52 protein-coding genes, 1 tRNA gene and 1 pseudogene (2 of these 54 running past the window's edge) are annotated in these 57,005 nt (G+C 67.0%); 23 read left to right on the forward strand and 31 right to left on the reverse strand.

The genetic code is table 11. From position 1 onward, the window contains the following. Positions 1–1,028, forward strand: the 3' portion of a protein-coding gene (locus DMH01_RS06485; RefSeq protein WP_125674146.1) for a hypothetical protein. Its footprint begins 16 nt before the window's first position; 1,028 of the gene's 1,044 nt are visible here — the last part of the coding sequence; its start codon lies off the left edge, out of view; the stop codon is at positions 1,026–1,028. A gap of 36 nt (positions 1,029–1,064) precedes the next feature. Here the strand turns inward: DMH01_RS06485 and DMH01_RS06490 are convergent, their stop codons facing one another. Further along, positions 1,065–1,304, reverse strand: coding sequence for a hypothetical protein (locus DMH01_RS06490; protein WP_233621415.1), 240 nt, complete (start codon positions 1,302–1,304; stop codon positions 1,065–1,067). A gap of 10 nt (positions 1,305–1,314) precedes the next feature. On the opposite strand from DMH01_RS06490, the gene DMH01_RS06495 reads away from it, so the two are divergent. After that, positions 1,315–1,656: a hypothetical protein gene (locus tag DMH01_RS06495; protein WP_233621416.1), complete on the forward strand. Its 342-nt coding sequence runs from the start codon at positions 1,315–1,317 to the stop codon at positions 1,654–1,656. Between the two features lie 80 nt (positions 1,657–1,736). Here the strand turns inward: DMH01_RS06495 and DMH01_RS06500 are convergent, their stop codons facing one another. After that, a complete protein-coding gene (locus DMH01_RS06500) occupies positions 1,737–3,506 on the reverse strand; it encodes a serine/threonine-protein kinase (protein ID WP_125674147.1) in 1,770 nt (589 codons plus the stop codon). Positions 3,507–3,691: 185 nt separating this feature from the next. Here DMH01_RS06500 and DMH01_RS06505 point away from each other — a divergent pair, with 185 nt between their 5' ends. Both DMH01_RS06505 and DMH01_RS06510 read left to right on the forward strand, forming a co-directional pair. Beyond that, the gene (locus DMH01_RS06505; protein WP_125674148.1) at positions 3,692–5,563 is read left to right on the forward strand and encodes a propionyl-CoA synthetase; all 1,872 of its coding nucleotides are present in this window, start codon (positions 3,692–3,694) and stop codon (positions 5,561–5,563) included. 109 nt (positions 5,564–5,672) lie between these two features. After that, positions 5,673–7,265: a family 20 glycosylhydrolase gene (locus DMH01_RS06510; RefSeq protein ID WP_125674149.1), complete on the forward strand. Its 1,593-nt coding sequence runs from the start codon at positions 5,673–5,675 to the stop codon at positions 7,263–7,265. 49 nt (positions 7,266–7,314) lie between these two features. Here the strand turns inward: DMH01_RS06510 and DMH01_RS06515 are convergent, their stop codons facing one another. Together DMH01_RS06515 and DMH01_RS06520 are read right to left on the reverse strand one after the other, a co-directional pair. Next, positions 7,315–7,926: a TetR/AcrR family transcriptional regulator gene (locus DMH01_RS06515; RefSeq protein WP_125674150.1), complete on the reverse strand. Its 612-nt coding sequence runs from the start codon at positions 7,924–7,926 to the stop codon at positions 7,315–7,317. Next, positions 7,916–8,611, reverse strand: a complete 696-nt coding sequence (locus DMH01_RS06520) for an MOSC domain-containing protein (RefSeq protein WP_125674151.1) — start codon at positions 8,609–8,611, stop codon at positions 7,916–7,918. The genes DMH01_RS06515 and DMH01_RS06520 overlap by 11 nt, the downstream gene beginning before the upstream one ends. A gap of 40 nt (positions 8,612–8,651) precedes the next feature. On the opposite strand from DMH01_RS06520, the gene DMH01_RS06525 reads away from it, so the two are divergent. After that, positions 8,652–9,224, forward strand: coding sequence for a TIGR03086 family metal-binding protein (locus DMH01_RS06525; RefSeq protein WP_125674152.1), 573 nt, complete (start codon positions 8,652–8,654; stop codon positions 9,222–9,224). Here DMH01_RS06525 and DMH01_RS06530 read toward each other — a convergent pair. Continuing rightward, positions 9,178–9,561, reverse strand: a complete 384-nt coding sequence (locus DMH01_RS06530) for a DUF779 domain-containing protein (protein WP_125674153.1) — start codon at positions 9,559–9,561, stop codon at positions 9,178–9,180. The genes DMH01_RS06525 and DMH01_RS06530 overlap by 47 nt on opposite strands. Further along, positions 9,561–11,084 (reverse strand): aldehyde dehydrogenase family protein, encoded by a 1,524-nt coding sequence (locus tag DMH01_RS06535; protein WP_125674154.1) that lies wholly within the window; start codon positions 11,082–11,084, stop codon positions 9,561–9,563. Before DMH01_RS06535 ends, DMH01_RS06530 begins: the two co-directional genes overlap by 1 nt. A gap of 105 nt (positions 11,085–11,189) precedes the next feature. Here DMH01_RS06535 and DMH01_RS06540 point away from each other — a divergent pair, with 105 nt between their 5' ends. Beyond that, a complete protein-coding gene (locus tag DMH01_RS06540; protein WP_125674155.1) occupies positions 11,190–12,680 on the forward strand; it encodes a helix-turn-helix domain-containing protein in 1,491 nt (496 codons plus the stop codon). Here DMH01_RS06540 and DMH01_RS06545 read toward each other — a convergent pair. Continuing rightward, the gene (locus tag DMH01_RS06545; RefSeq protein WP_125674156.1) at positions 12,643–13,230 is read right to left on the reverse strand and encodes a DinB family protein; all 588 of its coding nucleotides are present in this window, start codon (positions 13,228–13,230) and stop codon (positions 12,643–12,645) included. The two genes, DMH01_RS06540 and DMH01_RS06545, sit on opposite strands and share 38 nt — an antisense overlap. Before the next feature lie 94 nt (positions 13,231–13,324). Between DMH01_RS06545 and DMH01_RS06550 the strand changes: the two genes are divergently transcribed. Together DMH01_RS06550 and DMH01_RS06555 are read left to right on the forward strand one after the other, a co-directional pair. Beyond that, a complete protein-coding gene (locus tag DMH01_RS06550) occupies positions 13,325–14,125 on the forward strand; it encodes an SGNH/GDSL hydrolase family protein (protein WP_125674411.1) in 801 nt (266 codons plus the stop codon). Next, complete coding sequence (locus DMH01_RS06555; protein ID WP_125674157.1) at positions 14,104–14,661, forward strand: TetR/AcrR family transcriptional regulator; 558 nt, start codon at positions 14,104–14,106, stop codon at positions 14,659–14,661. Before DMH01_RS06550 ends, DMH01_RS06555 begins: the two co-directional genes overlap by 22 nt. Here the strand turns inward: DMH01_RS06555 and DMH01_RS06560 are convergent. Next, the gene (locus DMH01_RS06560; RefSeq protein WP_125674158.1) at positions 14,649–16,082 is read right to left on the reverse strand and encodes an NAD(P)/FAD-dependent oxidoreductase; all 1,434 of its coding nucleotides are present in this window, start codon (positions 16,080–16,082) and stop codon (positions 14,649–14,651) included. The genes DMH01_RS06555 and DMH01_RS06560 overlap by 13 nt on opposite strands. Before the next feature lie 95 nt (positions 16,083–16,177). Here DMH01_RS06560 and DMH01_RS06565 point away from each other — a divergent pair, with 95 nt between their 5' ends. From DMH01_RS06565 to DMH01_RS06590, 6 genes are all read left to right on the forward strand, one after another. Further along, positions 16,178–16,912 (forward strand): DUF2786 domain-containing protein, encoded by a 735-nt coding sequence (locus DMH01_RS06565; protein ID WP_125674159.1) that lies wholly within the window; start codon positions 16,178–16,180, stop codon positions 16,910–16,912. A gap of 83 nt (positions 16,913–16,995) precedes the next feature. Next, the gene (locus DMH01_RS06570) at positions 16,996–17,751 is read left to right on the forward strand and encodes a GNAT family N-acetyltransferase (protein WP_125674160.1); all 756 of its coding nucleotides are present in this window, start codon (positions 16,996–16,998) and stop codon (positions 17,749–17,751) included. Between the two features lie 28 nt (positions 17,752–17,779). Beyond that, positions 17,780–18,115 carry a helix-turn-helix domain-containing protein gene (locus DMH01_RS06575; RefSeq protein ID WP_125674161.1) on the forward strand — a complete coding sequence of 112 codons (336 nt, stop codon included), beginning with the start codon at positions 17,780–17,782 and terminating at the stop codon, positions 18,113–18,115. After that, on the forward strand, positions 18,112–18,381 hold the full coding sequence (locus DMH01_RS06580) for a hypothetical protein (protein ID WP_038508185.1): 270 nt from the start codon (positions 18,112–18,114) through the stop codon (positions 18,379–18,381). The genes DMH01_RS06575 and DMH01_RS06580 overlap by 4 nt, the downstream gene beginning before the upstream one ends. A gap of 110 nt (positions 18,382–18,491) precedes the next feature. Then, entirely contained in the window at positions 18,492–20,672 is a 2,181-nt protein-coding gene (locus DMH01_RS06585; RefSeq protein ID WP_125674162.1) for an MMPL family transporter, read from the forward strand. Continuing rightward, a complete protein-coding gene (locus DMH01_RS06590) occupies positions 20,665–21,387 on the forward strand; it encodes a bifunctional 2-polyprenyl-6-hydroxyphenol methylase/3-demethylubiquinol 3-O-methyltransferase UbiG (RefSeq protein WP_125674163.1) in 723 nt (240 codons plus the stop codon). The genes DMH01_RS06585 and DMH01_RS06590 overlap by 8 nt, the downstream gene beginning before the upstream one ends. Here DMH01_RS06590 and DMH01_RS06595 read toward each other — a convergent pair. After that, complete coding sequence (locus tag DMH01_RS06595; protein WP_125674164.1) at positions 21,384–22,757, reverse strand: UTP--glucose-1-phosphate uridylyltransferase; 1,374 nt, start codon at positions 22,755–22,757, stop codon at positions 21,384–21,386. The two genes, DMH01_RS06590 and DMH01_RS06595, sit on opposite strands and share 4 nt — an antisense overlap. A gap of 31 nt (positions 22,758–22,788) precedes the next feature. Further along, a complete protein-coding gene (locus DMH01_RS06600) occupies positions 22,789–23,361 on the reverse strand; it encodes a 5-formyltetrahydrofolate cyclo-ligase (protein ID WP_125674413.1) in 573 nt (190 codons plus the stop codon). A gap of 218 nt (positions 23,362–23,579) precedes the next feature. On the opposite strand from DMH01_RS06600, the gene glp reads away from it, so the two are divergent. From glp to DMH01_RS06620, 4 genes are all read left to right on the forward strand, one after another. After that, the gene (gene glp, locus DMH01_RS06605; RefSeq protein WP_125674165.1) at positions 23,580–24,851 is read left to right on the forward strand and encodes a gephyrin-like molybdotransferase Glp; all 1,272 of its coding nucleotides are present in this window, start codon (positions 23,580–23,582) and stop codon (positions 24,849–24,851) included. Continuing rightward, positions 24,851–25,522: a GNAT family N-acetyltransferase gene (locus DMH01_RS06610; RefSeq protein WP_125674166.1), complete on the forward strand. Its 672-nt coding sequence runs from the start codon at positions 24,851–24,853 to the stop codon at positions 25,520–25,522. Before glp ends, DMH01_RS06610 begins: the two co-directional genes overlap by 1 nt. Positions 25,523–25,683: 161 nt before the next feature. Further along, positions 25,684–26,502, forward strand: a complete 819-nt coding sequence (gene glpR / locus DMH01_RS06615; protein WP_125674167.1) for a gephyrin-like molybdotransferase receptor GlpR — start codon at positions 25,684–25,686, stop codon at positions 26,500–26,502. 71 nt (positions 26,503–26,573) lie between these two features. After that, a tRNA-Ala gene (locus tag DMH01_RS06620) sits at positions 26,574–26,646 on the forward strand. A 236-nt stretch (positions 26,647–26,882) separates the two neighbouring features. Here the strand turns inward: DMH01_RS06620 and DMH01_RS43190 are convergent. The 7 genes and pseudogenes from DMH01_RS43190 to DMH01_RS06650 form a co-directional block, all read right to left on the reverse strand. After that, on the reverse strand, positions 26,883–27,392 hold the full coding sequence (locus DMH01_RS43190; RefSeq protein ID WP_233621436.1) for a recombinase family protein: 510 nt from the start codon (positions 27,390–27,392) through the stop codon (positions 26,883–26,885). Between the two features lie 277 nt (positions 27,393–27,669). Then, positions 27,670–28,218 (reverse strand): annotated as a pseudogene (locus DMH01_RS43195) (recombinase family protein); the annotation flags it as partial. Between the two features lie 203 nt (positions 28,219–28,421). Further along, positions 28,422–29,948 carry a serine/threonine-protein kinase gene (locus tag DMH01_RS06630; RefSeq protein WP_233621418.1) on the reverse strand — a complete coding sequence of 509 codons (1,527 nt, stop codon included), beginning with the start codon at positions 29,946–29,948 and terminating at the stop codon, positions 28,422–28,424. A gap of 104 nt (positions 29,949–30,052) precedes the next feature. Then, complete coding sequence (locus tag DMH01_RS06635; protein ID WP_125674168.1) at positions 30,053–33,193, reverse strand: type I restriction endonuclease subunit R; 3,141 nt, start codon at positions 33,191–33,193, stop codon at positions 30,053–30,055. After that, the gene (locus tag DMH01_RS06640; RefSeq protein WP_125674169.1) at positions 33,190–34,455 is read right to left on the reverse strand and encodes a restriction endonuclease subunit S; all 1,266 of its coding nucleotides are present in this window, start codon (positions 34,453–34,455) and stop codon (positions 33,190–33,192) included. The genes DMH01_RS06635 and DMH01_RS06640 overlap by 4 nt, the downstream gene beginning before the upstream one ends. After that, positions 34,452–36,398 carry a class I SAM-dependent DNA methyltransferase gene (locus DMH01_RS06645; protein WP_125674170.1) on the reverse strand — a complete coding sequence of 649 codons (1,947 nt, stop codon included), beginning with the start codon at positions 36,396–36,398 and terminating at the stop codon, positions 34,452–34,454. Before DMH01_RS06645 ends, DMH01_RS06640 begins: the two co-directional genes overlap by 4 nt. 23 nt (positions 36,399–36,421) lie before the next feature. Beyond that, the gene (locus DMH01_RS06650; RefSeq protein ID WP_125674171.1) at positions 36,422–38,119 is read right to left on the reverse strand and encodes an N-6 DNA methylase; all 1,698 of its coding nucleotides are present in this window, start codon (positions 38,117–38,119) and stop codon (positions 36,422–36,424) included. A 195-nt stretch (positions 38,120–38,314) separates the two neighbouring features. Between DMH01_RS06650 and DMH01_RS06655 the strand changes: the two genes are divergently transcribed. Further along, positions 38,315–40,054, forward strand: coding sequence for a DUF6119 family protein (locus DMH01_RS06655; RefSeq protein ID WP_125674172.1), 1,740 nt, complete (start codon positions 38,315–38,317; stop codon positions 40,052–40,054). Between the two features lie 293 nt (positions 40,055–40,347). Here the strand turns inward: DMH01_RS06655 and DMH01_RS06660 are convergent, their stop codons facing one another. The 3 genes from DMH01_RS06660 to DMH01_RS06670 all read right to left on the reverse strand — a co-directional run bounded on the left by DMH01_RS06660 (position 40,348) and on the right by DMH01_RS06670 (position 44,485). Continuing rightward, entirely contained in the window at positions 40,348–42,486 is a 2,139-nt protein-coding gene (locus tag DMH01_RS06660; protein ID WP_125674173.1) for an AIPR family protein, read from the reverse strand. Between the two features lie 120 nt (positions 42,487–42,606). Next, positions 42,607–43,785 (reverse strand): hypothetical protein, encoded by a 1,179-nt coding sequence (locus DMH01_RS06665; RefSeq protein ID WP_148106596.1) that lies wholly within the window; start codon positions 43,783–43,785, stop codon positions 42,607–42,609. Positions 43,786–44,026: 241 nt separating this feature from the next. After that, a complete protein-coding gene (locus DMH01_RS06670) occupies positions 44,027–44,485 on the reverse strand; it encodes a helix-turn-helix domain-containing protein (RefSeq protein WP_125674175.1) in 459 nt (152 codons plus the stop codon). Between the two features lie 126 nt (positions 44,486–44,611). Between DMH01_RS06670 and DMH01_RS06675 the strand changes: the two genes are divergently transcribed. Continuing rightward, a complete protein-coding gene (locus DMH01_RS06675) occupies positions 44,612–45,166 on the forward strand; it encodes a hypothetical protein (protein WP_125674176.1) in 555 nt (184 codons plus the stop codon). A 120-nt stretch (positions 45,167–45,286) separates the two neighbouring features. After that, the gene (locus DMH01_RS06680) at positions 45,287–46,270 is read left to right on the forward strand and encodes a teichoic acid biosynthesis protein C (protein WP_125674177.1); all 984 of its coding nucleotides are present in this window, start codon (positions 45,287–45,289) and stop codon (positions 46,268–46,270) included. Positions 46,271–46,318: 48 nt separating this feature from the next. On the opposite strand, the gene DMH01_RS06685 is transcribed toward DMH01_RS06680, so the two are convergent. Both DMH01_RS06685 and DMH01_RS06690 read right to left on the reverse strand, forming a co-directional pair. Further along, positions 46,319–46,735, reverse strand: a complete 417-nt coding sequence (locus DMH01_RS06685; RefSeq protein WP_125674178.1) for an SgcJ/EcaC family oxidoreductase — start codon at positions 46,733–46,735, stop codon at positions 46,319–46,321. Between the two features lie 28 nt (positions 46,736–46,763). Beyond that, complete coding sequence (locus DMH01_RS06690) at positions 46,764–47,945, reverse strand: acyl-CoA dehydrogenase family protein (RefSeq protein ID WP_125674179.1); 1,182 nt, start codon at positions 47,943–47,945, stop codon at positions 46,764–46,766. A gap of 210 nt (positions 47,946–48,155) precedes the next feature. Between DMH01_RS06690 and aroF the strand changes: the two genes are divergently transcribed. Next, entirely contained in the window at positions 48,156–49,205 is a 1,050-nt protein-coding gene (aroF, locus tag DMH01_RS06695; protein WP_125674417.1) for a 3-deoxy-7-phosphoheptulonate synthase, read from the forward strand. 1 nt (position 49,206) lies between these two features. Here aroF and DMH01_RS06700 read toward each other — a convergent pair whose 3' ends face one another. The 4 genes from DMH01_RS06700 to DMH01_RS06715 are packed head-to-tail and all read right to left on the reverse strand — an operon-like array spanning position 49,207 to position 52,138. Further along, positions 49,207–50,466: an MFS transporter gene (locus DMH01_RS06700; protein WP_125674180.1), complete on the reverse strand. Its 1,260-nt coding sequence runs from the start codon at positions 50,464–50,466 to the stop codon at positions 49,207–49,209. Further along, positions 50,463–50,810 carry a VOC family protein gene (locus tag DMH01_RS06705; RefSeq protein ID WP_125674181.1) on the reverse strand — a complete coding sequence of 116 codons (348 nt, stop codon included), beginning with the start codon at positions 50,808–50,810 and terminating at the stop codon, positions 50,463–50,465. Before DMH01_RS06705 ends, DMH01_RS06700 begins: the two co-directional genes overlap by 4 nt. Then, the gene (locus tag DMH01_RS06710) at positions 50,807–50,968 is read right to left on the reverse strand and encodes a CopG family transcriptional regulator (protein WP_125674182.1); all 162 of its coding nucleotides are present in this window, start codon (positions 50,966–50,968) and stop codon (positions 50,807–50,809) included. The genes DMH01_RS06705 and DMH01_RS06710 overlap by 4 nt, the downstream gene beginning before the upstream one ends. A gap of 9 nt (positions 50,969–50,977) precedes the next feature. Further along, positions 50,978–52,138: an MFS transporter gene (locus DMH01_RS06715; RefSeq protein ID WP_125674183.1), complete on the reverse strand. Its 1,161-nt coding sequence runs from the start codon at positions 52,136–52,138 to the stop codon at positions 50,978–50,980. A gap of 77 nt (positions 52,139–52,215) precedes the next feature. On the opposite strand from DMH01_RS06715, the gene DMH01_RS06720 reads away from it, so the two are divergent. Further along, complete coding sequence (locus tag DMH01_RS06720; RefSeq protein ID WP_125674184.1) at positions 52,216–52,773, forward strand: helix-turn-helix domain-containing protein; 558 nt, start codon at positions 52,216–52,218, stop codon at positions 52,771–52,773. Between the two features lie 2 nt (positions 52,774–52,775). Here the strand turns inward: DMH01_RS06720 and DMH01_RS06725 are convergent, their stop codons facing one another. From DMH01_RS06725 to DMH01_RS06745, 5 genes are all read right to left on the reverse strand, one after another. Beyond that, a complete protein-coding gene (locus tag DMH01_RS06725) occupies positions 52,776–53,183 on the reverse strand; it encodes a VOC family protein (protein WP_125674185.1) in 408 nt (135 codons plus the stop codon). A gap of 25 nt (positions 53,184–53,208) precedes the next feature. Then, positions 53,209–54,573: an aminotransferase class V-fold PLP-dependent enzyme gene (locus DMH01_RS06730; protein ID WP_125674186.1), complete on the reverse strand. Its 1,365-nt coding sequence runs from the start codon at positions 54,571–54,573 to the stop codon at positions 53,209–53,211. 17 nt (positions 54,574–54,590) lie between these two features. After that, entirely contained in the window at positions 54,591–55,064 is a 474-nt protein-coding gene (locus DMH01_RS06735; RefSeq protein ID WP_125674187.1) for a DUF6463 family protein, read from the reverse strand. 80 nt (positions 55,065–55,144) lie between these two features. Continuing rightward, positions 55,145–55,789 (reverse strand): response regulator transcription factor, encoded by a 645-nt coding sequence (locus DMH01_RS06740; RefSeq protein WP_125674188.1) that lies wholly within the window; start codon positions 55,787–55,789, stop codon positions 55,145–55,147. Beyond that, a protein-coding gene (locus tag DMH01_RS06745; RefSeq protein ID WP_158633194.1) for a sensor histidine kinase crosses the window boundary here: on the reverse strand, positions 55,786–57,005 show its 3' portion. It continues 7 nt past the right edge of the window; 1,220 of the gene's 1,227 nt are visible here — the last part of the coding sequence; its start codon lies off the right edge, out of view — the gene reads right to left on this strand; its stop codon occupies positions 55,786–55,788. Before DMH01_RS06745 ends, DMH01_RS06740 begins: the two co-directional genes overlap by 4 nt.

Below are 57,005 nucleotides of genomic sequence, written 5' to 3' on the forward strand. Positions count from 1 at the left end.
TTTTCGTGGCCGTCGCCTTGCTGCTCACCGGGTGTTCCAGCGCCATCGACGGAAAGGCTTTCCGCGAGGGATCGGCACCGGGTGCGAGCGACGCGAAGTACCCGCGGTACGAGCCGCCCGCCGACGGGTCGGGTTTCAGCGATCAGGTACTCGACCAGCCGCTGGCCCTGCCCGCCGAACGCGGTGAGGCGGGTTGCGACTGGCTCGAGTCGATCAAGCCGGATCTTCAGCCGTTGGGCCTTGTGAGCACCAAAGGGGTGCTCAGCGGCTGTCAGTTCGAGTTCCCGAACAACAAGGGCGCGCAGGTGCACGCCTACAGCCCGTACAGCTGGATCACGCAGGACTCGGCACTGATGGAGCCGGTGGAGATCGCCGGGATCAAGGGGCGGACCTACGCCTTCGACCCGGAACCGGTGACGTTCTGCTCGGTCAACATGGACGTCCGCGCCTACGCCTCGATCGCTGTCGACGCCTATGACGTCGACAGCGATGAAGCGGGCACTCGCGCCGAGCACTGCGAGCTGGCGAAGAAGGTCGCCGAAGTGGTGCTGAAGAAGTTCGTCCCGCTCGCCGGTGGCAAACCGGCGCCGGGCACCGTTCAGGAACCGGCCGCCGACGCACTGAAGAACGCGGACATCTGCGAAGTCGTCAAGTTCACTCATACGAACTACGCCGGAGTCAACGCGGGCCGCGAAGGCGCTCAGAAAGGCGAAGGGCCGCTCGGGCCGACGTGCACTCACGAAGTCCCGTACGCCAAGGCGGTCGGGATGTACACGAACGGCACAGGCGGTCTCGAAGCCGTGCCGCCCAAAGCGGGCGCGGAGGTGCGGAATGGCCAGTTCGGCACCTTGAAGGCCAGGTTCGAGCAGACCGCGGAGTCCTGCGCCCTGAGCGTCCAGCTGAGCAACGGCCAGGTCGTGCAAGTCGACTTCGTGGGCAAGAAGAAGGAAGCGATGCCGCGGACCTGTGTCTCCGCTCAGCTCATCTTGTCCGTGTCGATGCTGGGCCTGATCACGGGCGACTCCTGATTTCCCGATTCAAGTGTGACACTTGGTCGATAGTTGTTACTCTCCCCTGGTCAGCAGCAGTCTTACAGGGGGCATCATGACGATACGTCCGCTCGGAGCGGCCTGCGCGGCCGCGGCGTTGTTCTTGATCGCGGGGTGTGAGGAACAGACGCCGGGGACCGCGGCGCCGCAGTCTTCGGCCGTTCCGAGCACCTCGGAGGCACCGGCCGGCAGCACCGCACAGCCCAGTTCGTCGAAACCTTCGGCGATCGCCTCCGAGGTGACCAAACCCGCCACCGGAGGCGCGGTGGCGCACACGCCAGACGGAGCCGCCGACGTGATGGAGGAGTATCACCACGCTCTGGGCGACAAGGACCTCGACACCGTTTGCCGGATCACCGCGCCGGCGTTCGACGGCGGGATGAAGGAATGCCGCAGCCTCACCCCGATGCAGTTCGGGATGCTCTCGGCCGACGACGTCAAGAAGCTGAAGTCCACACGCGTCGACCGGGCGAAACTGCAGAGCAAGGGACCGGACAAGGTCCTCGTGCCGCCGGGCGCGATCAGCCCGCAGATCGCCATGATGGCCGCCCAGCCCAAGACGTTCACCATGGCCTGGCGCGGCGGGACCTGGGTCATCATCGACTGAAAGAGAGCAAGGGACCTTTGCTGTCGTTGGTTAGCACGCTAACTAACGTGAGCAAAGGTCCCTTGCTCTCTTTTCGCAGGTCAGCGTGGGTGACGCTGGGGCTGCGCCTGCTGGTGGGGCTGCGGTTGCGACTGCGGAGGGCGGCGCGGCACGATCTGTGTCACCGGGCCGTCCGGCGACTTGCCCGCGCGGGCGAGCCAGCCTTCGACGTCGCGCCGCACGGCGGTGAGCGTCGGACGGCGGCGGGGTTCCTGGTCGAGCGACGCGATGAGGATCCGGGCGTGCGCGCTGCGGTTCGGCAGCTTCGACACCGGTTCGGCGCGGGCGGCGGCCATCAGCGCGGCCATCGGGGTCTCCCGGGTGCCGCGCGGCGGCTGGCCCGAGAGCGCGTAGCTGACCGTCGCGGCGAGCTGCCAAGCGTCCGAAGCCGGGCTGGCCGGTGAGCCCATCGCCTGCTCGGGAGCGACGAAGTCCGGCGTGCCGATCATCATCCCGGTCGCGGTCATCTTCGAGTCGCCCTGGCTGCGGGCGATGCCGAAGTCGATGAGGTGGGCGAGCCCGTTGCGGTCGAGGATGATGTTCGACGGCTTGAGGTCCCGGTGCAGCACACCCTTCTCGTGCGCCGCGGCGAGCGCGCCCGCCATGGTCGACCAGAGCCGTCCGGCGGCGATGTCGTCGAGCGGGCCCTGCGAGTCGACGATCTCGGCCAGCGAGCGCCCCTCGAGGTACTCCATGACCAGCGCGAGCCCGTCGGGTTCCTCGACGAGGTCGTACACCTTCACGCAGTTGGGGTGGTTCACCACGGCCAGCGCCCTGGCCTCGCGCTGCATGCGCTCTTCGGTGTCCCGGTCCGGCGCGTGCGCGATCTTCAGCGCGACCGTGCGGTTGAGCTGTGTGTCGACCGCTTCCCACACGGTGCCGAAGCCACCGTGGCCGAGCCGCCGGACGCGCTTGTAGCGGCCGCCGCCGGAGTTGCGGGAACCCGGGGGCGCCGGGACCGGGCCGGGAACCGCGGCCAGCGCGGGCGGTTCGGGTGCCTGTGCCAGCGCGGTCGCCGGGTACTGCTTGGCGGGCGGGGGCGGCAGTTGCGGCTGCGGTTTCGGGGCGGGCGGCTCCGGGCGGTACGGCTCGATCTTCTGCCGGGGCTGCGGGTCGGGCCGGTTGATCACCGACCACGGCGGCGGGCCGACGAGCGCGACCGGGATCAGGCCCAGCACGCTGAACGGCAGGAAACCGAGCCAGAAGTGCACGGCCGTGTTCGCGCCCATGCCGACGCTCGCCAGCACCATCAGCACGAACGGGATCCAGAAGAACCGCGAAGGCCACTTCGGGCCGCGACGGAAGGCGGTGCGTGCCTGCAGCATCACGAACAGCAGCGACAGCGCCGGCAACCCGACCAGCAGGATCAGGTAGAAGATGTAACTGAGCTGCATCCCGTTCGGGTAGAACAGGACCTCGTACACGTTCTGGCCGCGGCCGAGGTACTCGCTCTGCTTCCCGATCAGCGGGCTGTAGTCGGCGTTGAAGGTCGCCAGGTCGCTGCCGGAGAAGCCGGACTTACCGCCCGATTTGGACGCGGCCTCCTGGTACGTCTGCGAAACCCCGGTGGCCAGCAGCCACGGCAGCAGGAAGACGGCGACGACGCCGATCCCGCCGAAGATGGACAGGGTCACCACGTCGTAGCGGTTGCCGGTGCCTTTGCGGATGATCGCGACGACCATCGCTCCCAGTGCGGGCAGCAGCGCGACCAGCGCTCCCGCGGTGCTCGTCGCCCACACCCAGTCCCCAGGCCAGATCCCTGGTCCGAACAGGCTGTGCGCGAACGAAAGCAGCGCGCTCGCTAGTCCCATGGACCCTGCTCCCCTCGCTCGTCGAGGCCGTTTCCGGCGGTTTTCCCCCTAGTCCAGCTTAGGACGCTCCATGCCCGCACAGGGTTGCCGGGTTGTCGCGGGCGTCTCCCCGCCGTTACCACCGGGCATCGGCCCGGCCGGAAGTCCATGATGGGGTCCGGTACCCGAACGCGAAGGAGTATTCGATGCACGCCGAGTCGTACCAGCGGAGCCTCGAAGACCCGGAGGGTTTCTGGCTCGAAGCCGCGCAGGCGATCGACTGGACCCGTCAGCCGACGCGGGCGCTGGACGCGTCGAAAGCTCCGTTCTACCGCTGGTTCCCGGACGGGGAGCTGAACACCGCGTTCAACGCGCTCGACCGGCACGTGCGGGACGGCCGCGGCGAGCAGACCGCGCTGATCTGGGATTCTCCCGTCACCGATTCGGTACGCCGGTTCACCTACACGGAACTGCTGGACGAAGTCGCGCGTTTCGCCGGCGCGCTCGCGTCGCTCGGCGTCGGGAAGGGCGACCGCGTCATCGTGTACATGCCGATGGTTCCCGAGGCCGCGGTCGCGATGCTGGCGTGCGCCCGGCTAGGCGCGGTGCACTCGGTGGTGTTCGGCGGCTTCGCGCCCAAGGAGCTCGCGGCGCGGATCGAGGACGCGAAACCCAAGGTCATCGTGGCCGCCTCGTGCGGGATCGAGCCGACGCGGGTCGTCGAGTACAAGCCGATCATCGACGAGGCGCTCGCGGGCACCGTCCATCAGCCGGACAAGGTCGTGGTGCTGCAGCGGGAGCGTGCTCGCGCCGAGATGGGAGAGCGCGACGCGGACTGGGCCGAACTCGTCGCGAAGGCCTCCCCCGCCGATCCGGTGCCGGTCGCGGCCACCGATCCGCTGTACATCCTGTACACCTCCGGCACGACGGGGAAGCCGAAAGGCGTCGTGCGCGACACCGGCGGGCACGCGGTCGCGCTGGCCTGGTCGATGGGCGCGATCTACGACATCCGGCCCGGTGACGCCTGGTGGACGGCGTCCGACGTCGGCTGGGTCGTCGGCCATTCCTACATCGTGTACGCGCCGCTCCTCATCGGGGCGACCACGGTCATGTACGAGGGCAAGCCGGTCGGAACCCCGGACGCGGGCGCGTTCTGGCGAGTCATCGCCGACCACGGGGTGAAGGCGTTGTTCACCGCGCCGACGGCGTTGCGGGCGATCAAGAAGGTCGATCCGGACGGAGGCGAAATCGGAAAATACCAGCTCGGCGGGTTCAAGACGTTGTTCATGGCCGGGGAACGGCTCGATCCGGAGACCTACCACTGGGCCCACGGCAAACTCGGGGTGCCGGTGATCGATCACTGGTGGCAGACCGAGACCGGCTGGCCGATCGCGGCGAATCCGCGCGGGCTGGAACCGATGCCGGTCAAACCCGGTTCCGCGACGAAACCGGTCCCGGGCTGGGACGTGCGGATCCTGGACCAGGCCGGCGACCCGCTCCCCGCCGGACGGGAGGGCGCCATCGCCATCAAACTGCCGCTCCCACCGGGTTCATTGCCGACGTTGTGGCAGGACGACGAGCGGTATCGCGAGGCATACCTTTCGCGGTACGAAGGCCACTACCTGACGGGTGACTCCGGGTACGTCGACGAAGACGGCTATCTGTTCGTCATGGGCCGCACCGACGACGTCATCAACGTCGCGGGCCACCGTCTTTCGACGGGTTCGATGGAGGCCGTGCTGGCGTCGCACCCCGCTGTCGCCGAATGCGCGGTGATCGGTGTCCGGGACCAGCTGAAGGGGCAGCTTCCGCGCGGTTTCGTGGTGCTGAAATCGGGCACCGACGTCGACCCGGAAACACTCAAGGCCGAGTTGGTCGCACTGGTGCGGCGCGACATCGGGCCGGTCGCCGCGTTCCGCGACGTGTCCATTGTGGACGCGTTGCCGAAGACACGGTCCGGGAAGATCCTGCGCAAGACCATGCGCGGGATCGCCGACGGCCGCGACGAGCAGGTGCCTTCGACGGTCGAAGACGCGAGCGTTCTCGATGCCCTGAAAGCGGTTCTGCGCGGCGAGTGACCGGTGATCGGTACGGCGTACTGGTCCGATCGGGTGTTGTCGTGTTTGCCCTATTGGTCTATACCTTCTCAGGGAAGAGAGTCTCCAGTTATCCGACCGGAGGTGCTCCATGAGTAAACGCCTGTCCAGAACCGTGCTCGGCGTGGCGGTACTGAGTCTCGTGACGCTCGGCCTGCCCGCGACGGCGAACGCGGATACCGCGGCCGGGTGGCACGCGAAGGCCGAACGGACCGTCGCCGACGTCGTCCCGGCGCCGGTCGACGCGAAACCCGATCCCCGCTCCGACTTCCGGCTCGGTCCCGCGACCGTCATCCGCACCGACCGCGAAGGCAGGCAGGTCGCCGAGTACCTGGCAGGCCTGCTCCGGCCCGCCACCGGCTACCGGCTGCCCGTCGTCAGCGGTCACCGCGGCGGCGGCCCCGCCATCTCGCTCGAGACCGGCCACGCGAGCGGCCGCGTGGGCGGCGAGGGCTACCAGCTCAAGGTGTCGCGGTCCGGCGTGACCTTGAAGGCGAACACCGACGACGGCCTGTTCCTCGGCGTGCAGACCCTGCGCCAGTTGCTCCCGTCCGCGATCGAGGCGAAGACCGTCCAGAAGCGATCGTGGGTGGTTTCGGGCGGCACGGTGCTCGACTACCCGCGCTTCGGCTACCGCAGCGCGATGCTCGACGTCGCCCGGCACTTCTTCACGCCGGCGCAGGTCAAGCTCTACATCGACCAGATCGCGCAGTACAAGATCAACAACCTTCACCTGCACCTGAGCGACGACCAGGGCTGGCGGATCGAGATCAAGAGCTGGCCGAAGCTGGCGACCGTGGGCGGCCAGACGGCCGTCGGCGGCGCTCCCGGCGGCTACTACACGCAGGAGCAGTACAAGGACCTGGTGCGCTACGCGGCTTCGCGGCACATCACGATCGTTCCCGAGATCGACATGCCGGGGCACACCAACGCGGCGCAGCACTCCTACGCCGAGCTGAACTGTGACGGCAAGGCGGTGCCGCCGCGCACGGACATCGAGGTCGGCTACAGCTCGCTGTGCATCGGCAAGGACATCACCTACAAGTTCGTCGACGACGTCGTCCGCGAACTGTCGGCGATCACCCCCGGGAAGTACATCAACATCGGTGGCGACGAGGCCCACTCGACCACTCCGGAGGACTACCAGACCTTCGCCACGAAGGTGCATCCGATCGTCGCGAAGTACGGCAAGACGATCACCGGCTGGCACGACATCGCCAAGACGAAACCGCCGGTTTCGGCCGTCCCGCAGTTCTGGGGCACGACCGGGACGGACGCCCACGTGGCCGAGGCGGCGGCGCGCGGCAACAAGATCCTCATGTCGCCGGCGAACAAGGCGTACCTGGACATGAAGTACCACCCGCAGACGCCGCTCGGGCTGAGCTGGGCCGGGCTGATCGAGGTCAAGACCGGTTACGACTGGGATCCGGCCACGTATCTGCAGGGTGTGTCAGAGAAGAACGTCATCGGCGTCGAAGCTCCGCTGTGGTCGGAAACGCTGATCACCAGTGACCACATCGAATTCATGGCGTTCCCGAGGCTTCCTGGGTACGCCGAGATCGGCTGGTCGCCGAAGGAATCCCGGACCTGGGACGCCTACCGGCTCCGGCTGGCGAAGCAGAGCCCGCGGTGGGTTCAGCAGGGCATCGACTTCTATCGGTCCACGCAGGTCGACTGGAAGTAGCGCGCAATGAAAGGCCCCTTCCTTGCAAATTTCGCAAGGAAGGGGCCTTTCATTGCACGGCCGCGTCGTCGAGGCGGGCGGTGATGGCGGCGCGGGCCAGCGCGTAGGGCTCCGTGCCGCCGAACATCACCGAATCGGCGTTCGCGGCCCGGCCGAGCGCGTGCAGTTCGAAGGCCAGCCGGTTCACGTCGACGGACTCCCGCAGGTGCCCCGCCTTCCGCGCCTCGACGACGGTGGACCGGATGAACTGGGCGAAGGCGCGGCTCGCGTTCGCGACCGCGTCGTGGACCCGGCCGGTCCGCGCGTCGAATTCGGCGCCGGTGTTGAAGAAGAAACAGCCGCCAGGGAACACCCGGCGTTCCGAGTAGTCGAGCCAGTTCGCGCACAGCGCGCGCAACCGCGCGATCCCCTGTTCGACGCGCAGTGTCGGCTCGACGACGTTCTCCGCGAAGATCGCGCTCGCCGTCTCGACCGCCGCGAGCTGCAGTTCCTCCTTGGAACCGAACAACGCGAACACCCCGGATTTGCTCAGTTCCAGTTCGGCGGCGAGCCTGCCGAGGGACAGCCCGTCGAGCCCTTCGACGGAGGCGATGTCGACGGCGCGCCGAAGCACGATCCGCCTCGTCGCGTCACCTCGGGCCACCCGGCCGTCAACCGGCATTCCGTTCCTCTCGCCGCCGCTTCGCCGATTCCAGGCCGTCACGGTACTGCCGGGAAAGCGCCGGTGCCGCGAGCACCCGGTCCAGCAGCGACCAGTACGCGTCGCGACGGTCGTCGTCCAGCTGGGCGACGTTGGTGAACGAGGCGACGTAGACCTCGGCGATCGTCGGATTCACCGGATCGCGTTCTTCGAGCGTCATGCGCCCCGAAGTGGGCACTTCGCCCGTCCGCAGCACTCGCAGGTACCAGCCGCTGCGCCCGGAATCGATCATGGCCGGGATGACGTCCTTGCGCCCGGTCTTCATCGCGAGCTTGAAACACGGCGTGCGCGGCTGCGAGACCTGGACCAGCGCGTCTCCCCAGGCCCAGACGTCGCCGACGCGCACGTCGTACTCATCGGCGCCCGTCACCGACGCGTTCTCCCCGAAGTCGCCCGCGACCACCGGGAAGCCCTGCTCGGCCCAGGCCGCGTAATGCGTCGCCGGGTAGACGTAAACCGCTTTGTCGACACCGCCGTGGACACTTCGGTCCGCCTGGTCGTCACCGGCCAGGTTGATCTCGTCCAGCTCCAGGAACGGCGCTTCCACCCGCGTCTTGGCGATGGCGCTGTACACGGGAACGTCGCGTTTCATCCCCAGCACCGACGGCCGCCCGACGAAGACCTCGTTCACTTCGAGAGTGCTCACACTCTAGAAGATAGCACGATCGTTCGTATACATTGCCGCCATGGATCTCATCACGTTCACGACAAGGGCGCATCAGGCCGCCAGGACCACGATCGCCGGAATCGGCGCGGACGACTGGGACCGCCCGACCCCCTGCGCCGAGTGGACCGTCCGCGACATCGTGAAACACCTGATCGAGGGGCACGATTCCCGCACCGCGCAGGCGACCGGCCGCCCGATGAAGACCCGGCCGTCGGCCGACGACGACCTCGCCAGGTCCTACGAAGAGAGTTCCGCCGAGTTCCTCGCGGCCTTCGACGCCGAAGCGCTGGAGAAGACCTTCGACTTCGGGAGCTTCGGCCCGCTCCCGGGAAAGAACGCCTTGGCCGTGCTGTTCGTCGACACGCTCACCCACGACTGGGACCTCAACACCGCCCGCGGCCGTGAACACCGCTGGGACGACGAACTCGCGTCTGCCGCACTCAAGGTGGCGAGCCGCTACCCCGACGTGACGCCGGTACGCGGGCCCGGCGGCGCCTTCGACCACGCTGTCGAGGCACCGCCGGACGCCGGTCCGGGCGCACGGCTCATCGCGTTGCTGGGCCGTTCAGCTCAGCCGATTCCGCATCGCTGAACAGCCGGGAACGGACCAGGAAGCGGACCCCTTCGGGCGCCTCCAAGGAGAATCCGCTCCCCCGGCCGGGAACGACGTCGATGGTCAGATGCGTGTGTTTCCAGTATTCGAACTGGGGACCCGACATCCACACCGGAACGTCGTCGATACCGTCGACGCTCAGGTCACCAAGGTGAACGTCGGACGCCCCGGTGCGGAATTCGCCCGCCGGGTAACACATCGGGGCGCTCCCGTCGCAGCATCCGCCGGACTGGTGGAACATCACCGGTCCGTGGAGTGACACCAGCCGCCGCAGGAGCTCCGCGGCGGCCGGTGTCAAGCCGACCCGCTCGGCCATCAGAAGAACCCGAGCGCACTGTCCGAATAGGACACGAGCATGTTCTTGGTCTGCTGGTAGTGGTCCAGCATCATCTTGTGGTTCTCGCGCCCGATCCCGGACGCCTTGTAGCCGCCGAAGGCCGCGTGCGCCGGATAGGCGTGGTAGTTGTTGACCCACACCCGGCCCGCCTGGATGTCGCGGCCGGCGCGGTAGGCGGTGTTGCCGTCGCGCGACCAGACACCGGCGCCGAGGCCGTACAGCGTGTCGTTGGCGATCTTCAGCGCGTCGGCGTAGTCGTCGAACTTCGCCACCGAGACGACCGGGCCGAAGATCTCCTCCTGGAAGATCCGCATCTTGTTGTCGCCCTCGAAGACCGTCGGCTGCACGTAGTAGCCGCCGGACAGTTCGCCGCCGAGGTCGCTGCGCTCGCCACCGGTGAGGATCTTCGCGCCTTCCTTCTGGCCGATGTCGATGTAGGAAAGGATCTTCTCGAGCTGGTCGTTGGAGGCCTGCGCGCCGATCTGCGTTTCGGTGTCGAGCGGGTGGCCCTGCTTGATCTTCTTGACCCGCTCGACGGCGTCGCCGAGGAACCGGTCGTAGATACCGGACTGGATCAGTGCCCGCGACGGGCAGGTGCAGACCTCGCCCTGGTTCAGCGCGAAGAGCGCGAACCCTTCCTGCGCCTTGTCGTAGAACGCGTCGTTGGCCGCGGCGACGTCGTCGAAGAAGATGTTCGGGCTCTTGCCGCCGAGTTCGACGGTGACCGGGATGATGTTCTCGCTGGCGTACTGCAGGATCAGCCGTCCGGTGGTGGTCTCGCCGGTGAAGGCGACCTTCCGCACGCGGTTGCTCGACGCGAGCGGCTTGCCCGCCTCGACACCGAAGCCGTTGACGATGTTCAGCACGCCCGGCGGGATCAGATCGCCGATGAGCGACATCAGCAGGTGGATCGACGCCGGGGTCTGCTCGGCGGGTTTGAGCACGATCGCGTTGCCGGCGGCGAGCGCGGGCGCGAGCTTCCAGACCGCCATCAGCAGCGGGAAGTTCCACGGGATGATCTGGCCGACGACGCCGAGCGGCTCGTGGAAGTGGTAGGCGACGGTGTTGTCGTCGATCTGGGAGATGCCGCCCTCCTGGGCGCGCAGGGCGCCGGCGAAGTAGCGGAAGTGGTCGATCGCGAGGGGGATGTCGGCGGCGAGGGTCTCGCGGACCGGCTTGCCGTTCTCCCACGACTCGGCGACGGCGATCGCCTCGAGGTTCTGTTCCATCCGGTCGGCGATCCGGAGCAGCACGTTCGCCCGCTCGTCCACCGACGTCCGGCCCCAGGCCGCGGCCGCGCCTTCGGCCGCGTCGAGCGCGCGGTCGATGTCGGCGGCGGTGCCGCGGGCGACCTCGGTGAACACCTGGCCGGTCACCGGGGTGGGGTTCTCGAAGTACTGACCGCTCGCGGGCGGTACGTACTCGCCTCCGATGTAGTGGTCGTAGCGCGACTCGTAGCTGACGACGCTGCCTTCGGTGTTCGGTGCCGCGTACTTGGCCATCTTTCCTGCCTCATCGCTAGGGGTGACGGATGACGGCGAAGCTAGGGCGGGTGAGGTTGCACGCACGTTGCAACGAAGTGAGCGCGGTCACCTATTCTCGGAAACGTGGCGGAGCTGCCCGGAGGTGAAGCGTCGCCGCGTGACCCTCAGGCGTACGCGCGGCTGCTGAAGGACGTCCACGACGCCGTCCTCTCCGGTGTTCCCGCGCCGCGTTCCCCCAGGTCGATCGTGTCGGCTTCGTGGAATCGCTCGCTCGCCGCGCGCGTCGACCCGGACAAGGGCGTCGCGCCGCTGGTCTACGACTCCGGTGAGGTGAGCGGCCTGCGGGACGAGCATCCGCTGGCGCCGGTGCTGCCGATCCTGCGGCAGACGCTGGTGAGCATCGCCGACGACGCCGAGCACATGATGATCGTGACCGACGCGGCCGGGCACATCCTGTGGCGTGAGGGCGCGGCGGGCGTGCTGCGGCGCGCGGACGGCGTGATGCTCGCCGAAGGCACCCGGTGGAGTGAAGACGTCATCGGGACGAACGCGATGGGCACCACGCTCGCCACCGGGGAACCGGTGCAGATCTACTCGGCCGAGCACCTCGTGCGCACCTATCACGGCTGGACCTGCGCGGCCGCGCCCGTGCGCGATCCGGAGACCGGCGCGCTGCTCGGATCGATCGACGTCAGCGGCCCGTTGCGCACGGTCCATCCCGCGATGCTCGCGCTGGTCACGGCGGCCGCGCAGCTCGCCGAAGGCCAGTTGCGGGCGCGGCTCGCGATGCGCGACGAGCGGCTGCGCGCCGCGAACATGACGCATCTGGAGGCGTTGCGCGGCGCGCCGGGTGCACTGCTTTCCGCGAAGGGACGCGTGCTGGCGGCCGAAGCCTGCGGCGATCTTCCCTCCACTGTGGACATCCGGCCCGGCGGCGGCGCGGTCACCCTGCCCGACGGACGGCTCGGCACGGTGGAACCGTTGAGCGAGGGTTACCTGCTGCGCCTGCGGAACCGGGGCCCGTCGAGGCGTCCACGGCTCGCGCTGGAGTTCCTCACCGACGGGCCACCTTCGACCACAGTGGACGGTCGCGAGGTGCCGTTCACGTTGCGGCACGCGGAGATCCTCACGCTGCTCGCCCTGCACCCGGGTGGCCTTTCGGCGGAGCGGCTGGCCCTGCTGCTCTATGGCGAGAGCGGCAATCCGGTGACCGTGCGCGCGGAGATCCACCGGCTGCGGACGCAGCTCGGCTCCGACATCGTGCAGACGCGCCCGTACCGGCTTTCCGCCGAGGTCGACGCCGATTTCCTGCGTGTCCGCGCGGCGCTCAAACGAGGCGACGTCGCCGGGGCAGCGAACGCGTTCCGCGGCCCGCTACTGCCCGAATCGGAGTCGCCCGCCGTGCGCGAGGAGCGCGAGTCGGTCACCGCGTCGGTCCGCCGGGTCGTGCTCGGCAGCGGGGACGCGGCGGCGCTGTGGTCGTACTGGGAGACCCCCAGCGGAGCCGACGACCTGGAGATCGTCGACGCGCTGTGCCGGGTCCTCCCCGAGGGCGATCCGCGACGCGCCGTCGCCTTCACCCATCGTGCTCGCGTCCAGTCCGGGCGGCTTTGACGGCCGCTCGCTCGATCCGGTCGCGCCTCGCTGCCCAGAAGGCCTCGTCGCGCTCCGCGGTCGCCGCCTCGGTCGAGCCGTCCAGTTGTTCGCGCAGGATGTCGGCGTGCCCGGCGTGACGGCCGGTCTCGGTGAGCATGTGGACCAGGACGGCGAACAGCGTCACCCGTGGTCGCGGCCACCACGGCACGTGACCAGGCGAGTCGAGGGGCAGAGCCCCGATCGTCGCGTCCGAGTGCGCCCAAGCGCGCCGATAGCGGCCGACGACCTCCTCGCGGGTCTCGTGCTCGGTGGTCCACAGGTCGGCGCCGCGTTGCCCGAGGTCGTCCCACCGGGGCAAGGGTTCGGGGAACGGCCGGTCGAAGACCTCGCCGAAGTACCGGGATTCCCAGAGCGCGAGGTGCTTCACCAAGCCGAGGAGGTTGGTCCCGGTCCGGGTCAGGGGACGGCGGATCTCGTACTCACCCAGCCCTTCGATCTTCTGGAGCAGCACCTCGCGGAACTCTCGCAGATCGCCGTGCAAATGCTCTTTCGCGCCGTCATCGATCATGCCCCGAGCCTGCCAGGCCGGGGTGAGTAGACAGCGTCTACATCAGTTTGATAGACAGTGTCTACAAGGTGAACTAGTGGTTACGGAGATCTGGATGGGCTACCAACGTTTCGTCGCGCTCGGCGACAGCTGCGCCGAAGGGCTGGCCGATCCCCATCCGTCGGGTGGCTTCTACCGCGGCTGGGCCGACTTCGTCGCGGCCCGCCTCGCCGAGGAAGAGCCCGGTTTCCGCTACGCCAACCTCGCGGTCCGCGGCCGCAGGCTCGACCAGATCCACGCCGAACAGACCCCGGCGGCGAGCAGGCTCCAGCCGGACCTGATCGCCTTGTTCGGCGGCGGCAACGACGTGATGAGCCGCGGCTGGGACGCGCGCACGGTCGCCCGCCGCGTCGACACGGCGATCCGCGCCTGCACCGAGATCGCGCCGCGGGTCGTCACCTTCACCCTCAGCGACATCTCCCACCGCATGCCGATGGGCCACCGCATGCGCCCGCGCCTCACCGCGCTGAACGACGCCGTCCGCGAGGCGTCCGTCAGCTACGGCGCGACCCTCGTCGACCTCTGGCCGGACGACGCCGCGCACGATTCCCGCTACTTCGGCCCGGATCGGCTGCACCTGTCCGAGGAGGGCCATCGACGCCTTGCCGGACACGTCCTCGGCAGGCTCGGCGTCTCCCATGACCCGGCCTGGCTCGCCCCGCTGCCCGGATCGGCGGGACGCCCCGGCCTGCGCGCGGATCTGCGGTGGCTGACGCGCGAGGTCCTCCCGGTGGCGGTCAGCCGGTTCCGCAACCGGCTCATCGGCCGTCAGCCGGGTGACGGGTTCCTGCCGAAGCGCCCCGAACTCCTTCCCGTCCACGAGGAGACCCGGTCGTGGGCGCCCGAACCCGCCTGATCGACACCGCGGCGAACCTGCTGGCCGAAGAGGGCGTCGGCGCCGTGACGCTGCGCGGGATCGCCAAGGCCGCCGGCGTTTCGCACGGTGCGCCGCTGCGGCATTTCCCCGGCCGCGCGGCCCTGCTCTCGGCGGTCGCCACTCGCGGCTACACCGAACTGCTCGATCGCGGCACCGGCCTGCCGGACGGGACACCACGCGAACGGCTCATCGCGGCCTGCCACGGCTATCTCGATTTCGCGCTGGCCAATCCGGCGATGTTCGAGCTGATGTTCCGCCGCGACCTCATCGACGCGGACGATCCCGAACTCACGCGGGTCAGCAGCGCGGTATTCGACTTCTTCGCCGCGATGGTCGCCGAGCTGCAGGAAGGCGGCTGGCATCCCACGACCGATCCGCGGCTGCTCGCGTCGTCCCTGTGGGCGTCGCTGCACGGTCTCGCCCAGCTGTGGCTGTGGGGCGGGCTGGCCGGTGCGAGCTTCGCGCCGTCACCGGAAAGGGCGCTGGCCGTCACCCTGGACGCCTATCTGGGCTGAACCGGGAAATCCTTGCCCAGTACGGATTTCGCGGCATGCCAGCCACCCATCCCGTGCACACCTGGCCCCGGCGCCGTCGACGCCGAACACAGGAAGACCCCGTCGAGCGGGGTCCGATGCGGATTCCACCGGGCGACCGGCCGTCCCAGCACCTGCCGCAGATCCACCGCACCGGCGGCGACGTCACCGCCGGGATAGTTCGCGTTGTACGCCTCGAGTTCCGGCGCGGTGAGACAACGGCTCGCCAGGACCGTGTCGGAGAATCCGGGCGCGAAGCGTTCGATCCGCCGCCGGATCAGCTCCGTGGCGTCTCGCGGATCCCCTTGTGGCACATGACAATACGCCCACACCGGCCGCTTGCCCGGCAGCCCGCGGGACGGGTCGAGCGCCATCGGATCCGACACGAGCACGAACCGGTCGTCCGCGTCCTCCCCGCGCGCGATGGCGTTTTCGGCGGCGTACACCTCGTCCCGTGTACCTCCGAGATGGACGGTGCCCGCCTTGCCGACCTCCGGCACCGCCCACGGAACCGGTTCGGACACCAGGAAATCGACCTTCGCCACGCCGGGTCCATAGCGGTAGGACTCCAGCGCCTTGCGGTACCGCGGCGGCAGCAGATCGCGGGCGATTTCGAGGAAACCGCGCGGGGCGACGTCGAGGACCACCGTGCGCGACTTCGCGAGTTGCCGCAGATCGGTGATCCGGCTGCCGGTGTGGATCCGCCCGCCGCGCGCGCGGACGTCGGCGGCGAGCGCCTCAGTGATGGCCTGGCTGCCGCCGCGGGCGATCGGCCAGCCGGTCGAGTGCGCCAGGTGGCCGAGCAGGAGTGTCGCGCCGGCCGCGGCGAGCGAGGGCTGACGGCCCATCACATGCGCGGAAACCCCGGCAAGGAGCGCGGGCGCTTCCGGGCCGGTGAACAGGCGACGCTCCAGACCGGTGGCGAGCATCGCGATCCTGGCCGGGAGCAGGGCGGCGACGCGAGGATCGCGGGGAGGATGGCGAAGGTCTCCGAGCAGGAGCTCGGCCAGTTCGCGGCTGTGTCCGGCCAGCGGCCCCAGCAGACGACGCCATCGGGGGCCGTCCGTGCCGAGGGCGTCACAGGTCCGGTCGAGATCTTCGTAGGCGAGCCCGGCGCGGCCACCGTCCAGAGGATGCGCGTACGCGATCTCCGGCCGCAGGAGATCGACGCCGTGCGCGGCGAGATCGAACCAGCGGAAGAACGGCGACGCCGCAGCCAGCGGATGCCCGGTGGCGCAGATGTCGTGCCGGACCTCGTCGTCGAACAGCGAAGCCGTGCGCGTCCCGCCGCCGATCTCGTCCGCCGCCTCGTGCACTTCGACCGTCAGCCCCGCTCTGACCAGCAGAACCGCCGCCGCGAGCCCGTTCGGACCGGAACCGACCACCGACACGTCGACCGCCATAGTGCCCCCTTGCCGGGATCGGCGACAGCTCACCCGAATATTGTCGGACCTCTCTCCTAGATTGATCCGCTCCAACCCAATCAGGAAGGAGGGTCATGCCCGACCATGACACGCTGCTCGCGCGCGTCCGGAAACTCCTCGCGAAGGCCGAGGACCCGGCGGTCACCGAGGCCGAAGCCGAGTCGTACAACACCAAGGCCGCCGAGCTGATCGCCCGGTACGGCATCGATCAGGCGCTGCTGGCCGCCTCCGGGGCGACCGCGGACGAGATCACCCAGATCATGATCCCGCTCGACAACCCGTACAGCCGGGACAAGGCGGGACTGCTCACGAACATCGCGCATCCGCTGCGCTGCCGGGCCCTGCTGCACCGGCTCGGCCAGTCGGTCACCGCGGTGACGGTGTTCGGTTTCCGCTCCGATCTGGAACGCACGGAGCTGCTGTACACGAGCCTGCTGCTGCAGGCGACCACCCAGCTGACCCGGGTCCGCCCGGAGAACCGGGTGTTCGCGGGCGAATCGCTGGCGGCGTACCGGCGAACCTGGCTGCACGGGTTCTCCGGCGCGGTCTACGAACGGCTCCGCAACAGTGAGGACACCGCCGCCCGGACCCATACGGCCGCCGCCGGACATCGTTCGGCCGAACTCGTGATCCAGGACCGGACGGCGATGGTCAAGCAGGCGTACGACGAGCAATACGGAGACCTGCGCTCGGCGCCGCCGAGGCGGTTGTCCGGCAGCGGCTACCTCGACGGGCACTCCGCCGGCGAGCGCGCCAACCTCAACACCACCGGCATCACCGGACGGCGCCGCGCGCTGCCCGTGCGCTAGTCCCGTCGCACTCCCTCGCACGGCGGAGTCCGTGCCCGAAAACCACCTCGTGAGAATCGCGTGTCCTCGGGTCTGCTGAGGACATGATCGTGATCGAAGACCTGGCCACCCGGCCCGACCTGCGTGAGCCCGCGCTCGCCCTCGGCGGTGTCGGCGGCGAATTCCTCCAGCACGGTCTGGCGGGCCTGCTGGCGAAGTCGTCCCACCTGGCCGCCCGCTGGCCGGAATACTTCCTCGTACTGCTGGAAGACGGCGTACCCGTGGCGAGAACCGCCGCCGTCCCGGTCGGCTTCCCCACGGCCGAGCGCCCGGAGCTGCCGGACCACGGCTGGGACGCCGCCCTGATCTGGGCCGCGGAAGATCTGATGAGCACCCGTGAGACGAAGACACTGGTCGCACTCGAAGTGCTGGTCGCGCCAGGCCGCCGTGGTGGCGGCCTGGCCGTGAAAGCGTTGCAGGCGTTGAAAAAACGCGCCTCGGAAACAGGAATGCGCAAGCTCTTCGTGCCGGTCCGCCCGGCCGGGAAGGAGAACGAGCCAGAACTGTCCTTTGAGGACTACATCGCCCGCCGTCGCGCGGACGGGCTGCCGGAGGATCCGTGGCTGCGCACGCATGAACGGCTCGGCGCCCGGTTCGTGAAGGTGGCGCCGTTCGCGATGACGGTCACGGGCACCTTCGCCCAGTGGAAGGCGTGGACCGGCGTCGAACTCCGGGACGGCCTCACGGCCGTGCCGGGCGGGATCGCGCCGGTGCTCGCCTCCTCGGCGCTGGATGTCGGCGTCTACGTCGAACCGAACGTCTGGCTGGAGCACCTGGTAGACGAAGCCAGCACCTGCTAGATTTCTTTGGCATGTGCAGGAGCGCGGCATGACCGCCACCGGACCGTCCGGCGACGAGCTGCTGCGGCTGCTGGGGGCGCTGGCGAATCCGCACCGGCTGCGGATCGTCGCGGCGCTGCGCGTGGAACGCGCGTATGTCAGCCAGCTGGCGCGAGAGCTCGGCATCAGCCGGGCGCTGTTGCAGCTCCACCTGCGCAAACTGGAGGCGGCGGGGCTCGTTTCGGCCGCATTGGAGCTGTCGGAGGACGGGAAGGCGATGAAGTTCTACGAGGTGAAACCGTTCCTGGTCGAGCTGAGCCCGGACACCATCGCCGCCGCGGCGCCGACACTGAGCACACCGGGTGATGAGGGGGAACGAGCGTGAACTGGCATCAATGGCAGGAGGTCGCCGGGCTGATCGGCATCTTCGTGTTCCTCACCGTGGTGATCACGGTGGTCGTGTGGCAGTTCGGCGCGACCATCCGGGCCAGGGGCGCGCTCGCGCGCGAGCAGGAATACCGCAGGCTCGCCGAGAAGGCCGTCCAGGCGCAGGAAGAGACCGAACGCAAACTCACCGAACTCGACGGACGCCTCGCGGATCTGCGCAAGAGCGTGGGCACGGTCGAGCGGATCCTCAAGGAGGTCGACTGACCGGCCGGTGAAAGACCCCGGGCCGCCGAGCGGCAACTCGACGGCCCGGGAAAGAAGAAGCAAAACCTCGCCCGAGGCATCTCACTCCTTCACGCAAAGGACTGTAGTTCATGCTGCCCGAAAAGATCGCCGCGTGGTCCCTGCGGCATCGCGCGCTCACCCTCGTCGGCTGGGTCGCGCTCGTGGTCGTCGCCCTGTTGTCGGGAATGCTGCTGGACGGCGAAGGCCGCCGCAGCACCGATCCCGGCGAGTCCGGCCGCGCGCAGACCGCGCTGAACGCGCAAAGCACCTTCGATCCCTTACGCGAGAACGTCCTCGTCGCGGCGAAGGAGCCTGGCTCGCCGCCGTTCGCCGCGAACGAGGAACTCCGGCGCGCGACCGAAGACCTGGTCACCACGCTCACCGGGTCCGGCGCCGTCACCGACGTCCGCTCGCCGCTGGCCGCCGACGGCGCCGACCGGGTCTCGGCCGACGGCGCGTCCGGGCTCGTCGGCTTCGCGATCGCGGGCGGGGAGAAGGACATCCGCCCGAACTTCGAGACCGCGACCGCGACGGTGGACACGGTCGCCGCCCGACATCCTTCGGTCCGGCTGGGCCTTTCCGGGGATCTCAGCCTGTCGTCGGTGGTCGACAAGGGCATCCGGGAGGACGTCCAGCGTTCGGAACTGCTTTCCCTGCCGCTGACCCTGGTGATCCTGCTGATCGTCTTCGGGGCGCTGGTCGCCGCGTCGGTCCCGCTGCTGCTGGCGGGCACGAGTGTCGCGGCGACGTTCGGTTTCCTCTCCGTCGTCGACGATTTCACCCCGATCAACAGCGCGACGACGGTGATCACCCTGCTCATCGGGATGGCGGTGGGCGTCGACTACTCGCTGTTCTTCCTCCGGCGGCAACGGGAAGAACGCGCGCGCGGCCACTCCGTCGACGGCGCGATCCTCGTCGCGGCGCGAACCTCCGGGCATGTCGTGGTCGTCTCCGGCGTCACGGTCGTCCTGTGCGTGAGCGGGCTGGTGTTCACCGGACTCGATAACTTCACCGGACTCGCGATCAGCACGGCGTTCGTGGTCGGGCTGGCCGTGCTCGGCGGGGTCACCGTGCTGCCGGCGCTGCTCTCCCTGCTGGGTGACAAGGTCGATCGCGGACGGATTCCCTGGCTGGGCAAGCGCCGCACCGCCGCGGAGAACTCGCGGTTCTGGTCCGCGACGGCCCGCGTGGTCACCCGGCGGCCGGCGCTGTGGGGCGGGCTCGCGACCGCCCTGCTCATCCTGCTCACGCTGCCCGCGCTCGGCATGCACCTGCAGGATCCGACCCCGGCGGAGAGCCTGCCGCGCTCGATGGCGACGATCGACGCCGCGGTGCGCACCCAGGAAGCCTTTCCGGGAGTGGTCTACCCCGCCACGGTGGTGCTGACGGCCGAACGCGGCGGCCCGGTCGACAGCCCGGCGCTCCGGGCGGCGATGACGGATCTCGAACGGCGGATCGGCGGATCCTCCGGCGTGCTCAACAAACCCATCGCCGTCGCGAACGTCGACCAGGCCGTGGTCGTCCGTGTCCCGCTGTCCGGCGCGGGCCGCGACGCGGAAGCCGACGCCGCGCTCGCGAAACTACGCACCGAACTGCTTCCCGAGACGGTCGGCAAGGTGGACGGCGTCGAGTTCGCGGTGTCGGGCCGCACGGCGAGCGCCCGCGACTTCGCCGACCGGGTCGTCGAGCGGATGCCGCTGGTCTTCGGGTTCGTCCTGCTCGCGGCGTTCTTGTTGCTGCTGCGGGCTTTCCGGTCCGTGCCGGTGGCACTGGTGTCGATCGTGCTGAACCTGCTGTCGATCGGCGCGGCCTACGGCGTGCTCACCTGGATCTTCCAGGACGGCCATTTCGCTTCCCTGCTGGGCTTCACCCCGTACGGCGGGGTCGTGGGCTGGCTGCCGATGTTCATGTTCGTCCTGCTGCTCGGGCTGAGCATGGACTACCACGTCTTCATCCTCAGCCGGATCCGTGAACGGCGGGCCGAAGGCGCCGTCACCGCGATCGTCCGCGGCACCGGCACGAGCGCGGGGGTGGTCAGCGGGGCGGCGGTGATCATGGTCGGCGTGTTCAGCGTCTTCGTCACGTTGAGCGCGATCGAGTACAAGATGATGGGCGTCGGGATGGCGGTCGCCGTCCTGATCGACGCCACCCTGATCCGCGGCGTGCTGCTGCCCGCCTTCCTGGCGGCGCTGGGCGAACGGGCCTGGCGGCGCGACCGTAAATCCGTGGCCCGCGAACGCGTCCCGGAACTATCGTCGCCCAATGCCTGACGCGCTCTTCGCCCACGCCCGGCTCGCACCGATCTACGACGCCTTCGACGGCGCTCGCGACGATCTGGAGCACTACCTCGGCATCATCGGCGAACTCGGGGCGAAGAGAGTGCTCGACGTCGGCTGCGGCACTGGCTGCCTGGCCGTCCTCCTCGCCGCACGGGGGCTGGAGGTCGTGGGAGTCGATCCCGCGGCGGCGTCACTGGAGATCGCGAAGGCCAAAGACCCGGAAGGGAAGATCGCCTGGATCCACGGCGACGCGAAAGCGGCGGGTGACGCCGGCGCCGATCTCGCGGTGATGACCGGGAACGTGGCCCAGGTCTTCCTGACCGAAGTCGAATGGCGCCGGACGCTCGAAGGCATCCGCACCGCGCTGGTGCCGGGCGGTCACCTGGTCTTCGAGATCCGGCGCCCCGGCCGCCGCGTGTGGGAGGACTGGGCCGCCGACACCGCGCACGACGTCATCGACGTCCCCGGTGTCGGCGAGGTCGAGCAGTGGCGTGAGGTCACCGAGGTGAACCTCCCGTTCGTGTCGTTCCGGTACAGCTACCGGTTCCCCGACGGCGAGGTCGTCACCTCGGACTCGACGCTGTGGTTCCGTGAACGCGACGAACTGGAAACGTTGCTGGCGGAGCACGGTTTTCGCGTCCTGGACGTCCGGGACGCGCCGGATCGTCCAGGACGCGAATACGTGTTCATCGCCCAGTTGCGCTAGAGGACTTCGCCGTCCGGAACGGTTTTCGGTCCGGTGATCTTCACGTCTCCACGGACGACGACGTTCTTCCCGAAGGTGACGTCACCGTCGACCGAGAGGCTCGTGCACTCCTTGAGTGAAGGTGCGGAAGGGATCCGCGCGTCGAAGTCCGGCAAGAGCTTGTAGAACTCCTTGCTCAGCGACACGACCGGCGGGGTGGTGGTGAACTCCGGGATCATCTCCCCGCCCTCGTCGAGCACGTACGCGTCGGACCGGACGACGAGCAGGTCGTCGGTGGTCTTGACCGGCGCGAACCGGGTCCGCGGGATTTCGATGGCCCGCGCGCCCTCGACGGAGCCGATCGCCGCGCCCATCGCCGTTTCGAGCTGAATCACCGGCGTACTGGCCGAATCGGCCGGATCGACGGTCTTGCGGTTCACGATCAGCGGCAGCTGCGGCGCCGCCGGGTCGGCGTCCTGGAGCGCCTTCAGCCGTTCGAGGTCGACCCAGATGTTGTTGGTGTTGTAGAACCGCCATTTGCCGACATCGCCGAACGAGTCGTCGCCGTCGGGGACCTGCGCGGATTCACGCAGGACGATCCGGCCCGCGCGCCGCGCGAGGTGTCCGCCCTTGCGGTCGGCGGCGGTGCCGAGCACCGTCTCCATCGCGAACGGGATGTCCTCCTTCGCCAGCCACGCGGCGATCCGCGCGTCCGGCAGCGCGCCGAGGTTGTCGGCGTTGGACACGAAGCACCAGCGGATGCCCTCCGCCAGCAGCGTGTCGAGCATCCCGCTCACCGCGAGCGCGACGTAGATGTCGCCGTGCCCCGGCGGGCACCATTCGAGTTCCGGGTTCGCGGGCCATTCGACGGGCCGCCCGTCGGCGGTGATCTTCGGCTCGCGACCCTGCAGGAAGTCGGCCGGGATGACGTCGTCGGCGAGATCGGGATACTTCTTCAGCAACTCCAGCGAAGGTTCGCGGGTGCCCGCCGAATTCATCAGGATCAGCGGGAGCCGGGCGTTGTACTTCTCGCGGGTCGAGAGCACCTGCATGGCGATGACGTCGAGGAACGTCTTGCCCGGCTTGATCTCCAGCAGCGACTTCGGTCCGGTGAGCCCCATGCTCGTGCCCAGCCCGCCGTTGAGCTTCAGCACCGCGGTGCGGTCCAGCACCCGGCGCGCTTCTTCGGCGTCCGGCTCGGGCAGGTCGACGAGCCTGCTGATGTCCTCGAGCGGTTCGAGTTCGCTTCCCGGCAATTGGCCGGCGCCGGGTTCGGACAGCTGCTCGAGACGCCTTCGCAGGGCCGCCAGCTCCATGGCATGGGCCCCCGCGGAACGCATTTTCGACAGCGTTTCGGCGAACTGATCGGACAGGTGCGCGTCAGAGCTCATTGTGCCCTTTCTGAACCACTGCGTCGGGATATCAGTCTATTACCGGTCTCGGCGCCAGGCCGTGCTGCGGGGTCAGTACCCCGGTCATCCGGACGTCATGCGGTTCCGCGGGCAATTCACGCACGAGTTCGGCGTCCCGCACGACGGCGATCAGCGCGGCGTCCGGCGCGGCGAAGGAGAGCGACCGGTCGTAGTACCCGGCGCCCCGGCCGAGCCGGACCCCTTCGTCGTCGACGGCGAGCGCGGGGATCAGGACCACATCGGCCGTCCCCAGCGTGTCGGGACCGAGACGGCGCCCGGTCGGTTCGAGCAGCCCCCGCAGCCTGCCGGGCCCGAGACTCGACGGGCCCTCGAACGCGGCCCACTCCAGCGGCCCCGGCGTGTCGGGGACGATCGGCAACAGCACGCGTTTCCCCTGGTCGACAAGTTGATCAAGCAGCGCCGTCGAACCCGGCTCGGTACCGAAGGGGACGTAGGCGCACACGACCTCTCCCGGCAACCGGGCGGCCGCGGCGGCGAGCGCCACCGCCTCCCGCGTCCGCACTTCCGACACCTGCGAACGTCGTTCGGCGGTTATCCTGGAACGCCACTCCGCTTTGCTCAGGTGTTCATTGCCAGGCTCGACCACGCGGTCAGGTTAGGCTTCACGCCTATGACAGGCGCAGCGACCACCCCGGCGGCACGGACCACGAGGAGCTTGCCCGATCGGGCGATTTCCGCGGCTTCGGACCGCATCACTCCTGGTAACGGTGGTGAACTTCAGTTCACCGACGGGCCCACATCGCGCGCCTGGTCGAACGAACGGATCGAGATCCCCCAGTCATGACGGAGCCCATCGCCGAAGCGGCCGAGACCGAAGACGCGGGACAGTTCCGTTCCGTCGAGGATCAGATCGCGCTGACCCTGGACGCCGCGGTGCGCCCGCGCCCGGTCCGGGTCGCCATCTCCGAGGCCCAAGGCCTCCTGTGCGCCGAAGAGGTCGTCGCCGAACACGCGCTGCCCGGTTTCGACCAGGCCGCCGTCGACGGCTACGCGGTACGAAGCGTCGACGTCCGCTCCGCGGGCCAGGAGCCGGTGCAGTTGCCGGTGGTCGGCGAGATCGCCGCCGGCTCCCGCCAGCCGCGGCGGTTGCAGCCCGGCCAGGCCGTGCGGGTCGACACCGGCGCGCCGTTGCCCACGCTCGCCGACGCCGTCGTCCCGACCGCCTACACCGACGGCCACCAGGCCAAGGTCACCGTGCACAAGTCGGTGCCGTCGGCGGCCTACGTCCGCCGGACCGGCGAGGACGTGCAGATCGGCGACGTCGCCGTGCGCAAGGGCGACACCATCGGCTCGGCCCAGGTCGGCCTGCTCGCCGCGGTCGGCAGGGCGAAGGTCCTGGTCTACCCGCGGCCCCGGGTTTCGATCGTGTCCGTCGGCGACGAACTGGTCGACATCGACCGCACCCCGTCGGTCGGGCAGGTCTACGACGTCAACTCCTACGCGCTGTCCGCGGCCGCGCGGGACGCGGGCGCCGAGGTGAGCCGTGTCGGCATCGTCCCCGGCGACCCGAAACGGCTGCGGGAGGTCGTCGAAGGCCGCCTGCTGATGTCGGAGATCGTCGTCGTCGCGGGCGGCGCCGGCGGAAGCGCGGGCGACGAGGTGCACGCGGCGCTGTCGGACCTCGGCCACATCGACATGACCCGCGTCGCCATGCACCCCGGTTCCGTACAGGGCTTCGGCAGGCTCGGCCCCGATTCGGTGCCGACGTTCCTCATCCCCGGCAACCCGATGAGCGCGCTGGTCGTGTTCGAGGTCCTGGTCCGCCCGCTGATCCGCGCCGCGCGCGGCACCCGCAACCCGCACCGCCGCATCGTCGGCGCGCGGCTGCTCTCCCCGATCACCTCCACCAAGGGACGCAAGGGTTTCCTGCGCGGCCAGCTGCTGCGCGACGAGGGCAACGGCGAGTACCTGGTGCAGCCGCTCGGCACCTCCGGCGCGCACCTGCTGGCGTCACTGGCCGAGGCGAACTGCCTGATCAACATCGACGAAGACCTCACCGAGGTCGCCGCGGGCGAGCAGGTCAAGGTGACCTTCCTGGCCCAGCGGGCGTAATGGGCGCACCGATTTCCGGCGTCGCGTATCCGATCGAGAGCAGGCATCCGGGCTGGCCCGCGAAGCTGGGCCCGCTCCGGGTGCCCGCCGGGATCCTCGCCGTCCGGCCGGTCCGGCTGCGGGACGCCGGCGACTGGAGCCGCGTCCGGCTGCGGGATCGCGCACACCTCGAAATGTGGGAACCGACCGGCGTCGGACCGTGGCCCGATCGCAACGCGTATTGGTCGTGGCCGTCCCAATGGCTGGCACTGCGCGGCCTCGCCAGGCGCGGGCAATGCCTCCCGTTCACCATCACGGTGGATGGACGCTTCGCGGGACAGATCACTGTGGGTAACGTCATCCGGGCGTCGCTCCGCTCCGCCTGGATCGGCTACTGGGTGTCGTCGGACATCGTCCGCGGCGGCGTCGCGACCGGCGCCGTCGCCCTCGTCACCGACCATGTCTTCGACTTCGGGGGACTGCACCGGCTGGAAGCGACCGTCCGCCCCGAAAACACTCCCAGCCTGCGGGTTCTCGCCAAAGCGGGCTTTCGCCAAGAGGGACTTTTCGAGCGCTACCTCGATGTCGCGGGCGGCTGGCGGGACCATTTCTGCTACGCCGTCACCAAGGAGGAGACCGGTGACGGACTGGTCTCACGGCTCGTCGCGAAGGGCCTCGCGGAGCGCGTTTGACCCCGTCACCGGGTCGTTCCGGTGACCGCGTTACCACAAGCTGTGAGATTCACCTAATTTGGTGATGCATTTTCCGTGATCGAAACCGGCGAGTCTGCGCGGCGTGTGTGACTGTTGTGGCTAGCGTGACTACAGCAGTGGATCGGGGGAGGTGACGGGAGATGCCCAGTTCGGTGATCATCGTCGCGCTCGCAGCGGCATGGCTCGTCGTTCTCGTGCCCATGGTCGCCCGCAAGCGCCAGCAGGTCGCACGGACGACGGACTCGGCCTTGGCGGCGCGAGTCGTGCGGAGCGGGAGCACACGCCACGAGGGACCGGAGGAGTTCGCGATGGCGGAGAACACGGAACCATCGGTAGAAGACGACCTGGCCGAACTCGAGGCGGAGCTCGACGCCGACCTCGAAGACGAGGCACCGGAGGCCGAGCCGCTTCCCCAGCCCTCGCGCACGGCCCGGCCCGAAAGAGAACGCCAAGCCACCGGCTATCGGCCCGGCCGCGGCGGATTCGACCCGGAGGCGGCGGACATCGCCGCGCGCGCCAAATACGCGTTCCGGCAGCGGATCGTCATCGCCCTCCTGGTACTGGTGGTCACCACCGCGGTCGTCGCCGGCTTCCTGACGCCGACGGTCTGGTGGGCCAACGGTGTCGTCGACGCCGTCCTCATCGGCTACCTCGTGTACCTGCGCCGCCAGGTCCGCATCGAGAACGAGATCCGGCAGCGCCGCCTCGCCCGCTTCAACAGCACCCGCGCCCCGCGCCACCCGGCGGCCGACGACGACGAAACCCACGAGTCCCGTGAGTCCGCTGAGGACATCGAGGTCGTCGCCACCGAACGCCCGGCCGTCGTGGAACGCAAGCCGTCCCCGATGTCCCGCCTCCGGCGCCAAGCCGTCGTCGTCGACCTCGACGACGAGGATCCGGCCTTCCACGAGCTCGACGAGCCCGGGACCAGGCCTTTCCGCCGGGCCTCCGGAGAGTGACCCCCCTCGTTCGAGGCTCCATGAGCCACTGCTAAGCTCATGGAGCCTCAAATGAGGGGCAAGCTTCACCAGGGGCTGTAGCGCAGTTGGTAGCGCGTCTCGTTCGCATCGAGAAGGTCAGGGGTTCGATTCCCCTCAGCTCCACCGGAAGTTCGATTTTTATGCTCTGACCTGCGGATCTACTCGTAGAGTAACCCTCTCGCTCGAAACGTGAGCGAGAGGGTTTTTGCTGGTCAGGACCTGTTTTTGTGTTCTATCCCCGTAAGGTGTCGTGCTTATTGTGGCTGGTGTTGTTTAAGTCAGGATGCCGCTGACCGTGGCTCATGGTTGGTGATGCGGCCGTCGGCGAGGTAGAGCCGGTGGAAGATCGCATGGTTGAGTCACCGGCGCTGATCGTCGTCGCAGATCCGATAGATCTGGACCGGGGCGAGGGTCTGGCCGAGATCGTCGTCAGCGATGTTGCCCGTAGCGAGCCGGGCAACGGCATCGGCGACCTGCTGGTGGCTGATGGTGGTGTAGTAGCGCTCGACGGCGTGTGCAGCGATCGCGACGTTGACGTATGGGGCTGGACAGTTGGCCTGCTGGCGGTTGCGGCAGAAGAAGTAGGTGTATTCGTCGCGGTGACGGGTGACGGTGTGCTGGATGATCATCCGGCCAGTGGCGCTGGTTTGGTGGCAGTGTCCGCAGTACAGCGTGCCTTTGAGGTAGTGATGGTGCGTCCGCCGGCGCTCTCCGGAGGTGGTGCGGGCGTCGAGGACGGCTTGGACGCGGTCGAACAGACGCTGACCGATGAGTGGTTTGTGGCGCCCAGGGAGTTCTTCGCCGCGGTAGGTGACGTATCCGAGGTAGTAGCGGTCGCAAAGCATCCGGGCGAGCTTGCTGATCGACACCCGCTGTGCGGGGTACCGGGCGGTGGGGGCGGGTGCATAGCCCCCGCTGGTAGAGCCGCTGGGACAGCTGGTCGAGGGTGAGGTTGCCGATGGCGAAGAGTTCAAAACCGAGTTGGACCAATGCTGCGCGCTCTGGGTCGACGATGATGGTGCGGATGTCGCGGCCATCAGTGCGGTCGATGTGATTGAGGTAGCCGAGCCGGGCACGGCCGATGGTGCCGCCGTTGCGGGCCTTCTGTCCCATCTTGTAGGCGATGTCAGCGCCGGACTCACGGAACTGGTACTCGTTGACGGTGGCGAGGATGCCGTGCATAAGTTGGCCAACCGACGTGTCGTCGACGGACTCGGTGGCCGAGATCAGGCTGACGCCGCGCTGCCGCAGGTCGGCCATGACGAGTGCGTCATCGATCCGGTTGCGGGCCATTCGAGACAGCTTGTAGACGACCACATGGTCGATGTCGCCAGCATTGCGGATCCGGGCCAGCATCCGTTGGAACTCGATGCGTTTGATCATCTCGGTGGCCGAGCGCCCAGGCTCCACGTATTCGTCGGCGATCGTCAGACCGAGCTGCTCAGCCCTGCGGTGACACGCCGCGCGCTGGGCCGGGATTGAGATGCCTTCGGGGTCGTAGTCCCGCCCTACCTGCCGCGTCGATGACACCCGGAGATAGAGCACTGCCTTGCTGTCTGGACGCGATCCGTCGAAGAGTGGACTGCCGATAGGGGTGGGCAGGGATGCGGCTGCATTGTTCATGGCGGCGAGTCGAACAAAGCTGCGCGGTGACTGCGACTCCAGCCGTCCGACGAACGGCTGGAGTCGCTTCATTGGGTGAACGGGACACCATGTTGGCTGGCATCCGCCAATCAGATCTTCGGGAAGCGGGTGGCCCCGGCGCTCGCTATGAACGGAGCAGGGCTTCCTGCGGGCGGTAGACAGCCGCGAACGGTGGACTGGCTGATCACGCCATCGCCGAGGGGCACGGCACCTCCGCCTCTGCTCCTCACGCGGTACAAACGTCGGTATGGGGGTTACTGCATAGCTGAGCGGAACCGGGAAATTTGCTTGTCCAGATTGCGGACTTGCGTCGAGTCAACACCGAACGCGTCGCATAGGAGCGGGCGAATGCTCTCCAGTTCCGTCACCGCCTCATCCTCCTGCCCATCGGTTGCAAGCATCTGGGCGATGACGTACCGAGATTCGAGGGCCCTCTCTGCGGTGTCGCCCTGAGACGAAGCAGCGGCGTTTTGTATGTAGAAGCGCAGTTGAGGCAACGCTTTGTGCGGCTTGCCAATCTCCGCATACGCGTGACCCGCGTGGTACGCGGTGTCGAGGACGACTGGATCGGTCGACGGCAGGTGCCGGCGGTAGTCCCGGCCGACAGCCTCGAAGATAGTCGCGGCGCGCGTGTACTCGCCGGCGTAGAAGCAGGCTGCCGCTTGAAGGTGACGTAGCCGAAGCTTCAACGCGGGGTCGTGGTCAGAGCGCTCTATGCCGTCCTCGATGAGGCTGATCGCTCTGGATGGCTGGTCGTTGTCCAGCAAAGCCTGGACGTTGGCCTTGAGAACGGCGAATTCCTCATCGGTGAGCGGATCGCGGGTACCGGTTTGCCGTGGACGGCTCGCGGGGGCGAGCAGCGGTCTGCGGAACGGGCGCGTCGGATCTCGCGGCTCGTCAACCTCGGCGGGCCCGTGTTGCGCAGACGCCAGCGCAACGAGGGCGCTGTACACAGCCGTTGCTGACGGACGGTCCTGAGGTTCCTTCGCCAGCATCGACGCCACCAGGGCGTCGATGCTGGCCGGGATGTCAGGGCGCCATGAACGCACGGATGGCGCAGGTGAATGCAAGTGGTGAGCTCGCAGAGGCGTATCCGTGGTCGCTTGGAACGGTACGTCGCCGGTGAGCAACTCGAAGAACAGGCAGCCGAGCGAGTAGATGTCGGACGCGGAGGTCACCGCCTGCCCGAGCCCCTGCTCCGGCGACATGTACGCCGGTGTGCCGACAGTTCGGTCGACCTGCGTCAGGCGGGGCAGCGCGCCCGCGCCGCGCAGGATCGCGATGCCGAAGTCGAGCACCTTGACGAGGCCTTCGTCGACCAGCATGACATTGGCGGGCTTGATGTCACGGTGGACGATGTCCACTCGGTGCACGTCGGCCAGCACTGCTGCGATCTGCGTGGTGATGGCTGCCGCCCATGCGACGTTCGGCGGTTCGGTGGAGTAGTCGGTGTGATCGAGGATCGCTTCCAATGTCGAACCTCGCAGCAGCTGCATGACCAGCCACAACTGAGTACTGCCGTCAGGCCCGGCCTCAACGCCTGTGTCATACACGGCCGGGGTACCGGGGTGTTCGAGTTGGGCGGTGGTGCGGATCTCACGCAGGAACCGCTTCCGGTCGCGCTCCAGCGCATCGAGGATCTCGACCGCCTCCGGGCTGTCTGGAGCAGCCGGAACCGAGGAGGGTGGGCGCAAGCGCTTGATCGCGACTCGCCGATCCAGGCGCTCGTCATAGCCGAGAAAGACCTCGCTCATGCCGCCACGGCCGAGTGAGGCGTCCACTCGATACCGTCCGGCTAGGAGCCGCCTTTCCGCCGGTTGCTCCGTGCCTTCGACCACACCCACCCCCTCCCTCCAAAGATCAGTCTCGTCGTCGGCCGTTCTCGTTACACGATCGTGTGCCCACCAGTCTCCTTGCGCATCTCGGCGCGCAACCGCTCCAGCGCCTCATCCCTGGCTGGCTCGGTGATGATCCGATAGGCACGCTTGCGCGCTGCCTCCTTGATCGCCTTGCGGAACTCGTTGTTGTCGAAGTAGAGCTTCATGAAGTCCGTGTTGCGCTCGGCGTTCTCGGCGACGATGTCATCCAGCCGGTCGTCAGCGACCTGCCCGAACCGGGCCTCGTCGTTCATCAGGGCGATCTGCTGCATCCCCGTGTCCTCGACAAGGTTGACGACCTGTTGATAGACGAGGATCTCGTCGGACGTGCCGAGATCCAGCCCGAACCGCTCGTTCAGCTCTTCGATGACCTCAGACAACGGCTTGACGTCAGGCTCGCGGTAGCCACCGCCGTCGGCGGCATGACCGCGCACGTCACGGTCGCCGATGGCCGACAGCGACACGTTATGCCGTCCGGTGAACTCCAGACGGAAGTGGCTGAGGTCTGCATCGCCGATGTCGACCGATGTCGACGGTCTACCCGGCAGGCGGATCAGCAGCACCCGGCCATACTGGTATAGGCGCTCCAGGTCGCGGTCGCCCCAGTCGACGATCTGCGCGATGAGGCTGTAGGCGCGCACGTAGTCCTGCAGCGCGCTACGAAAGCCTTCCCGTTCGTCGTCCGACTCCATCGCCTCGAAACGATCCAACGCGGGCTTCAAGTACTCGTGCAGCTCGGCGTGTAGCTTGCGCTCCGCGGCATCCGGCATCCGGCCCGGTCCTGCCGCGGCAAGGACACGGACGAACGCCTCCATCTCCGACGCCACGAGCAACGCAAAGTCCATCACTTCCCGCTGCTTGGAGTAGAGCAGGTTCGGATCAGTGGGCTCGGTGATCGTGGTCTCGAACCAGTCCTCGAACGCCTCCTGAATGTCGGCAGCTGTGTTGACGAAGTCGAGGATGTGTACATCCTCCTGCGACTTCAGAGGGTGGGTCCGGTTGAGCCGGGACAGAGTCTGCACCGCCGCGACACCGGTCAACGGCTTGTCGACGTACATCGCGCACAGCAACGGCTGATCGAACCCGGTCTGGTACTTCTCGGCAACGACCAGCAGCCTGTACTCGTCCTGGTTACGCGCAACTGCTTGAGGATCGTCGGCCTTGGTGTAGCCGAATCGGTCGGGCAGTTGCCCCTCCGGGAACCCGTTGAGCTGAGCCTCCGTGAAGTCCAACTGCGTCTTGTCGTCCTTCAACTGTCCGGAGAACGCGACGAGCGTGCCGCAGTCGGTGAACCCGCGAAGATCGACGTAGTTCCGGATCGCCTGATATAAGTCGAGAGCGTGCTGTCGTCCACCGGTCACGACCATTGCCTTGGCTCGGCCACCGAGACGGCCGGAGATATTCTCGCGGAAGTCGTCGACGATCAACCGTGCCTTTTGCTCCAACGACTTCGGGTGCTGCTCGGCGAAGCGGACCAGTTTGGCCCGCGCCTTGCCTGCGTCGACCTCGGGGTTCGAGATACGGGATTCAGCTTGCTCGACCGCGGCTTCCCGCAGTCGCCACTTGGTGTCGTAGGTGATGTAGTTGGCCAGCACGTCGAGGATGTAGCCCTCCTCGATCGCCTGCCGCATCGAGTAGATGTGGAAGGGCACGTGCATACCCTGCTCGCCAGTGCGCGGGTTCACTCGTTCCGGGTCGAAGGTGCCGAAAAGCTTCAAGGTCGCGGACTTCGGGGTCGCGGTGAACGCGAAGTACGACAGGTTCGGCTGTTTGCCTCGCACCCGCGTCATGTACTCGACATCGTCCTCGTCCTCAAGCCGCGTCGCATTAGAGCCAAGTGCCTGTTTGAGACGAATCGCCGAGTCACCGCCCTGAGACGAGTGCGCCTCGTCGATGATCACCGCATAGCGCTTGCCCGTCAGCCCCATTTCAGCGATCTTCTTCAGCACGAACGGATACATCTGCAACGTGCTGATGACGATCTTCGATGTCTCGTCGTCGAGCGCCTTGGCCAGCTGCGCGGAGTCCTCGTCGATCTTCTTCACCACGCCGGGCGTGTGGTCGAACTGGAAGATCGTCTTCTGCAGCTGCCGGTCGAGCACCACCCGGTCGGTGATCACAATGGTCTTGTGGAACACTGGCTGATTGTTCGCATCGAACAGGTTCGACAGTCGATGTGACAACCACGAGATCGTGTTCGACTTGCCCGAGCCAGCGGAGTGCTGGATCAGGTAGTTGTGCCCGGCGCCGTTGGCCCGCGCGTGAGCGATCATCTTCTGCACCGCGTCCCACTGGTGGTAGCGCGGGAAGATGCGCGGCGCGGTGTGCTGGTTGAGCTTCACGCCCTTCTTGTCCGGCGCGGTCACGTGGATGAACCGCTGAAGGAGCTCCAGCCAGTTGTCCCGCTGCCAGATCTGCTCCCACAGATACGCCGCACTGTAGGAGCCGGGGCGCGCAGGCTGATTGCCGGCGCCTCCGGACACTCCTGGACCGTTCGAGCCGGTGTTGAAAGGCAGGAACTGTGTGTCGCTGCCCCGCAGGCGCGTGGCGATGAACGCGCGGTCCGGGTCGACAGCGAAGTGGACAAGCGTGCGCTTGGCGAAGAAGAGTTCGTTCGGATCGCGACGACGGTATTGAGCGATGGCATTGTCGACGTTCTGGCCGGTGTTCGGGTTCTTCAGTTCAACGGTCGCCACGGGAAGGCCGTTGACGAACATTGCCATGTCGACCGATAGCAACGGATCACGCGCGCTGTAATGCAACTGCCGGGAAACCGTCAGCACATTGGCCCGATATCCGTCGAGCGCGTCAATGGCAAGGGTGTGGCCTGGGCGGAAGTAGGCCAGGTCGATGTGCACGCCCCGGTCTCGAACGCCTTGGCGCAGCACGTCTAACACTCCACGCGCGTCGATCTCGGCGGCCACTCGTTGGGCGAACTGGCGTTGCGCGGTCGACTGGTCGCCACCGTAAAGATCGGTGAGCCGATCCCAGCTCTTTATCTGCGTCGCACCGATGAACTGATACATCGCGCCGGTGTCAAAGCCGAGCTCGGGGCGGAACGTACCTTCCGAGCGTTCCCAGCCGTATGCGAGCAGCTCGGACTCAACATGAGCCTCGAAGGCATACTCGGAGTGTGCTCCAGGGCTCATACAGCGACACCTTCTGACGTAGACAGGCTCCGCGCGGTAGTGACATCAATTTGTCCAGTAACAGCAGCAGTAATCAGGGCTTGGCGACGTTCGGTAAGGAGCTCAAGCTGCAGTGCAAGTGTGTTCTTGGAATTTCGCACAGCATTCTGAACGACACTGAGATCGTCGACGATATGAGACTGTTGGAACAGTGGCACATCAGGTAGTGGCAATTTTACAACCGTGGCAGTTGGCAGGTTGTTCGCCATGCCGTCCGCTCCCGAGATTCCAAGCTTAATCTTTTCGCGAGCTTGATGCGTCCTGAGCATCAGGGCAACGAAATGAGGGGTCATTCGAGTGCGATCCATCCGCAAGCGGTAGATTTTGTCGCAGAGAAGCATTCGTGACGAAAAATCTTCGGGTATTATGCCAATGCTGCCGATCAAGTCGACTGATCCACTCGCCCTGGACATGAGCAGATCGCCGGGGTGGAGTCGATAACGAATCTCAGGTTCGACACCTACTGGCAGTGCCTTGTGTTGCGTCACGTCGAAGATCCCTCCGTTGACGCATCCGGCCTTGACAACACCCCACTCGCCTTCTACTGCTGGGCGATCCTCGCACTGAGGTGACCACCCCTGCTCGATCTTCTGAAGCACGTGACGAACCCTCACGTCTCCGTATCGCTTGCTCAGATCTTTGGCAACCTGCGACAGGTGGCTCTGAAGGTGTGCGTCAAGTCCATTAAGCTGACGATTGCGGAGTTTGGTTAGTGTATCAATTCGAGACGTTTCGACATCAAGAAAGTCGGCGATCCGGTGCTGCTCCTCGAAAGGCGGAAGGTTTACGGCAATATTTGCGTATCGTTCGGCATTAAAATTTTGAATGGTGGATGAAACGGCATCCGATTCAATGTTTGCCTGAAATCCCGACGAGGCTGCAACGTATGCCAGGAAGCGTGGCTCCGTGCCTGGACGAGGGCGGAACCGTACGAGGTAGCCTGCATAGGTGCTTGATTCTTCGAGCTCACCCAATAGCATTGAACGGCCGATGGTTCCGCTGCGGGACAGTAAGAGGTCGCCAACCTGGAGCGTGTGGCGCACATTCAGATGTTTATCAATATAAACGGCGCTTTCGCGCGAGCGCAGCTGTCCAAGCTCGTTGATATCGGAAGTGCGAATGAGTCGATGGCCACTTGGTGTATAGTCCTGCGCTGACACATTGATCCCGTATTGTCCTGCATCGACACAGAGGTGCTTGAGACGCTTCTTCGCCCACTTCATCGTGTCACCTCACCCAGCAGCTTCTGAATCTGTGCCTCGATTTCGCGCAGTTCGGCGTCGATTTCCACCAGAGGGCGTGGTGGGATGTAGGTGTAGAAGTGGCGGGTAAAGGGGATTTCGTAGCCGATCTTCGTTTTGTCGTAGTCGATCCAGGCTTCCGGGACATGGGGCGTCACCTCGCGGGTGAAGTAGGCGTCGATGTCCTCGTCCAGCGGGATGTTCTCGTAGTCGCGTAGGTCGGGATCCGGCAGGACCGTTCCATCCTTGGCCTTCTGCGCTTCACCCTCGGGGTCGGACACCGAGATTGCACCCCAGAAGGCCTTGACTACAGCTGCTGCGGTTGGCCAGAGTGCACCGGCATCCACCACAGCCTTGTGCAGCGTGTTGGCGGCTTCCTTCTTCGTCCACCACACCGTGCCGGTCAGCCCGCGCACTGCTTCGATCAGGGCTTCACGGCCATCCCACTTGGCGAGGCCCTTCGCAGTTTTTAGTGCGGCGAGGGTGTCTTCGGTGATCTCGAAGCGGAGCTTGAGCGGGCGTTCGACGGTGATGCGGTGGTAGCCGAAGTCTCGTGTGCCGAAGATCTTCACTTTGGCGTGGTCGGGATGCTCCGGGTCTGCTGCCACAGTCAAGGCGTCGACGTACAACTCGGTGATGTGTTTGATCTGCGTGTCGCTAATGCGCTTGCGCTTGTCGCCGAGGGACTTGCGCATCTTGTCCCACTGGTCGCGGACGTCAAGCAGGATGACCTTGCCTCGCAGTTGCTTGGCCTTGCGATTGGACAGGATCCAAAAGTACGTGGAGATGCCTGTGTTGTAGAACAGCTGGTCCGGCAGGGCGACGATGCCCTCCAAGAGGTCGTTCTCCAGGATCCACTGGCGAATCTTGGACTCACCTGACTCGGCAGCCCCGGTAAACAACGGGGAGCCGTTGAAGACGATCGCCAGCCTGGCACCCTTGCCCTCGACCGGTTCCATCTTCGAGATCATGTGTTGGAGAAAAAGAAACGACCCGTCGTTGATCCTAGGCAGGCCGGCGCCGAATCGGCCGGCGTGGCCGAGTTCGGCCTCGTTCTCGACGAAGTGCTTGACCTTCTTCCACTCCACGCCGAAGGGTGGGTTCGCCAGCATGTAGTCGAACTTGCGGTCAGCAAAGCCGTCGTCGCTAAAGGAGTTTCCAAAGTGGATGTTGCCGCGGTGGTTGCTCATGAGCATGTCGGACTGGCACACCGCCCACGATTCCGCGTTGATCTCCTGGCCGAACAGGTATACCTCGGCCTTGGGGTTGATCGATTTGATGTGGTCCTCGGCTGCTGTGAGCATTCCACCGGTGCCGCAAGCCGGGTCTAGGATGTTGATGACCTGGCCCTCGCCGGCCACGGTGTCCGCGTCCGGGGCGATCAGCAGGTTGACCATCAGTTCAATGACCTCACGCGGGGTGAAGTGTTCACCGGCGGTCTCGTTGGAGTCTTCCGCGAACTTGCGGATCAGGTGCTCAAAGACGTAACCCATATCGTGGTTAGTGAGCTTGTCTAGGTCGCGCATCGCGGCGAACTCGCCGAGCACCTGGTAGAGGACCTTGGCGCTCGCAAGCCTGGTGATCTCGTTGTCCAGGTCGAAGCGGGCGAGGATCTCGCGGACGTTCGCGCTGAAGCCGTTGATGTAGTCCCGCAGGTTTTTGGCCACGTTGGTTGCATCGGCGGCAATCGTGGTGAAGTCCTGCTCGGACGTGTTGTAGAACGGCAGCTTCGCGGCGATTTCCAGCAGCCGCTGTTTGTTCTGCACATCGAGCGCGGCGTTACGATCGCGGACGGCTTGGCGAGTCGGGGCCATGACCGCGTCGAGGCGGCGCATCAGGGTGAAGGGCAGGATTACCTGGCCGTACTCGTGGCGTTTGTAGTCGCCGCGCAGCAGATCGGCTACCGACCAGATGTCGTTCGCCATCTTGGCGTGCGTGGGTCCGGAGGTCACGGCTGATTCGTCTCACTTTCGGTCATGGCAGGGTCGTTGGTCTTCTGTGTGTTCGGTGTTAGTGAGCCGCTAGTCAAGCCGTGCACCGTCTGCGCGATCACGCTTGTGCTCACCTTCGCTAGCGCGCCGAGCATGATGTCCAGTTCGTCCAGGTGACGAAAGGCGTTACCGTATCGACGCTGCTCCGCCAGGGACATGCGAGGAATCCGACAGCGTCGGAGGTCGTCGCGGCTGAGCGCGCCGAGTGTGTTGGCGATCGGTAATGCGGCAGCGTCAGCACGCAGGAACACGGCGACGAAGTGCGGGTCCAGACGGCTGGTGTCCAGCTCGACGACTTGTGCGATTCCGGTGTCGTCGGCGGATGTGCCGGTAGCGACGACAGGTGGTCGCCCCAGAGTCCGCACTAGCAGGTCACCTTGGCGTGGGGTGGTGTCCCTGGAGCGGATCCTTAAGGCGCCGCTTCGCTCCAATTCGCCAAGCGTCACTGAGCTCAGGGCGGATGCACGTCCTGCGGCGAACCGCGGGAGTGTTTGGGCCGCTTGTACGTAGAGCGCCTGCAAGCGATCAGTGGCGTGGGCGAGGTCGTTAGCCGTGACCTCGGAACGGATGGTCATGTGGTCAGAAGGCAGCAGCTCGCAACCGGGATCAAGTAGGTCGCTACGCGGGATCGCTTGGGCGATCGCCGGATCGGGGCTGCTGAACAACAGTTCCCAGCTATCAGGGTCGTGCGGCACGTCGGCCGGGTTCACATGAGACAAATCGATCATGTCTACCGCGGTCGAGGGCGTGTCGCGCAGGCGTTGCAGAATCCAGAGATGCAGCCCTGTACCCGGGAGGGGACTCAGCTCTTTCGGCAGCGAGATCACGTCACGTAGTGCTCCTGACTTCACGAGCGCCGCGCGGATCGGTTGCCCGGACGGTTGCACGGCTGCCCTCGGAGTCATCGCGACAACGGCGGTTCCTCCGCGGCGCAAGTGCGCATAGCAGTGCTGAATCCACGCCAGCTCACCGTCTCGGGGTCCCGGAATGCCGAAGACCCAGCGCGGATCGTCGATCAACTCGTCCGCCGGCCATCGCGGCACGTCAAGCGGGGGAAGGCACACTACGGCTGCTGCGGTTCCTAGGTACTCACTGAGCTGGTTGTCCAGGAGGGAGTCACCGACGCGAATGGGCTCGTACGAGAGATTCTGGGGATGCCCACGCAAGCTGAGTGCAGCCTCGGCGGCGGCCGCCTCGCTGGCGCCCTGACCGGCGAGGTGGACACGGTTTCCGAACCTGTCCGCGGCGGCCACCAGCACGCTGCCATCTCGGCAGTAGGGGTCGAGCAGGGTCAGTGGTTCGGACTCGGCTTGGTCCTCCCAATCCGGGATCAGCGACACCATCACCCTGACGAGCAGCTGGTCTTGAGAGAAATCCGCGATCCCGGCGTCGCGGATCTGCCTCGCCGCCGCACGATCAAGCACCTGAGTACCTGTCGCGGTTCGGCCTGCCGTCGCGAGCTGGTTGGCCTTCCCCGTTGCCACGAGCCATGCCTCGACCTCGGCCCGCGAGAACAGGGGACTCTTGCCGGTCTCGCTGATTGGTTCGGGAAAGTCCTGGTAGCGGGCCCGCCAGTTGGATACAGCGGCGCGTCCGACGCCAGCCAGCCGGGCGATCGCGGCGGCAGTCATCACGTCGTCCTGGGCGGCGGTCACTCGCTTGACCGTACAAGAGGGGACCACCCGAAGCAAGCAGTCGTGAACATCTATGCCCACGTTCACAGTTTGTGAACACTGTTGACGATGTTCACAAACTGCCCTACGGTCTATGTCGCCCGGGAGAGCCGCCACGAACCCGAATGCGCTCTCACGCCGACAAAGCGCTGCCCGGCGCCATACCAGAGGATCGATATGACCGACGCGAACGTGACCGCCGAGCGCGCTGATGCCCGCACGAAGTTCCCTCTCACCCGCAAGACCTCGCTCTACAGGTTGCGGGAGGCCGGAGAGACGGGTGAAGAGGATCTCCGTGCGTTCGTCTTACCGCGCTACCTCGACCGCGAGGGCTTCACCACCCGTGTGGTTGACGGGGAAGGGCTCCGCGGTCTGCTCGTCTCCGGCACCATCGCCCCCGGCCCCGCGGACTGGTGCGAGGTGCTGAGCATCCTGTCCGGCCACCTCGTGGCCGAGGCGAACCAGACGGCCCTCGGCCTGCTTGTCGTACGGACCCACGCGGCAACCTACGGCCTGACCTACGGCATGGGGCATCTGATGATCGATCCGGCTCGGATCGATCCGGGGTTCGGCATTGACTTCGCCGTTCGCTGCCTGACTGAGGAGCGCATCACCAAGGTCCGCCGGCAGCTAATGGACGCCCGCGGTCGCACAGACGAGAACTCCGCGACCGGCGGCGAGCACATCCGAGGCTTCGGCATCGAGCAGTTCGGCGAAATCGTCAGCCAGATCTCCGGACAGATCACCGGGGTACCGCTCACCTTCACCAGGGACGGCAAACGAACCGCCCACGTCACTGGGACCGACCGCTCGATCAAGATCCATCTCGGCAGCACTCCCGCGTCGCTCCTGCACGACATCCGGCAGGTCGAGGAGGTGTGTGCTCGCCCGAATCCACTTTCGGAGTTCGAGTTCATCGCCCAGGTGCGCCCGCTCGCCCCGAAGTCCCAGAGGGCACAGCACCTGGATACGCACCTCGATGTCATGCTCGGCGAGGTCGACAAGAACCGTGTTGGGCTCGCCGTGCCCAGCGAGTGCCGCGATCGGTACGAGTTCGCGGAGTCGTTCAAGGTCTCAATCGCCGGCAACGTGCAGCAGATGACCGAGTTGGACGTTGACGACCTCGTCGCAGCGGTTCGGCACCGGCCAGACGCCAGCCGCTTGCAGACTCTCCGTGAGGGACGTATCGAGATGTTCGCCGACACCGACGGCGCTGATCGACTCAGCCGCAAGGTGCCCGCCGACCACTGGCTCACCGCCGAAGTGTCCGATGACGTCGTCCACCACTTCTACTGGCAGGGCCGGTGGTACGAGATCGGCGCCAACTACCTGACCGTCATCGAGCAGAGGATCGCCGAGCTGCTGGCTCAGCCCGTCAGCGTCGTCCTGCCGCCATGGACGAAGGGCGACGGCCATGACGAAGGCTGGTACAACGAGCAGATCGCCAAGCAGGACAGTTACGTGCTGCTCGACAAGGACACCGTCCGCACGAAGCGCCTGCGCGGCGGCGGACTCGAACTCGGCGACGTGCTCGGGCCGAACGGTCAGTTCATCTGTGTCAAGAAGGCGGAGAAGACGGCGGCTCTCAACCACCTCTTCGCACAGGGCCGGGTGGCGATCGAGACCCTGCGCTACGACCGTGAGGCTCGGGCGAAATTCCTCGACAAACTGGGCCACCTGGCACCTGGTCATCCGCTGGACCCAGCGCTCAGTTCGCCGACGCTCGTCTACGCCATCCTGCTCAAGGACGGAGTGCCGCTAACCTCGCAGTCCCTGTTCGCCTTCGCCAAAGTGTCCTTGCTGCACGCGGCCACAGCGCTCCAGGGCATGGGAGTCTGCGTGGAGATCGCTCCCATCTCGCGGACTCGCAGCACAGGCGCAGCTGACGGCCAGGTCAAGAAGCTGGCCGTCGACTAAAGTCGGCCTGGCCTGACCGTCACCGCATATCGCCGCGAAGCGGTGTCCGCACGTGGAAAGCACATTTGCGAGCCGATCGAATCGGACGGTGTTGGATGCCTTGATCGCAGAATCGGCCAAGCGGGAGCGCGGTAGGCGCCTACCTGCGGATCCTGTTGGCTCATCACAACGATGGTTCCAAGCAAATCGATCGGGGCTGTGCTCCGCTCATATTAGCGCCGACCTCGTCGACACGCGCGAGAGGGCAGTCCGAAATGCGGAAATGAGGAAATCAATACTCCGGGGTGCTCAGGTTAGGCGGTCAGGTCCGGCTCGGTCGCTTCTTCGGCTTCCTGCAAGCGTAGGGCCAGCGCCCATAAGCTTTCGTCACCGTTGACTAGCCACCGAGTAGTGCCCTGGTTCGCGACGGGTTGCCTCTTCCAGTCGGCGAGCTGCCACATTTCCCGAATCAGACCGGACGGAGAGTGCTGCCGTTGGTCGGCTTCCCACAGGATTGGCTTTGTGCGGCTGTTGACCCAGGTCGCCCGGCTGCGACGTGGGTCCTCGGCGAGCCATTCGGCGAGCGCCACCTGCTCAGTGTTGACTGAGCTGTAGTAGACCAGTGGAGTGCCCTCGGCGATCGCGTGCGCGTCAACGAGGTATGGGACGGTGTTCGGGCGGCGCGGCTTACGTTCAGACTTAGCTCGCGTGTACTCGGCCGGCGGTGTCGGGGGGGTCTTTCCCGTTTCCGCAGAGGCCAATGTGAGGAGGCTCAGATGTCGTGTCTGCTCGGGGTTCGCGAGAAGGGTGCGTATCTGCGTGTCCGCGCCATATTCGGCGTCGGCGTGATGGATGAGCCACGGCACGAGCGCGGCGACTGTGTCCGCAACGCGCGGCAAGATCTCGTCCTCCCATGGGTAATTGTGCTCGTCGATCAGCGATACGCCAAGGTGTTTCAAAACCAAGTGGGCGATCAGATACTCACTGTGTTGTGCCACAGCAGCGGCTCTGCCCTCTCGCTGCGAGCGCGTTGCGTGCAGGGCTTTGCGCACAGCGCGCACAGCGATGACAGCTCTCCAGACCTGCAGGGCTGAGGGACGCGGGTCGAATAGCACATCGTATGCGCCGCGTTCGCCGCGTTCCCAAAGCGGATCGAGTGAGCGGGCAAGGCGGGCGGAGTAATCAGCTGCCGGATGCAGGCAGGCGAGTGCGGCAGCGGCCTCCACGATCGAGCAGCCGGCCTCAGGCGAGGGATCAGGGGCGCCGCGCTTGATCGTGTATTGTTTATTCAGGTCAGCGGCGAAGTCTTCGCGGATCTCGCTCTGCACCGGGTCAAGCGCAATGAAGTCGCGGGCCTCCACGCTGTTCTGCAGGTTGGTCGCCTTCGTGACGTCCTCGGCGAACCCGGTGGCCCCGTTGGTCGCGATGACCCGGACACCGACTTTCGCCTGCGCTGTAATCTCCGGGTGCGTGCGCATCGCCTCTGCGATCGCGTTGACGGTTTGGGCGCCGTTGACGACACTTGCGTTCACGGCGGTCAAATGCATCGGCGAATTGTGCGCGAACTGCATCGAGCCTGGCCGGGCCTCGATGCTTTCACACAGCACGGTGATGCCATTATTGCGGTACCAGAAGTTGCCCGGCTCAGTGATCAGTGACTGCACTATCCCACTGTTTGTCCGCGTCGAACCGAGCGGGTCGCGGATGTTTGCACGGAACAGGCCCGCGCCATACTGCGCTGACCACGCAGCGACATCCTCGACTCGCACCGAGCCCTGAAATGAGGAGTGCAGTCCGTCGTGCTGATGCCATGGGGTTAGCGTTACATGCAGAGTGATCGGTTCGGGTTCGCGGTCCTTGCGGACCTGCCGACTAAAATCCTGGGCGTGCAAAAAGCAATACTTCAGCCGGGGTCCATGCTGGTTGAACCGCTCCATCGCATCGTCAAGAATCCGTATCACGTTGGGACCGGGAGCAGCTGTACCCATCAGCGCGATCACAAGGGTGACCGGCGCATTGCCCTCGACCATCAGAACGGACGCTGCCTCCCCGAGAGCCTCACCGCGCGCGTTGAACTCGCTGAACCGCTCACGATCGAGATAGTCCAGGCCGCTGACCAGTTCCCTCGCTGCCTCCCGATCGATCTTCGCTGCACCGATATCGCTCCACTTCGCCTGGACCAGATAGACGTGCGGCGGTTGCTTGCGTAGCGCGATTCCGTCGATGCCTTGATCGGCTATACCATCTATGACGAAACCGCCAGCCGTGACCGGATCCACTCCCGCGACGATCCGCACGGCCAGTGCCGTCAGCGCACGCGAAAGCAGTCGTTGCTCCGCGCCCGCCACACCGTACTGCTGAAGGTCGCCAGCGTAAACGTGGCTGGTGTAGTCGCGCTCCAGCGCCGCTCGTACTTGGCGCGCGTGACGCCGTGCGTCCCCGTCGACAGTCATCCTTCAGATTCCCCTATCCGACGATCAGTGGATCGTGAGTGTAGTAGAATCGGGGTGACCGTGCGCAGCAGGAATGATCATCGCCTGGCGTCGAGGTCGCCGTGATCGGCCTGACAGTTGTCAGAAAAGCCGTTGGTTCGAGAACGAGTGTTGTGCTAGAGAATTCCAATCGCTGTGCACCGCAATGATGACGGCACGATTGGTTTGAAGCACGAGTTCGATAACTTCGCGAGCCTGCTTGTAGCCAGCCTTGCGTCCCCCAAGCCATCCGCCTCCCAGCAGTGCGGCAAAGGTGCTGTTGCTCAGGTGCCTTTGAGAGGCAAATTGGCCGTCGTGCCGCCGTTCCCAGCCTCGAAGATCGCTCGCAACATGGATATTTCCACCCAGCAGCCGTTCCTTCGAAGCCTCGAAGTGTCTGTAGGTCGTGAATTTTACGAACCCGGGCCTTGGTGCAAGGCGCGGATCGGTGGGGTCTTCCTCGCTTGCGTACCTCCTGTCGATTTCATCTACATACTGTGGGAACGTCCTGTCCGAGCTGTAGTGAAGCAATGCGAGGGCACCGAACTTGGGATTAAGGTAGACGAGGTCCACGCCGGTCGGTTCGTAGTCGCCTACGGGCCTGACGTTGACCAATGTGACACCTGGCCCTCGACTGCGCTTGTCCCGGGCCAACCGCATCCAGGCGAGAACTTGTATCTCGCCCTGCTCCGACCGTAACACCTGATGGTCATGGCATGCCCGAAACGCCTCCGGCTCATGAGCCTCCGCCAGGCCCGTGATAAACGGGAGGTCCGGGGAATCTGCTGCCCAGGTCGACAGCTTCGACAACTGCGCGTGCAGGTTGGCTGCTTTGAGTGAGAGCGCGACGGCGTCCTGTTCACAGGCCAGCAGGAACCCTGCGTTGCCCGTGATCGTGTTGGGCTCCGTCTGGCTACGTAGACATTCCACCTCGTGCGCAGCGTGCTTACTGGACTGCGAGATCACGGACAATACCTTGTCACTGTGGTCAGGAGGCAGGGTTGTGCGACTCTCTAGTGCACTGGTGACGCTGAAATATATCTCCGTATCGGGCGGTATGGATACGGCGGGTGTCACTGCGCGGCAGAAGTCGAACTCGAGGTTCCTGTTGGATGCCCCGGACATGTCGCCAGGCACGACCCGTCCGAGCGCGACTATCGTGACTGATTCAGTCGATCTTTCAACGAAGACGGCCACGCACTGCTTGCCCCGCTTCAACGCGCGATACGGGTACGCGTCCAAGGCGATGAGGCCATCTTGCTGAAACGTTTGCTGCTGCATGGCATGCCGAATTTGACCTGAGACCTCAAAAATCGCGACCCTTGACAAAAGCCCTCCCTCTTGCTTGCGGTGCGCGAATCTTAGCGCTCTTGCTCTGCCTTGTAGCGCGAAGGTCACTGATCAGAGCTCGGTGTTCGTTACTCCCGCAAGGGCAAGGACGATACTCATGATCATGGGGACAGCCTGAACGACAGAAGGTCCGTCCGATCCTGATCGAGTTGACAGTTCAGCGTGGGTCGGGTCATTGAAGGTTGTCTGCTTCGACGCGCGGGCGTCCGTGGGTGTCTCGGGTGGGGATGCCGCGTTCGCGCAGCTTGTTCAGCACGGTGGTGTGGTTGACGCCCAGGTGGTCGCCGACTCGCGCCAGGGACCACCCGAGCTTGTATAGGTGGATTGCGTTGTCGACCTGGTCCGGCGAGAGGCCGCGGCGGCGCATTGGCACGCCGTGCCGGTGGAGGATGTTGCTGACCGTTCGCCGTTCGATGCCGAAGCGGTCACCGAGTTCGTACACCGTCGCGCCGGACTGGTAGGCGGCGAGCAGCTGCTCGACTTGATCTGGGCTGAGTTGCCGGGCGCGGCGGGGACGGTCGCGCTTGATCGACGTCAGCTCGGGCGTGTCGAGGCTGGGAAGCTTCTCTTGGAGCTCTTCCAGGACTCTGACCTGGTCTTTTGTGTACGAGTAAGGTCCCCTTAGCTCCACAGCAGCTCAAAAGGCCCTTCCCAGGGAATCGGGAAGGGCCTTTTCGCACTCCGTACAGCAGCGGGTCCTTGCAGGCTGTCGCCGACGACCCACGCGACCGACACGAGCCCGACTTACACTGAGGCGGTGACCGAGTCGTCGATCGTCAATACGGCACAGGTAGCCAGCGCGCTGAGTGCTCCGATCACCGTCAGACTCAGTCACTGCCCCCTGGCATTCGTCCTGCACCCGGGAAGCTTGTTCGAGGTCGCGGAGAGAACCCCACCGGACGGGTATATCGAGATGGTCTTCGACGCCTACGAAGGACGCCCGATTTTATGGGTCCACGGATGGGAATTCGGCGAGACCGATCTTTCGGTGGATGGTGTCCGACAGGATGTTCCGCCGTGCATCCGAAATAACAAACCGGATTTTCGCCTGAAAGGCTGGCCATCCGGTCGCTCCGAAATCGCTCCCGCAGCAGGCCTCTTCATCTGCGACGAACGAGCCGTCGGAGACAACCGGATCGATGTCGAAGACTCCGGGACCGTGTCTTCGCATGTGAACCCGCCGAAGCAGCCGATCTGGTATTCGGGCACAGGCGTCGACGGCGGTCCGCCCGAACTGGTTCTGCACGACGACGGCCTTCGCGTCATCGGAGCGCACGGCCATGTCGTCACCGTCGGCGAGAGCAGGGAGTGACCTGGTTCTCAGCCTTACCGGCAGGCGCCAGCGGCGTCGGCACAGCCGGGGTTGTACGAATCTTGTACGCGCGTGAACAACCTTCGATCGAACCGCGAAACCCGACGAAGGCGAGCGCTCATGGCCGAGCAGGTGCCCCTATCCCCGTTCTCCCGACGTGCGCTGCTGCGCGCCGGCGGTGGTCTCGCCGCGACGACGGCGCTGCTCGGCACGGGCGCGGTGTTCGCCGGGCCGGCTTCGGCCGCGGTGCCGGCGTCCAAGCGTTTCGACCTCACCCAGCCGTCCTACGACGAGTTCCGCAGCAAGATCCTGCACGAGTCGCACCACGTGATGCAGGGCTTCGCCTTCGACAACCAGAACGTGCGGATCTTCATCGTGAACGCCCGCAACGGCGGGACCGGGGACGACCTGTGTGTCACGCAGGTCAACTTCTCGGGCGAGATCCAGGGTTCGATGCATCTCAACAACGCCGGGCACGGGGTGTCGATCGGCGTCGAACCGGTGGGCACCGACTCCTACATCTGGATGGAATGCGACTCGGACGGGCCGACGGGCACCGGTCGCGGGACGGCGCTGGCCAGGTTCAAGTTCGTCAACGGTGGCACGCCGTCGGTGAAGAAGTTCCTCACCGGCAGCAAAACGATCACCTGCGCCACCGACCCGATCAACAAGCGGATCGCGGTGCGCCGCAACGAAGGCGGCAAGATGTTCTACAGCGTCTACCCGCTCGCGTCCGCCGCGGCGGGCAACTTCAGCTCACCACTGGCGCATTTCGCTCAGCCCGCACTGTCCACCGAGAAGGTGACCTTCCAGGGGTACACCATCTACGGCCAGTATCTGTACACATTGGACGGTGAAGGACACGCGGATCCGGCCGACATCAACTCTTACGTCACCTGCATCGACATGAACACCGGCACGGTGAAGAGCCGCGCGCTGACCAGGGCGGGGAAGTCGCTGGTGTTCCGCGAGCCGGAGGGGCTCGGGATCTACCGGAGCCTGGCCGGGGAGACGCGGTTGTACATGGGTTTCGGGTCGCGCAGCAGCATGGAGAACATCAATCGCTACGCGAACCTGTTCTACAAGAACGTCCTCATCGACTGAGAGGCCGAAGAGGCCTGTCCCCGGGGAAGGACGGGCCTCTTCGGACGGTCACTTGTCGCGCGGGGTGTTCTGGTACGCGGCGAGGCGCCACTCGCCGTTCTGGCGGGCGACGGTCCACGAGGCGCGGATCGCGTTGTGGTCGGCGACCTCGGACTCGCCCTTGTACAGCACGCCGCCCTGGGTCAGCAGCACCGCCGAGTCCGCGGAGAGGAAGCGGAGGCCGACGGGCTTCCCGGTCACCTGCGTGCCCTTGTAGTTGGTGGCGTAGGCATCCTTGAGGAACGCCCGGATCTCTTCGCGGCCGTTGGCGAAGCTGCCGGCGAGGATCATCGTGCCGTCCTCGGTGAAGACGTCGGCGAACGCGTCCGCGTCGTGGTAGGCCCAGGCGGCGATGACCTTCTGGGTGAGGGCCGCGATGGCCGCCTTGTCCGCGTCGGTGACCTTGGCGGTTTCGGTGGTCGTCATGACTTTCCTTCCTGGAGGTCTCGGGGCGTCAGATGTAGAGGGTGTTCGGCTCGAGCCCGCACAGCACGCGTCCGTACAGCTCGTTGTTGGTGTCGGGGTGCATGAGCGCGTGCAGGTTGACCGCCTGGATGTCGCGGACGATGCGCTGGATCGGGACGTCGGAGAAGATCGACGAACCGCCGCTGGCGTTGGCGAAGATGTCGATGGCCTCCTTGCTCAGCTTCACCGTCGCGCCCATGTCGGCGCGCGCCTGGACGCGCTCCTCGAGCTTCCACGGCGTGCCGTCGGCGGCCTTCCCGTCGACGAGCGAGGTCAGCCGGGTGGCGTGGAACTCGGCCTGGTCCAGCTTCAGCGTCGCGTCGGCGACCTGGTGGTGCGTCAACGGCGCTTCGCGCTGGCTTTCATAGGCGGTGTAAGTGATCTTGCGGTTCGGCAGACGCTTGAGGAACTGCTCCTTCGCGGCCCGGCCGAGGCCGAGGACGCTGCCGACCGACGACGCCGCGGCGACCGGGAGCAGGGGTGCGCGGAAGATCTCCAGCCCGGCGTTGGCCGTCGAGGAGTACTGCCCCTGCAGGACCGCCGGCAGGCTGATGATCCGCTCACTCGGGATGAACAGATCCTTGGCGACCGTGCTGACGCTGCCGGTGCCGCGCAGGCCGCTGGTGGTCCAGTCGTCGACGATCAGCAGATCCGTCATGGGGACGACGCCCATGACCGGGTACGGCTCCGCGCCTTCTTCGACGAGGACCGCGATGACGACCTGCCAGTGGGCGTGCCGCGCGCCGCTGATGAAGCCCCATTTGCCGTTGACGACGATGCCGCCCTCGGCGGGGCCGGCGATCGCCGTCGGGCTGAGCGTCCCGCACACCCGGATGTCGGGGCGGGAGAAGACCTCGTCCTGGACGGCGTCCGGGAAGAGGCCGGTCATCCAGCTGGTGATCCAGCTGACCGCGGTCGTCCAGGCCGGGGACGCGTCGGCACGGCCCAGTTCCGCGGCGACCTCGACGAGAGTGCGGGTGTCCGCCTCGTAGCCGCCATACCGCTTGGGAACCCGCAGCCGGAAGAGACCGGCCTCGGTGATCGCCTCGATCGACTCGTCGTGCAGCCGCCGGTTCTCCTCCGTCCAGGCCGCGTGCTTCCGCAGCGTCGGAACCAGATCGGTGGCCCGCTGGACGAGCTGTTCGCGAGTCGGGTTCTCGGTGTTCGACACCATTTCCTCCTAGCCGTGGAACCGGGTGAGCTGGTAGCGGGAGGACACCGGTCCTCGCGTGAACCTGTTCCGACGATCCCAGCCGGACACCGGCGTGACGTCTCTCCGATTGCGGCAGGTTTGAGGACGTGGGGTGCCCGGCGGCGCGGCGACCATGAGTCGGCCGGGAGAACTTCAGGCTCGCCCGCCGACCTAGAGGAGATCGTGGATATGGTCATCGTGATGACGCCGGACGCCACCGACGAACAGGTGCGGGCGATCGTCGACCAGGTGGAATCCGTCGGTGGAAGCGCCTTCGTCAGCCGTGGGGTGAGCAGGACGATCATCGGGCTGATCGGCGATGTCGACCTGTTCGAAACCCTGAATCTCAGCGGACGCCCCGGCGTCGCACGGGTGACGCGGATTTCCGCGAAGTACAAGCTGGTCAGCCGCGAACACCGGCCGGAAGGCCGTTCGACGGTCGTGGTCGGCGGGGTGTCGATCGGGCCGGACACCACGACCCTGGTCGCCGGGCCGTGCGCGGTGGAGACACCGGAGCAGACCCTCGAAGCCGCATTGATGGCCAAGAGAGCGGGCGCCACTCTTCTTCGCGGCGGCGCCTTCAAACCGAGGACGTCGCCGTACGCCTTCCAGGGACTCGGGGAACTCGGGCTCCGGATCCTGGCCGACGTCCGGGCCGAGACCGGGCTTCCGGTGGTCACCGAGGTGGTCGCGCCGCACGACGTCGACATGGTCGCCGAGTACGCCGACATGCTGCAGATCGGCACCCGGAACATGCAGAACTTCGGGCTGTTGCAGGCGGCGGGCCGGGCCGGGAAACCGGTGCTGCTCAAACGCGGGATGAACTCCACCATCGAGGAATGGCTGATGGCGGCCGAGTACATCGCGCAGCGCGGCTGTCTCGACATCGTGTTGTGCGAGCGCGGGATCCGGACCTTCGAGACCTCGACCCGCAACACGCTCGACGTGTCGGCGGTGCCGGTGGTCCAGCATCTTTCGCATCTGCCGGTGATGATCGACCCGTCGCATTCCGGCGGCCGCCGCGATCTCGTGCTGCCGCTGAGCCGGGCCGCGATCGCGGTGGGCGCGGACGGCGTGCTCGTGGACGTGCACCCGCATCCGGAAGAGGCGCTCTGCGACGGGCCGCAGGCGCTGGTGACCGAGGATCTTCAGGAACTGTCGCAGGCGCTGGACGCGCTGGGCACGCTGATGGGCAGGCGGTCGATGGTCGAGCCGTGGCGCCATCTTCGGGCCAGCTGATTCACTCCCGGCGCGCCGCCGCGTAGGCGGCGGCCGCCAGAGCGACCGCGAAAAGTGTGTACGAAACCAGCAAACCGGTGCAGGAGGTGCTCAGGGCGCCACCGACGGCCCGGCCAAGCAACTGCCCGACGCATTCCGCGGTGATGACGGCGGTCGCCAGCTCCGCGGCGCTGAAACCGCTCGAACCCGCGGTGGTGGCTCTGATGTACAGGCCCGGATAGGCCAGTCCGACGCCGATTCCGGCGACGGTCCAGGCGGCGAGGGCCGTGACGAACGAACCGCCGAAGGTCAGGACGGCGGTGCCGAGAGCGGTCAAGCCCAAGCCCACGACGGGAAAGCGCGCCGAAGCGAACCGGGCGGCCACCAGGCTGGTCACCGCCCAGCCGAGCGGGGCGGCGCTCAAAACGATCGCCGCCTGCCCGAGGCTCACCCCGAACCCGCTCGTCAGGAGCACGGTGATGAGACTGTCCGCGCCGAAATAACCGATGGCGAACAGCACCATCGCGCCGAGCGCGGCGGGGGTTCCCGGCCGGAGCCGCGCGGTGCCCGGCGGCAGGATCGCGATCATCCCGGCGACGGTGATCGCCGCCCCGGCGAGCGCGAGTGGCCAGGAACCCCCGCTGAACACGACGAGTGCCGCCCCCAGCGGTACCGTCAGCGTCTTCGCGATCGGTCGCTGTCCGTCCTCTGTGGACGGTTCACCGCGGGCGGCGCGGACGACCAGCAACCGTCCGGAAAGGACGAACGGAACCGGGAGCAGCAGGGTCCACCGCCAGCCGACGAGATGTTCCAGGCCGAGGGTCGCGGCCGGGCCGACCAGTGCGGGCACGATCCACATCGCCGAGGACGCCGCGACCACGCGGATCCGCAGCCGGTCGTCGAGATGCCGGATCGCCGAGCTGATACCGAAAATCGCCAACAGCCCGCCGGCCAGCCCGGCGGAGAACTGGCCGAGGGCGAACATCCACGCCGTCCGTGCCGCCGCGGCCAGGAGCAGCCCGCCGAGGTACGCGGCCATCCCGGCGGCGAGCGTGCCGCGCGGGCCCAGCCTGCCGAGAACCCGGCTCGCCAAGGGAAGCGCGACGAACAACCCCAGTGTCGAGCCGGCGATCAGGAGCCCGAGATCGTTCCTCGCGTCGAGATCGGCGGCGACGATCGGCAGCAGGCTGGAAGCGACGAAACCGGTGACGGCCGCCGCGAACTCGAGCGCGACGATGCCCACCGCGAGGAACAGCGGGCCCGCGCGCCGGGTCTCCGTCACGTGTAGAGGTCGCGGTCGTACAGGTTGAGCTGCACCCACACCCCGTCCGGGTCCTGGACGCGCAACGAGTGGCCGAATCCTTCGTCCATCGGCGGCCCCGGCTCGAACCCGGCCGCTCGCAGGCGTTCCGCGACGTCCTCCAACGGTTCTTCGACCTCGAAGGCCAGCTCACAGCGGCCCACGTCGTCGCCGGAGGACCGATGGATGGCCAGCATCCCGCCCGCGGCGGGCATCTCGACCCAGCCGCCGGGGCGGGACACCGGCCCGACGCGGAGGCCGAGCGCCTCGTAGAACCGCGTCATCGCCTCGACGTCCGCGCTGTAGCGGATCGGCATGACCTTCATCGCTCACGTTCCTCACTGGTCCGCAGCAGGTACTCCTCCAGCACCCGTTCGACGAACGACGAGAGCGACTCGTCGGCGTCGACCGACGCGTGCTTCACCCGCTTGATGAGGTCGTTCGGCAGGTAGACGTTGAATTGCCGCTTGGCGACCTGGGGCATGCTCGCATGCTAGCAAGTGAGCATGCGATCACGCGAGCGATCGAGGAGCACCAGCGGAATCGTGGCCAGCGCCAGCGCCGCGCCGATCCACGGGATCGCGGTCAGCGAAGCCCCCAGGTTCAGCGCCCCGGCGGCGAAGGCCGGGGTGAGGCTGATGCCCAGCTGGAACGCCGAGACCGTGGTCGCGCCGGCGAGGGTCGGGGCGGAAGCGGCGATCGTGAAGACCCGCCCGTAGAGCGCCGGATTGAGCACGAAGGCCGCGACACCCAGCAGGAACACCGTCGGCACGACCACCCAGGCGGAAGTCGCGAAAAGGGCGAGCAGCACCGAAAAGACCGCGATGCCGGCGCCGCCGCCCAGCAGTGCGTGGTGCGGCCTGCGGTCCGAGATCCGGCCGCCGAGCGACAGTCCGGCGAAGGCTCCGATCCCGAACAGCGCGAGGACCGCGGGGATCCAGACCGCGGGCAGGACGTCCGCGAGCATCGCCGCCAGATAGTTGAAGGACACCATGTACGCGGCCGTGCTCAGGATGGTGACCGCGTAGACGCCCCAGAGACGCGGCGTCCGCATGGCGCGCAGTTCCCCCGAAAGGCTCGGAGCGGCGGACGTGGTGGCCGGCAGGCCGACGGCGCAGGCGACCACACCCAACACCGTGAGCGCGACGACGCCCCAAAAGCCGCCGGTCCAGTCGGTGAGGTTGCTCAGCAGGGTGCCCGCCGGTCCCCCGGCCACCATGGCGACGCTGAGCCCGGCGACGACGACACCCGAAGCGCGGGCGTTGCGGTCGGGGGTGACCAGGCTGATCGCGGTCACGGCGGCGACGGCGAAGAAACCGGCGTAGGCGAGACCTGCGAGGAACCTGGTGATCAGGAGGATCCAGTAGTCGTCGGCGAGCAGGCCGACCGCGATGGCGGCGGCGAAGACGGCCTGCGTGGTCAGCAAGGCCGTACGCCGCGGCCACTTCAGGCTCAGCACGGCGAACGGGGGGCCGCCAAGGACGACGCCGAGGGCGAACGCGGTGATGAGGGCACCCGCGGAGGAAAGGGAGACGCCGAGATCGGCGGCGGCCGAGGGCAGGACGCCGGCCATCAGGAACTCGGCGCTCCCCATCGCGAACAGGCTGAAAGCCAGGAGGTAGACCCCGGCGGGAAGGCGTTTCGTCTCGATCATGCCGCCAGCATCGGGAGCTTCTGGCTGTTTCGGCAAAGAACTTTGCCGGAATCGGGATGAACTGCTGTGCTGGCGGCATGGAGAGCCAACCCACCGTCACCGCGGCGATCGAACAGATCGCGCCCCGGCTGCGCCGCGCCCGGGAGAAGAAGGGCACCACGCTGATGGAACTCAGCCGGGCGACCGGCATCTCCACCAGCACCCTGTCCCGCCTCGAATCCGGGCAGCGCAAACCGAGCCTCGAACTGCTGCTACCGGTCATCGCCGCGCTGGGCCTGCGCGTCGACGAGATCGTCGCCTCACCAAGAGTGCTCGAAGCACCCGCGGACGGCCGGGTCCTTATCCCGCTCACCCGGCATGAGGACGGCCCCCGCGCCTACAAGATGACAATCCCGGCGAGCGACGCCGAACCCCACCCGCGAACGCACGGCGGACGCGAGTGGCTCTACGTGCTGCGGGGCAGGCTCCGGCTCGTGCTCGGCGACCAGGACGTCGTGCTCGGCGCGGGCGAGGCCGCCGAGTTCGACTGCCGGACGCCGCACTGGTTCGGCGCCACCGGCCGCGGGCGGGTCGAGGTGCTCAGCCTGTTCGGCGAACAGGGCGAACGGGTCCACGTCCGCGCCCGCACCCGGTGAGCTCAGACGCGCTGCTGGATACGGATCAGGTTCCCCGACGGGTCGCGGACGGCGCCGTCACGCAGGCCGTACGGCTGGTCGGTCGGCTCCTGGATGACCTCGGCGCCCGACTCCTGCAGGTGCTTGAAGAGACCGTCGAGGTCGTCGGAGGAGAACAGGATGCCCGCGTAGGTGCCCTTGGCCATCATCTCGCCGATGACGCGGCGTTCGTCCTCGGTGATACCCGGGTCGACGGCGGGCGGGTGCAGCACGATCGACACCGGCTGCCCCGGCGGGCCGACGGTGATCCAGCGCATGCCGTCGTAGCCGACGTCGTTGCGCACCTCGAAACCGAGAGTGTCGCGGTAGAAGGCCAGTGCGGCTTCGGGGTCGGTCTGCGGGAGGAAGCTCCCGTGAATGGCGATGTCCATGACGGTCACGCTAGGTGAGGCCGGTTCACGACGCTTCTCGATTCCTGATCGCCTCGATCGCGGCGACACTGCGGTCGACGTCCGCCTCGGTCGTGCTCCAGTTGGACACGGAGACGCGCATCAGGCGCATGCCGTGCCAGGTGGTCGCGCCCATCCAGCACTCGCCGGAACGCTGAAGGGCCTCGACGACCCGGTCCGTATCGTCGCCGAAGCTGACGAGCACCTGGTTCAGCACCACGTCGTTCACGACGGTGACGCCTTCGCACGTGTCGAGTTTCTCGGCGAACCTCCTGGCCAGCGCGCAGCACCGTTCGATCATCTCGGCGATACCGGTGCGGCCGAGTTCGCTGAGCGCCGCCCACGTCGCGAACCCTCGTGCCCGGCGGGAGGATTCCGGCACGAAGTCGCTCGGCGCCCGCACCCCGCCCTCTCCCTGGCCGGTCAGGTACGCGGCGGTGAGCGCCATCGCGGCCCGGTGCGACTCGGGATGGGCGCAGAACGCGTACCCGCAGTCGTAGGGGACGTTGAGCCACTTGTGCCCGTCGACCGCCCAGGAGTCGGCCTTTTCCAGCCCCGCGGTCAGCCGCTTGAGCGCGGGGGCGGCGGCCGCCCAGAGCCCGAACGCGCCGTCGACGTGCACCCAAGCTCCGTGGCGGTGGGCGATCTCCGTCGCGGCGGCGAAATCGTCGAAAGCGCCGGTGTTCACGTTCCCGGCCTGAAGGCAAACGATTGCGGGCCCGTCGAGCGTCCGTTCGAGATCGGCGATGTCGATGGCGCCTTGGCCGTCCGCGCGCACCGGCCTGACCGCGTCGGTGCCCAGGCCGAGCAAGCGGAGGGACCGGTCGATCGTCGCGTGCCGCTCCTCACTGGCGACGACCGGCAGCGGCGGCGCCCCGTGCAACCCGCGGCGCTCGACGTCCCACCCGGCCCGCGCCAGGACGTGATGCCGGGCGGCGGCGAGGCCGACCGTGTTCGCGCCCTGCCCGCCGGTCACGAAACCGTACGAGGCGCCGGACGGCAGGCCGAGGACGTCCTTGAGCCATTCGCCCGCCACCTCCTCGACGATCGCGGCGGCCGGTGAGGTGATCTTGTTGAACGCGGGCTGGTCCCAGCCGGTCGCCAGCATGTCGGCCGCCGTCGCGGCGTCCAGCGCTCCCCCGGTGACGAAACCGAAGTACCTCGGCCCGGTGTTCGCCACGAGCGCCGGCTCGACGGCGTCGGCCAGCCGCCGGATCACGTCGGCGGGCGCGGCGGGTTTCTCGGGCAGGTCACCGAGCTTCTCCCGGACGCCCGTCGTGTCGTCGGGGAAGACCGGGACGTCGGCGACGCTTTCGCGGTACCGGGTGACACGGGCGGCGACATCGGCCAGCAGATCCCGCAACTCGGTCATCCGACGCCCCTTTTCCGTCATGGGTTCATGATTCCACGACCGCGGCCGGACGAGTTCTTCCCGAACCAGGCACCTGCGAGGAACAGTGCGCCGATGAGCAGCAGGATGATCGTTCCGCCGTCGAAACCACCCAGCAGTCCGATCAGGACCGCCCACGCGACGACGCCCGAGCCCAGCCAGCCGGGCACGCGTTCGCCGCGCCGGGTCTGCCGGAGCACCAGCGCGCCGAGCAGAAGCAGCGGCACCCCGAAACTGCCAGGGCTGAACCAGAACGCCTCGGCCATGGGGAGCCGGTCGGGCGAAGGGTCCAGTGCGACCGTGTTGAAGAATCCTTCGTCGAAGATCCGTGCCCAGACTTCCTGGCGCATCAAAGCGGCGACCACGGTGTGGAAGATGCCGCCGCAGAGCGCGAGAATCCCGCCCCAGGTGGCGGGGTCGCGCCACCGGCCGCTGGTGGTGGTCACTTCGGCGGTCGTGTCTGTTGTCGTCATGCGCATCAGGCTGCTCGCCCGCTCGACGGGAATCCTCGGCCTGAGGTCGCCGGCACCTCCACCGAAATGATGAGATCGGCTCAGCTCGGACGCACGAGCCCGTTCTCGTACGCGAAGATCACCGCCTGCACCCGGTCGCGGACCTCGAGCTTGGCGAGGAGATGACCGACGTGCGTTTTCACCGTGGCTTCGGAGAGGAAGAGCCGCTGCGCGGTCTCGGCGTTGGAGTATCCCTGCGCGATCTCCAGCAACACGTCGCGTTCGCGTGCGGTGAGCCGCTTCAGCAACGGAGAAGTTTCGCGTGCGACCGCGAGTTGGTCCAGCATGCGGCGGGTCGTGGAGCGCGCGATCACGGCATCGCCGGCATGGACGGCGCGGATGGCGTGGAGGACTTCGTCGGCCGACGCGTCCTTGAGCAGGAACCCGCTCGCGCCGGCGCGCAGACCGGCGATGGCGTACTCGTCTAGGTCGAACGTCGTCAGCAGGATCACCTTGGGCGCGTTCTCGCGGGCGGCGACCACTCCGGTGGCCTCGACGCCGTCCATCCGCGGCATCTGGACGTCCATCAGCACGACGTCGACCCGTGTCTCGGCGAGCTTCGCGACTGCCTCCACGCCGTCGGCGGCCTGGACGACGATCCGGATGTCGTCGGTCGCGTCGACGACCATGGCCAGCCCGGTCCGGACCAGTTCCTGGTCGTCGACCAGCGCGACGTCGATCGTCATCCCGAAGCTCCCTGCTCGCCGACGCGGAATTCCGCGCGCACCCTGAAACCGCCGTCGACCGGACCGGCCTCGAACGTACCCCCCGCGGCGCGCACGCGGTCCCGGACGCCACGCAGACCGGCGCCCGTGCCGGGGAGCGACGGCCGCTCGCCGCCACCGTCGTCCTCGACGACGAACACCGACGCCTGCGGAGTGTGCGTGATCGAGACGGTGACAACCGCGCGAGGACCCGCGTGCTTGACGCTGTTGGTCAAGCCCTCCTGGACGAGCCGGTACGCCGCCATGGCCGCGCTCGCCGTCAGCGCGCCGGGCCGCCCTTGCTCGGACAGCCGGACATCGACGCCCGTCGCGCGGACACGGTCCACCAAGGCCGGGATCCCGGCGAGCGAGGGCCGCGACTCGGTCTCCCGCAACACCCGCAGTGTGTCCCGCATGTCGGCCAGCGCCTCGCGGGCGGTCCCGGCGATCACGGAAAGCGCCTGTGCCGCCCGGTCGGGTGCTTTGGGGGCGATGGCGGAGCCGCCTTCGGCCTGACGCACGATGACCGCCAGTGAATGGGCGACGATGTCGTGCATGTCGCGAGCGATGCGCTGCCGTTCGTCGGCCGCGGCGCGCTGGGCGGCTTCCGCGGCCTCGTCGGCGAGGCGCCGCCGCCGGTCGAACCGGAAACACCCCACGGCCCAGGTGCCCGCCACCGCCGCGACCAGCGCGAGAACGGCCAGCAGAAGCGTGAGCCACCCCGCGGGGAGCGCGCCGTAGGCCGTCGCCGTCCGAGCGGTGCACAGCAACGCCCCGAGCACGCTGATCCCGAGGGCGAGCAGGCTCTCGCGGCGCGGACGGCGTGCCGCGACGGCGTACAGGAGCACCAGGTAGGCCGCCGACGTCGGGAGAAAGAACAGCGGGATCTCCATGCTGTCGCCGTCACTCGCCAGCCCCAGTGGCGCGGGCTGGACCACCGTGTTCGGCAACGCGACGGTCACCGCCATCGCGAGTCCGGCGGTGACGAACGCGGGCGCGGTGGCGATCCGCCGTAACGCGACGGCGGCGAGCACCGCGAATCCGCAAAGTCCCGCCACCCACAGCACCCAGGCCGGGGAATCGGCCACCAGGAGGATGTCGAGCGAAGGCGGCCCCATCAGTGCCGCGACGGCGAGCGCGAAAAGGACGTCCAGAACGAGCGGGTGTGTCCGCGTCCACCGGTCCACGCGGTCGGTCC

Source organism: Amycolatopsis sp. WAC 04182 (assembly GCF_003947465.1).
Classification (GTDB): Bacteria; Actinomycetota; Actinomycetes; order Mycobacteriales; family Pseudonocardiaceae; genus Amycolatopsis.

Coding starts and splice junctions, on each gene's coding strand:
- aroF (WP_125674417.1), top strand. CDS start 48,156: ATGGTCATCGTGATGACGCCGGACGCCACCGACGAACAGGTGCGGGCG.
- DMH01_RS06645 (WP_125674170.1), bottom strand. CDS start 36,398: ATGGCGAACGACATCTGGTCGGTAGCCGATCTGCTGCGCGGCGACTAC.
- DMH01_RS06515 (WP_125674150.1), bottom strand. CDS start 7,926: ATGCCGGTTGACGGCCGGGTGGCCCGAGGTGACGCGACGAGGCGGATC.
- DMH01_RS06535 (WP_125674154.1), bottom strand. CDS start 11,084: ATGGCCAAGTACGCGGCACCGAACACCGAAGGCAGCGTCGTCAGCTAC.
- DMH01_RS06715 (WP_125674183.1), bottom strand. CDS start 52,138: ATGATCGAGACGAAACGCCTTCCCGCCGGGGTCTACCTCCTGGCTTTC.
- DMH01_RS06730 (WP_125674186.1), bottom strand. CDS start 54,573: ATGACCGAGTTGCGGGATCTGCTGGCCGATGTCGCCGCCCGTGTCACC.
- DMH01_RS06705 (WP_125674181.1), bottom strand. CDS start 50,810: ATGAAGGTCATGCCGATCCGCTACAGCGCGGACGTCGAGGCGATGACG.
- DMH01_RS06680 (WP_125674177.1), top strand. CDS start 45,287: ATGGCCGAGCAGGTGCCCCTATCCCCGTTCTCCCGACGTGCGCTGCTG.
- DMH01_RS06530 (WP_125674153.1), bottom strand. CDS start 9,561: ATGGCCGAGCGGGTCGGCTTGACACCGGCCGCCGCGGAGCTCCTGCGG.
- DMH01_RS06560 (WP_125674158.1), bottom strand. CDS start 16,082: ATGGCGGTCGACGTGTCGGTGGTCGGTTCCGGTCCGAACGGGCTCGCG.
- DMH01_RS06545 (WP_125674156.1), bottom strand. CDS start 13,230: ATGATCGATGACGGCGCGAAAGAGCATTTGCACGGCGATCTGCGAGAG.
- DMH01_RS06685 (WP_125674178.1), bottom strand. CDS start 46,735: ATGACGACCACCGAAACCGCCAAGGTCACCGACGCGGACAAGGCGGCC.
- DMH01_RS06720 (WP_125674184.1), top strand. CDS start 52,216: ATGGAGAGCCAACCCACCGTCACCGCGGCGATCGAACAGATCGCGCCC.
- glpR (WP_125674167.1), top strand. CDS start 25,684: ATGCCCAGTTCGGTGATCATCGTCGCGCTCGCAGCGGCATGGCTCGTC.
- DMH01_RS06710 (WP_125674182.1), bottom strand. CDS start 50,968: ATGCCCCAGGTCGCCAAGCGGCAATTCAACGTCTACCTGCCGAACGAC.
- DMH01_RS06595 (WP_125674164.1), bottom strand. CDS start 22,757: ATGAGCTCTGACGCGCACCTGTCCGATCAGTTCGCCGAAACGCTGTCG.
- DMH01_RS06500 (WP_125674147.1), bottom strand. CDS start 3,506: ATGGGACTAGCGAGCGCGCTGCTTTCGTTCGCGCACAGCCTGTTCGGA.
- DMH01_RS06585 (WP_125674162.1), top strand. CDS start 18,492: ATGCTGCCCGAAAAGATCGCCGCGTGGTCCCTGCGGCATCGCGCGCTC.
- DMH01_RS06725 (WP_125674185.1), bottom strand. CDS start 53,183: ATGGACATCGCCATTCACGGGAGCTTCCTCCCGCAGACCGACCCCGAA.
- DMH01_RS06640 (WP_125674169.1), bottom strand. CDS start 34,455: ATGAAGTGGGCGAAGAAGCGTCTCAAGCACCTCTGTGTCGATGCAGGA.
- DMH01_RS06570 (WP_125674160.1), top strand. CDS start 16,996: ATGATCGTGATCGAAGACCTGGCCACCCGGCCCGACCTGCGTGAGCCC.
- DMH01_RS06635 (WP_125674168.1), bottom strand. CDS start 33,193: ATGAGCCCTGGAGCACACTCCGAGTATGCCTTCGAGGCTCATGTTGAG.
- DMH01_RS06660 (WP_125674173.1), bottom strand. CDS start 42,486: ATGACTGTCGACGGGGACGCACGGCGTCACGCGCGCCAAGTACGAGCG.
- DMH01_RS06550 (WP_125674411.1), top strand. CDS start 13,325: ATGGGCTACCAACGTTTCGTCGCGCTCGGCGACAGCTGCGCCGAAGGG.
- DMH01_RS06610 (WP_125674166.1), top strand. CDS start 24,851: ATGGGCGCACCGATTTCCGGCGTCGCGTATCCGATCGAGAGCAGGCAT.
- DMH01_RS06735 (WP_125674187.1), bottom strand. CDS start 55,064: ATGACGACAACAGACACGACCGCCGAAGTGACCACCACCAGCGGCCGG.
- glp (WP_125674165.1), top strand. CDS start 23,580: ATGACGGAGCCCATCGCCGAAGCGGCCGAGACCGAAGACGCGGGACAG.
- DMH01_RS06740 (WP_125674188.1), bottom strand. CDS start 55,789: ATGACGATCGACGTCGCGCTGGTCGACGACCAGGAACTGGTCCGGACC.
- DMH01_RS06655 (WP_125674172.1), top strand. CDS start 38,315: ATGACCGACGCGAACGTGACCGCCGAGCGCGCTGATGCCCGCACGAAG.
- DMH01_RS06665 (WP_148106596.1), bottom strand. CDS start 43,785: ATGCAGCAGCAAACGTTTCAGCAAGATGGCCTCATCGCCTTGGACGCG.
- DMH01_RS06575 (WP_125674161.1), top strand. CDS start 17,780: ATGACCGCCACCGGACCGTCCGGCGACGAGCTGCTGCGGCTGCTGGGG.
- DMH01_RS06590 (WP_125674163.1), top strand. CDS start 20,665: ATGCCTGACGCGCTCTTCGCCCACGCCCGGCTCGCACCGATCTACGAC.
- DMH01_RS06565 (WP_125674159.1), top strand. CDS start 16,178: ATGCCCGACCATGACACGCTGCTCGCGCGCGTCCGGAAACTCCTCGCG.
- DMH01_RS06525 (WP_125674152.1), top strand. CDS start 8,652: ATGGATCTCATCACGTTCACGACAAGGGCGCATCAGGCCGCCAGGACC.
- DMH01_RS06505 (WP_125674148.1), top strand. CDS start 3,692: ATGCACGCCGAGTCGTACCAGCGGAGCCTCGAAGACCCGGAGGGTTTC.
- DMH01_RS06510 (WP_125674149.1), top strand. CDS start 5,673: ATGAGTAAACGCCTGTCCAGAACCGTGCTCGGCGTGGCGGTACTGAGT.